Origin of the sequence: Selenomonas sp. oral taxon 892 str. F0426, assembly GCF_000468035.1 — a bacterium.
Taxonomy (GTDB): Bacteria; Bacillota; Negativicutes; order Selenomonadales; family Selenomonadaceae; genus Centipeda.
In genome coordinates this window covers 57,672-115,108 of record NZ_KI260535.1, presented here as the reverse complement: position 1 = coordinate 115,108, position 57,437 = coordinate 57,672, and the positions used below count along the sequence as shown (strand labels likewise).

Annotated in this window: 56 protein-coding genes (1 of these 56 only partly in view); 33 read left to right on the top strand and 23 right to left on the bottom strand. The window is 55.3% G+C overall.

What is annotated here, in order from left to right; all coding sequences use genetic code 11:
- Positions 1–37: 37 nt before the first annotated feature.
- From HMPREF1992_RS04340 to HMPREF1992_RS04300, 9 genes are all read right to left on the bottom strand, one after another.
- The gene (locus tag HMPREF1992_RS04340) at positions 38–1,429 is read right to left on the bottom strand and encodes a GntP family permease (protein WP_021684633.1); all 1,392 of its coding nucleotides are present in this window, start codon (positions 1,427–1,429) and stop codon (positions 38–40) included.
- A 153-nt stretch (positions 1,430–1,582) separates the two neighbouring features.
- A complete protein-coding gene (locus tag HMPREF1992_RS04335; protein WP_021684632.1) occupies positions 1,583–1,819 on the bottom strand; it encodes a glutaredoxin domain-containing protein in 237 nt (78 codons plus the stop codon).
- A 12-nt stretch (positions 1,820–1,831) separates the two neighbouring features.
- Positions 1,832–2,062: a glutaredoxin domain-containing protein gene (locus HMPREF1992_RS04330; protein WP_021684631.1), complete on the bottom strand. Its 231-nt coding sequence runs from the start codon at positions 2,060–2,062 to the stop codon at positions 1,832–1,834.
- Between the two features lie 301 nt (positions 2,063–2,363).
- Positions 2,364–3,296, bottom strand: coding sequence for an NAD(P)/FAD-dependent oxidoreductase (locus HMPREF1992_RS04325; RefSeq protein ID WP_021684630.1), 933 nt, complete (start codon positions 3,294–3,296; stop codon positions 2,364–2,366).
- 331 nt (positions 3,297–3,627) lie between these two features.
- Positions 3,628–8,418, bottom strand: a complete 4,791-nt coding sequence (locus HMPREF1992_RS04320) for a TonB-dependent siderophore receptor (protein ID WP_021684628.1) — start codon at positions 8,416–8,418, stop codon at positions 3,628–3,630.
- 465 nt (positions 8,419–8,883) lie between these two features.
- Complete coding sequence (tsaA, locus tag HMPREF1992_RS04315) at positions 8,884–9,285, bottom strand: tRNA (N6-threonylcarbamoyladenosine(37)-N6)-methyltransferase TrmO (protein WP_021684627.1); 402 nt, start codon at positions 9,283–9,285, stop codon at positions 8,884–8,886.
- Between the two features lie 12 nt (positions 9,286–9,297).
- Entirely contained in the window at positions 9,298–10,230 is a 933-nt protein-coding gene (locus tag HMPREF1992_RS04310; protein ID WP_021684626.1) for an asparaginase, read from the bottom strand.
- A gap of 185 nt (positions 10,231–10,415) precedes the next feature.
- The gene (locus tag HMPREF1992_RS04305; protein ID WP_021684624.1) at positions 10,416–10,760 is read right to left on the bottom strand and encodes a nitrous oxide-stimulated promoter family protein; all 345 of its coding nucleotides are present in this window, start codon (positions 10,758–10,760) and stop codon (positions 10,416–10,418) included.
- Positions 10,761–10,805: 45 nt separating this feature from the next.
- Positions 10,806–11,369: a flavodoxin family protein gene (locus tag HMPREF1992_RS04300; protein ID WP_021684623.1), complete on the bottom strand. Its 564-nt coding sequence runs from the start codon at positions 11,367–11,369 to the stop codon at positions 10,806–10,808.
- Between the two features lie 242 nt (positions 11,370–11,611).
- Between HMPREF1992_RS04300 and pflB the strand changes: the two genes are divergently transcribed.
- The 10 genes from pflB (at position 11,612) to HMPREF1992_RS04250 (ending at position 23,296) form a co-directional block, all read left to right on the top strand.
- Positions 11,612–13,864, top strand: a complete 2,253-nt coding sequence (gene pflB / locus HMPREF1992_RS04295; protein ID WP_037358554.1) for a formate C-acetyltransferase — start codon at positions 11,612–11,614, stop codon at positions 13,862–13,864.
- Entirely contained in the window at positions 13,851–14,618 is a 768-nt protein-coding gene (gene pflA, locus HMPREF1992_RS04290; protein WP_021684620.1) for a pyruvate formate-lyase-activating protein, read from the top strand. Before pflB ends, pflA begins: the two co-directional genes overlap by 14 nt.
- 500 nt (positions 14,619–15,118) lie before the next feature.
- A complete protein-coding gene (locus tag HMPREF1992_RS04285; RefSeq protein ID WP_021684619.1) occupies positions 15,119–16,027 on the top strand; it encodes a glycosyltransferase family 2 protein in 909 nt (302 codons plus the stop codon).
- Positions 16,024–17,121, top strand: coding sequence for an FkbM family methyltransferase (locus HMPREF1992_RS04280; protein ID WP_021684618.1), 1,098 nt, complete (start codon positions 16,024–16,026; stop codon positions 17,119–17,121). The genes HMPREF1992_RS04285 and HMPREF1992_RS04280 overlap by 4 nt, the downstream gene beginning before the upstream one ends.
- A 42-nt stretch (positions 17,122–17,163) precedes the next feature.
- Positions 17,164–18,192, top strand: coding sequence for a radical SAM/SPASM domain-containing protein (locus tag HMPREF1992_RS04275; protein WP_021684617.1), 1,029 nt, complete (start codon positions 17,164–17,166; stop codon positions 18,190–18,192).
- Positions 18,185–19,396, top strand: a complete 1,212-nt coding sequence (locus HMPREF1992_RS04270) for a nucleoside-diphosphate sugar epimerase/dehydratase (protein ID WP_021684616.1) — start codon at positions 18,185–18,187, stop codon at positions 19,394–19,396. The genes HMPREF1992_RS04275 and HMPREF1992_RS04270 overlap by 8 nt, the downstream gene beginning before the upstream one ends.
- Before the next feature lie 8 nt (positions 19,397–19,404).
- Positions 19,405–20,922 (top strand): amino acid adenylation domain-containing protein, encoded by a 1,518-nt coding sequence (locus tag HMPREF1992_RS04265; protein WP_021684615.1) that lies wholly within the window; start codon positions 19,405–19,407, stop codon positions 20,920–20,922.
- On the top strand, positions 20,915–21,145 hold the full coding sequence (locus tag HMPREF1992_RS04260) for a phosphopantetheine-binding protein (protein WP_021684614.1): 231 nt from the start codon (positions 20,915–20,917) through the stop codon (positions 21,143–21,145). Before HMPREF1992_RS04265 ends, HMPREF1992_RS04260 begins: the two co-directional genes overlap by 8 nt.
- Positions 21,146–21,159: 14 nt before the next feature.
- Complete coding sequence (locus HMPREF1992_RS04255; protein WP_021684613.1) at positions 21,160–22,017, top strand: hypothetical protein; 858 nt, start codon at positions 21,160–21,162, stop codon at positions 22,015–22,017.
- A 16-nt stretch (positions 22,018–22,033) separates the two neighbouring features.
- Complete coding sequence (locus HMPREF1992_RS04250; protein ID WP_021684612.1) at positions 22,034–23,296, top strand: glycosyltransferase family 2 protein; 1,263 nt, start codon at positions 22,034–22,036, stop codon at positions 23,294–23,296.
- Between the two features lie 167 nt (positions 23,297–23,463).
- On the opposite strand, the gene holA is transcribed toward HMPREF1992_RS04250, so the two are convergent.
- From holA to HMPREF1992_RS04230, 4 genes are read right to left on the bottom strand one after another with little or no spacing between them, the layout of a single operon-like run.
- Positions 23,464–24,507: a DNA polymerase III subunit delta gene (gene holA, locus HMPREF1992_RS04245; protein WP_021684610.1), complete on the bottom strand. Its 1,044-nt coding sequence runs from the start codon at positions 24,505–24,507 to the stop codon at positions 23,464–23,466.
- The gene (locus tag HMPREF1992_RS04240; RefSeq protein ID WP_021684609.1) at positions 24,504–25,130 is read right to left on the bottom strand and encodes an MBL fold metallo-hydrolase; all 627 of its coding nucleotides are present in this window, start codon (positions 25,128–25,130) and stop codon (positions 24,504–24,506) included. The genes holA and HMPREF1992_RS04240 overlap by 4 nt, the downstream gene beginning before the upstream one ends.
- Complete coding sequence (locus HMPREF1992_RS04235) at positions 25,123–25,794, bottom strand: hypothetical protein (RefSeq protein WP_021684608.1); 672 nt, start codon at positions 25,792–25,794, stop codon at positions 25,123–25,125. Before HMPREF1992_RS04235 ends, HMPREF1992_RS04240 begins: the two co-directional genes overlap by 8 nt.
- 14 nt (positions 25,795–25,808) lie before the next feature.
- Entirely contained in the window at positions 25,809–26,321 is a 513-nt protein-coding gene (locus HMPREF1992_RS04230) for a GNAT family N-acetyltransferase (protein WP_021684607.1), read from the bottom strand.
- Between the two features lie 162 nt (positions 26,322–26,483).
- Between HMPREF1992_RS04230 and HMPREF1992_RS04225 the strand changes: the two genes are divergently transcribed.
- Entirely contained in the window at positions 26,484–27,698 is a 1,215-nt protein-coding gene (locus HMPREF1992_RS04225; protein WP_021684606.1) for a DUF819 domain-containing protein, read from the top strand.
- A 41-nt stretch (positions 27,699–27,739) separates the two neighbouring features.
- On the opposite strand, the gene HMPREF1992_RS04220 is transcribed toward HMPREF1992_RS04225, so the two are convergent.
- The 10 genes from HMPREF1992_RS04220 to HMPREF1992_RS04180 all read right to left on the bottom strand — a co-directional run bounded on the left by HMPREF1992_RS04220 (position 27,740) and on the right by HMPREF1992_RS04180 (position 33,456).
- Positions 27,740–28,021: a hypothetical protein gene (locus HMPREF1992_RS04220; protein ID WP_021684605.1), complete on the bottom strand. Its 282-nt coding sequence runs from the start codon at positions 28,019–28,021 to the stop codon at positions 27,740–27,742.
- Between the two features lie 122 nt (positions 28,022–28,143).
- On the bottom strand, positions 28,144–28,665 hold the full coding sequence (gene nrdG, locus HMPREF1992_RS04215) for an anaerobic ribonucleoside-triphosphate reductase activating protein (RefSeq protein WP_231366955.1): 522 nt from the start codon (positions 28,663–28,665) through the stop codon (positions 28,144–28,146).
- A complete protein-coding gene (gene nrdD / locus HMPREF1992_RS04210; protein WP_006304909.1) occupies positions 28,643–28,927 on the bottom strand; it encodes an anaerobic ribonucleoside-triphosphate reductase in 285 nt (94 codons plus the stop codon). The genes nrdG and nrdD overlap by 23 nt, the downstream gene beginning before the upstream one ends.
- A gap of 293 nt (positions 28,928–29,220) precedes the next feature.
- A complete protein-coding gene (locus HMPREF1992_RS04205; RefSeq protein ID WP_021684602.1) occupies positions 29,221–30,318 on the bottom strand; it encodes a mechanosensitive ion channel family protein in 1,098 nt (365 codons plus the stop codon).
- A gap of 22 nt (positions 30,319–30,340) precedes the next feature.
- Complete coding sequence (locus HMPREF1992_RS04200) at positions 30,341–30,796, bottom strand: hypothetical protein (protein ID WP_021684601.1); 456 nt, start codon at positions 30,794–30,796, stop codon at positions 30,341–30,343.
- Complete coding sequence (locus HMPREF1992_RS04195) at positions 30,793–31,161, bottom strand: response regulator (protein WP_021684600.1); 369 nt, start codon at positions 31,159–31,161, stop codon at positions 30,793–30,795. Before HMPREF1992_RS04195 ends, HMPREF1992_RS04200 begins: the two co-directional genes overlap by 4 nt.
- A gap of 41 nt (positions 31,162–31,202) precedes the next feature.
- Complete coding sequence (locus HMPREF1992_RS04190) at positions 31,203–31,595, bottom strand: cytidine deaminase (protein ID WP_037358541.1); 393 nt, start codon at positions 31,593–31,595, stop codon at positions 31,203–31,205.
- A complete protein-coding gene (locus HMPREF1992_RS11910; protein ID WP_255346839.1) occupies positions 31,585–31,710 on the bottom strand; it encodes a hypothetical protein in 126 nt (41 codons plus the stop codon). The genes HMPREF1992_RS04190 and HMPREF1992_RS11910 overlap by 11 nt, the downstream gene beginning before the upstream one ends.
- 10 nt (positions 31,711–31,720) lie before the next feature.
- Positions 31,721–32,905 carry a phosphopentomutase gene (locus tag HMPREF1992_RS04185; protein WP_021684598.1) on the bottom strand — a complete coding sequence of 395 codons (1,185 nt, stop codon included), beginning with the start codon at positions 32,903–32,905 and terminating at the stop codon, positions 31,721–31,723.
- Between the two features lie 14 nt (positions 32,906–32,919).
- Positions 32,920–33,456, bottom strand: a complete 537-nt coding sequence (locus tag HMPREF1992_RS04180) for a GNAT family N-acetyltransferase (RefSeq protein WP_037358538.1) — start codon at positions 33,454–33,456, stop codon at positions 32,920–32,922.
- A 160-nt stretch (positions 33,457–33,616) separates the two neighbouring features.
- Between HMPREF1992_RS04180 and HMPREF1992_RS04175 the strand changes: the two genes are divergently transcribed.
- The 22 genes from HMPREF1992_RS04175 to HMPREF1992_RS04070 all read left to right on the top strand — a co-directional run.
- Complete coding sequence (locus HMPREF1992_RS04175; protein ID WP_021684596.1) at positions 33,617–34,099, top strand: hypothetical protein; 483 nt, start codon at positions 33,617–33,619, stop codon at positions 34,097–34,099.
- Between the two features lie 31 nt (positions 34,100–34,130).
- Positions 34,131–35,159: a rod shape-determining protein gene (locus HMPREF1992_RS04170; protein WP_021684595.1), complete on the top strand. Its 1,029-nt coding sequence runs from the start codon at positions 34,131–34,133 to the stop codon at positions 35,157–35,159.
- Between the two features lie 72 nt (positions 35,160–35,231).
- Entirely contained in the window at positions 35,232–36,035 is an 804-nt protein-coding gene (gene flgF / locus HMPREF1992_RS04165) for a flagellar basal-body rod protein FlgF (protein WP_021684594.1), read from the top strand.
- 84 nt (positions 36,036–36,119) lie between these two features.
- Positions 36,120–36,914: a flagellar basal-body rod protein FlgG gene (flgG, locus tag HMPREF1992_RS04160; RefSeq protein WP_021684593.1), complete on the top strand. Its 795-nt coding sequence runs from the start codon at positions 36,120–36,122 to the stop codon at positions 36,912–36,914.
- Positions 36,911–37,675, top strand: a complete 765-nt coding sequence (flgA, locus tag HMPREF1992_RS04155) for a flagellar basal body P-ring formation chaperone FlgA (RefSeq protein ID WP_021684592.1) — start codon at positions 36,911–36,913, stop codon at positions 37,673–37,675. Before flgG ends, flgA begins: the two co-directional genes overlap by 4 nt.
- A 24-nt stretch (positions 37,676–37,699) precedes the next feature.
- Complete coding sequence (locus HMPREF1992_RS04150; protein ID WP_021684591.1) at positions 37,700–38,299, top strand: flagellar basal body L-ring protein FlgH; 600 nt, start codon at positions 37,700–37,702, stop codon at positions 38,297–38,299.
- Between the two features lie 15 nt (positions 38,300–38,314).
- A complete protein-coding gene (locus tag HMPREF1992_RS04145) occupies positions 38,315–39,430 on the top strand; it encodes a flagellar basal body P-ring protein FlgI (RefSeq protein ID WP_021684590.1) in 1,116 nt (371 codons plus the stop codon).
- Between the two features lie 12 nt (positions 39,431–39,442).
- Positions 39,443–39,871: a rod-binding protein gene (locus HMPREF1992_RS04140; RefSeq protein ID WP_021684589.1), complete on the top strand. Its 429-nt coding sequence runs from the start codon at positions 39,443–39,445 to the stop codon at positions 39,869–39,871.
- An 86-nt stretch (positions 39,872–39,957) separates the two neighbouring features.
- Positions 39,958–41,475: a phosphodiester glycosidase family protein gene (locus HMPREF1992_RS04135; protein WP_021684588.1), complete on the top strand. Its 1,518-nt coding sequence runs from the start codon at positions 39,958–39,960 to the stop codon at positions 41,473–41,475.
- A gap of 79 nt (positions 41,476–41,554) precedes the next feature.
- Entirely contained in the window at positions 41,555–42,589 is a 1,035-nt protein-coding gene (locus tag HMPREF1992_RS04130; RefSeq protein WP_021684587.1) for a polyprenyl synthetase family protein, read from the top strand.
- A gap of 45 nt (positions 42,590–42,634) precedes the next feature.
- Entirely contained in the window at positions 42,635–42,982 is a 348-nt protein-coding gene (locus HMPREF1992_RS04125; RefSeq protein WP_021684586.1) for a twin-arginine translocase TatA/TatE family subunit, read from the top strand.
- Between the two features lie 21 nt (positions 42,983–43,003).
- On the top strand, positions 43,004–43,219 hold the full coding sequence (locus tag HMPREF1992_RS04120; RefSeq protein WP_021684585.1) for a twin-arginine translocase TatA/TatE family subunit: 216 nt from the start codon (positions 43,004–43,006) through the stop codon (positions 43,217–43,219).
- 3 nt (positions 43,220–43,222) lie between these two features.
- Entirely contained in the window at positions 43,223–44,056 is an 834-nt protein-coding gene (gene tatC, locus HMPREF1992_RS04115; RefSeq protein ID WP_021684584.1) for a twin-arginine translocase subunit TatC, read from the top strand.
- Positions 44,057–44,067: 11 nt separating this feature from the next.
- Positions 44,068–45,528: a menaquinone biosynthesis decarboxylase gene (locus HMPREF1992_RS04110; RefSeq protein WP_021684583.1), complete on the top strand. Its 1,461-nt coding sequence runs from the start codon at positions 44,068–44,070 to the stop codon at positions 45,526–45,528.
- Positions 45,529–45,536: 8 nt separating this feature from the next.
- Positions 45,537–46,385 carry a 4-hydroxybenzoate octaprenyltransferase gene (locus HMPREF1992_RS04105; protein WP_021684582.1) on the top strand — a complete coding sequence of 283 codons (849 nt, stop codon included), beginning with the start codon at positions 45,537–45,539 and terminating at the stop codon, positions 46,383–46,385.
- A gap of 12 nt (positions 46,386–46,397) precedes the next feature.
- On the top strand, positions 46,398–47,267 hold the full coding sequence (folD, locus tag HMPREF1992_RS04100) for a bifunctional methylenetetrahydrofolate dehydrogenase/methenyltetrahydrofolate cyclohydrolase FolD (protein ID WP_021684581.1): 870 nt from the start codon (positions 46,398–46,400) through the stop codon (positions 47,265–47,267).
- A gap of 2 nt (positions 47,268–47,269) precedes the next feature.
- Positions 47,270–48,934 (top strand): formate--tetrahydrofolate ligase, encoded by a 1,665-nt coding sequence (locus HMPREF1992_RS04095; RefSeq protein ID WP_037358634.1) that lies wholly within the window; start codon positions 47,270–47,272, stop codon positions 48,932–48,934.
- 37 nt (positions 48,935–48,971) lie between these two features.
- Positions 48,972–51,353, top strand: a complete 2,382-nt coding sequence (locus HMPREF1992_RS04090) for a sulfatase-like hydrolase/transferase (RefSeq protein ID WP_051290485.1) — start codon at positions 48,972–48,974, stop codon at positions 51,351–51,353.
- A 144-nt stretch (positions 51,354–51,497) separates the two neighbouring features.
- Entirely contained in the window at positions 51,498–54,161 is a 2,664-nt protein-coding gene (locus tag HMPREF1992_RS04085; RefSeq protein ID WP_021684578.1) for a valine--tRNA ligase, read from the top strand.
- A gap of 9 nt (positions 54,162–54,170) precedes the next feature.
- The gene (locus HMPREF1992_RS04080) at positions 54,171–55,472 is read left to right on the top strand and encodes a folylpolyglutamate synthase/dihydrofolate synthase family protein (protein ID WP_021684577.1); all 1,302 of its coding nucleotides are present in this window, start codon (positions 54,171–54,173) and stop codon (positions 55,470–55,472) included.
- A 64-nt stretch (positions 55,473–55,536) separates the two neighbouring features.
- The gene (locus HMPREF1992_RS04075; RefSeq protein WP_021684576.1) at positions 55,537–56,820 is read left to right on the top strand and encodes an O-antigen ligase; all 1,284 of its coding nucleotides are present in this window, start codon (positions 55,537–55,539) and stop codon (positions 56,818–56,820) included.
- 2 nt (positions 56,821–56,822) lie between these two features.
- On the top strand, positions 56,823–57,437 hold the 5' portion of the coding sequence (locus HMPREF1992_RS04070) for a redox-sensing transcriptional repressor Rex (protein ID WP_021684575.1). 57 nt of this gene lie beyond the right edge of the window; 615 of the gene's 672 nt are visible here — the first part of the coding sequence; it begins with the start codon at positions 56,823–56,825; its stop codon lies off the right edge, out of view.

The window sequence follows — 57,437 nt, the reverse complement described above, 5'->3', positions numbered from 1 at the left end:
CGTCGCGCAATGCTCCTTTGTGCATATCCTGATGCCCTTAACCCAGCACCATGCTCAGCAGTGCGATTTCGACGATCGCAGCAATGCCGAGGACGAGGGTGCCCATTGTCTGGACGCGGTAACCCTGATCCGGCGTCAGACCGCTGAACTCAGAGACGACCCAGAAATACGAGTCGTTCGCGTGTGAGACGGTCATTGCACCTGCACCGATTGCCATACATGCGAGCGTTGCCTGTATCGGTGTATTGAAGCCGAGCACCGGGAGCAGGGGGGCGATGATGCCTGCCGTCGTAATCATCGCAACCGTCGAGGAACCCTGTGCTGTCTTGAGCACAGCAGAGAGCAGGAACGGGAAGAAGATCCCGAGACCCCCAAACACATCCGCGTGTGCAGAGATATACCGAACCATATCCGATACTGCGATCACCTTGCCGAGCACGCCGCCCGCCGCCGTGATGAAGAGGATCGGACCGACCGTCATCAGACTGCTGTTGCAGATGTCATAGAACTCGTGCGAGCGATTTACCGAGAACAGCTGGAGCGTAGCAAGCGCCATGCCGACCGCAAGTGCGATGATCGGCGTACCGAGGAAGCGCAGCAGCTCGGGGACGAATCCCGTCAGCCCCAGCATCGCGACCACCGAGGAGATCGCCATAAGCGAGATCGGAATGATGATCGGAGCGAGCGTGCTGAACGCCGAGGGCAGCTTACCGTAGGAATCCATGAGATCGTTGTAGACCTTTGCAACATCCTCCGGATTGACCTCGTCCTTGGACTGGACACGCGAACCGATCCACCGTGCGAAGAAATAGCCGGCGATCAGCGGAAAGATCGAGCAGAGCAGACCGAGACCGATGACCTGCAGGAGATAGTCACCGATGCCGAGCGCGCTTGCCGCTGCAATCGGTCCCGGTGTCGGCGGGATAAAGACGTGCGAGATGAAAAGTCCCGAACTCAGCGCGAATGTCATGGAGACGGCAGAGACGGCAGTGCGGCGTACAAGAGCCTTGCGGATCGGATCGAGAATGACGAAACCAGAGTCGCAGAACACGGGAATCGAAACCACCCAGCCCATGAGCTGAACGGCGAGGACGGGGTTGTCCTTGCCCACGAGGCGGATCATCATATCCGCAAGCTTGAGGGCGCCGCCCGTCTTTTCGAGGATCGTACCAATCATCGCACCGAGGATGATGACAATGCCGATGCTCGTGAATGTCCCCGAGAATCCCTGTCCGACGACAGTGGCGAGACCGTACTGCATTGTGCCGTCTGCCAGCTTATGATCCACGAGCGGAATGCCTGCGAGGAGTCCGAGCCCGAGGGAAACAACCATGATGGAGATAAACGGATGAATGCGCAGCTTTGAGATCATGACGATCATGATGACGATCGCCAGCCAAAACGCGAGGATAAGCGGTAATCCTGTCATGTCAAAACCTCCTTGCGTCGGGGCACGTGTGTAATGATCATGCCCACACAAAAGAAACGTCCCTGCACGACTATTTTAATCCCATTCAAAAATTTTAGCAAGCGGTAACATGAAAAACGGACGCAAATTTTTTGCGTCCGCTTGGATCTTCTCTTATGCCGTGATCCCGAGAATCCGGTCCAGCTTCTCGCGGTCGTAGCTGACGGCGAACTCCCTGCCGTCTGCTGTCGTCACGGGAACGATGATGTCACCGGAGAGGCGGCGGCATTCCTCGCGTGCCGCCTCGTCATGCTCGATGTTGAATTCCTCGTAGGGAATGCCGCGGTATTTGAGGTACTTCTTTACCTTTACACACCACGGACAGACCGTGATGGAGTAGACCTTTACCATAGCCTGTCCTCCTTATGCATCGAGATGGCGGTCGATGGCGGGCTGATCGAAGCCGCGCACATACTCGCCGTTCTCGAAAAGAATGACAGGACACGCGCCCTCGCCCGTGAGCTTTATGAGATCATCGTAGGCAGCAGGCTCCTTTTCGATGTCGCGAACTGTGTATGCGACGCCCTTCTTGTCGAGATACTTCTTTGCCTTCGTGCACCACGGGCACGCGTCGAATGAAAAAACCTGAATCATGGGGATATCCTCCTTATCGTTTGTATCGAATAGTTCGCTACTTCTGAACGCCCCTATCGGCTCACTGCGTTCGCCACTTACTGACCTGTCCGAGAAGCAAGCCCGAAGGGCGCAGCTGAGCGGGTAACAGGTCGTATGGGAAAACCTCCCAAGAACACAAGCCGAAAGGCGAAGTGTGATTGGAAGAGGTTGACCGCTCCCCCGTAGCGACGGGGGAAGCTAATATGCCGTTTTCAAAAGCCTCCCCTGCCACAGCGGGGGAGGGGGACCATGCGCAGCATGGTGGAAGGGGCGCCCCTCATTACTTCTTCAATCCTGCCAGATACTTCTCCGCATGGAGTGCGGCGGTTGTGCCGTCGGCGGCGGCAGTCGTCAGCTGGTGAATCTCCTTGACACGGATGTCGCCCGCGACAAAGACGCCGGGGATCTCCGTGCGGCAGTTCTCATCCGCCGCGATGTAGCCCGCCTCTGTGAGCTTCAGCTGCCCTACAAACAAATCGGTATTCGGTAGAACACCGATGTTGACGAAGATGCTGTCCACGGGCAGCGTCTCCTTTTTGCCCGTGTCCTTGTGCAGGAGATCGACGGACGTGAGCCGATCCTCGCCGTTCAGATGCTCGATCTCCGTCTCGAGCATCACCGTCACCTTTGGATTCGCGTAGAGTGCATCCTGCGAGGACTTGTCTGCACGCAGCTGTGAGCGGTGTATGAGGTAGAGATGCGAAGCGTACTTCGTGAGGAAGTTCGCCGCATCGACTGCTGCGTTGCCGCCGCCCATCACCGAGATCACCTTGTCCTGATACGTGTGCCCGTCGCACAGTTCGCAGTAATGCACACCGCGGTTAAAGTAATGCGGTTCCTGCGGCAGCGGCAGCTTGCGGCGGTTCATGCCCGAGGCGATGATGATGACGGGTGTCTCGTAGATGTACGTCTCCGTCTCGACGATCTTCGGCGTACTCCGGAGGTCGACGCGCTCGATGCGGTCGAACTCGTCAATCTCCGCGCCGAAATTCGTCGCCTGTTTTTCGAGCGTGCCGATCAGCTCCATCCCGCTCACGCGTTCGAAGCCTGGATAGTTCTCGATGTCTGCCGCCGTTGCGATCTGCCCGCCGACGAGCGAGTTCTCGAGCACGAGTGTGCGGAGGTTCATGCGCCCTGCGTAGAGTGCGGCGGTCAGTCCCGCCATGCCCGCACCGATGATGACGACATCCTTTTGAATATGTTCCTTTGCCATGGATTCATCTCCTTTATCTGCTCCTTCATACAGATGAATGGAGCGATATCTGACTCTTTTATAGGTGTTTTGACCTTTTGATTTATTATAACACATCTGTCAAGAGATTTTTGATATCTATGGATAAAAATTATGAAGAAAATGGGCACAAAAATAGCCCACACTCCACTGTGGACTATCTTTGCTGTGTATTATATTTTAGGAGAGCTTTGGAAACATCCGAAGACATTCCCTAACGAAAGCCTGAATAGAATATAGCACATCTGAGAACGAAAATCAATAGGTTTTTGAGAAAAATTTTCAGGGAAATGTGGAGTGCGAAAAATTTTTCTTAGAACCGATAGGTGAGACGCATACTTGTGTAGTTGCCAAGCGAGAAATGTTCGCTTCCATAAAGGGTATCACGGGTGTTGATGCCCTTTGCATCAAACGTGTAGAATAGCTCCACCAACAGGTTCTTTACAGGGACGTAGCCTGCACCAAAACTGAAGCTGCGGATGCCGTCGAGGTAGCGATCCGGGAGGTAGCCCGTGCCGTTTCCACCGAAGAACGAGCCATGCTCGAAATGCTTGTAGTCAGCAAATACGTTCCAGCTTCCCTTGACATCCATATCGCTTCGGCCAATGTCAAAGCGCATTGTCCAGAAATGTGGTGTACCGCCGTTTGCGTGCCCCTTGATATTGAATCGATCTGTTCCGGATATATGCTCGTAGATTGTGTGACCGTTCATGTGCCGCGCAAAGTTTGTGCGGTTCTGTCCATAGTCAAACGAGACAGCAGCATTGCTGCCAATCTTCCAGCGTGCGCCGACACCGATGACGCTCGCAAGCTTGTCGAACGCATAGGAGTCGTTGCTTGTACCGTTGGCGTAGTCCGCGTGGAATGTCCGGTTGCCCGTCGAACCGAGATACCAGAGGGAGAGGCCGACATTCGGGGTGAGTGCGTGCTTCGTCTGCACAAAGAACGCTCTTTCGAGGGATGGAATACGGTCACTCTGCAGGACGGTTCCTTCTTCGCGGATGGGGGTTCCGGTATACTTTGCAAGAGCGTCGCGGGGCAGGGCACTTGCGTACTCTGTCCAGTACAGACGCTTGCCAAGTGCATTGAAGAACGATGTGATGGATTTCGGGTAGTTGTATGTTCCCGGGAGCGCATCGTCCGTTGTTTCACTGACAAAGTTGTCGTTGAACAGTGCATTGTAAACGTCGTTCTCGGATGTGGTGAGTGTGATGTTTGTCGCGCCGGTGCCGGCATTCGCCTTGGCGATGTTTTCATACATCGTCATCACCTTCGCCTTGTTTGCAGACCACCATGCCTGCATCGCCGCAGAGCCATCTCCATCGAGGACGCCCGGATAGTCCGCCATCGCCATGTAGAAGTTTTCCTTGTCTTCCGGATGGTCGAATCCCCAGACGAGCGTGTCAAAGGAGCCGATGGTTCCTGTCTGAAGGGTGTTGCTCGCATCGAGGTACTGATAGTTGACAGCAGCGGGGGCGTTCATTTGCATCTGCTCGGTCTTGTCCTGTTCATTTTCTCGCAGCAGCCCCTTGCCATATGCAGCAGTCGCGATGTCGTACATCCGCTTCACGATGGCCGCTTGCTCCGCGACGCTTGCGCCTCGCTCCTTTGCCGCCGTCAGCTGCTGATAGAAGTTCATCTTGTCGTTCGCATCTGCAACGGGGGCGGGGGTATCAAATGTACTTCCGAATGTAGAGCGGTTCAGTCCGATGAACTCAGCGATGGTCGGCGGGCGGTAGAAGACGGCGTGCGTCGCATGGGTGTAGGCGGAGTCCGATATACCTGTGCTGTGTTTGAACGTACCGTAGCCGAGACGCACCTGCGTGTGGTCGTTTGTCCATGCGGCGCGGATCCCGTCGAAGTCCTTGCCGAAGAAGTAACCCGTGACGCCCATGCGCTCCTGCAGACGCCCGAGGGAGATGTCAAACAATCCCTCGTGATAGGTCACGTCCAGGTTGTTGATTCTGAGGTTGTTGAGACCATGCGAGGAGGCGGTTGTTGTCCTCGTATCCACACCGTCCTTACCTGATGCAGAAGCAAGAATGGTGGCATTCAGGTGCTCGTTCAGACGAGCATCCACGCCGAGGCGTAAACGCTGTGAGAAGCCGTGGTCAGAGCTGTCCCGCATGTTTCGCTCGGCAGAGCCGACAGAGGAGTTGTCCGTCATCTTGAGGGGAGGGCGGTTCGTACCGCCGTGTGCATCCCACTCCATCGCATAGTCGCCGAGGAAGCGAATCTCTTGCTCTTTCTTTGTGTCAAAGATGGGGCTGAGGAATGCCTCGATAGAGTTCTTTGCATAGCTGCCGATGGACTGTGCGAAGAAGTCCGTTGCCGTTTCCGCATTGCGTGCCGCACGCGCCGCCTTTTCCTCCTCTGTGAGGGGGACCTTCGGCTGCGTGTTGCTGTCCGGACCGAACTTGAAGTTGACGCCGAGGCGGTAGACGCGCGCCTGCTGTGCGCGGTCATCATCGCGATGATTGAAGATGTTGTCAACGCCGATGTATGCCATTGCATCCTCGCCGAACTTCTGCTGCAGCATGAGGTTCCAGATGCCGAATGTCTTGCGCTGGTAGCGCTGCGCACCCGACTTTGCATATTTGTTCTCGAAGATGTAGCCGCCCTGCATATCGCTGTCCATCGTCATGTAGTTTGCGTTGCCCGTGACAGAGTTGCTGTCGAGCATGTGGATGTAGTAGTCACCCCACAGAGATGCACGGAATCCGCTGGCTTTGTTTTCGTAGTCGATGCCGATGTCGACCTTGTGCTTCGGCTTGTCGAGGAGCTGGCGCGGCATGTTCGGATCGCTCTTATTGATGGCATGCAGGTAGGTATAGCCGAGCTTGCCCGACCAATGCTTGTCGAGTCTCTGCTTGACCTCCATTTCCAGACCCGTGACCTGTGCCTTGCCAATGTTCTTAAAGCTGTAGAGCATATCGGGCGGATAGCCGAGCTTCTCCGCCGTCTTGAGATTCGGGTGGAAGTCAATGTTGTAGCCCGTGTAATAGGTGGTCATGTAGTTGCGAATCGTATTGCGGAAAAGATTCAGCCGCATGGTGGTCTTCTTCGTTTCGCCCTCGATGCCAACGTCGAAGTTGACGGACTTTTCGGGCTTCAGGTTTGGATTACCTGTCCAGTACCAGCCGAGACGTGCGCGGTCCTGGTCGACGGGGCTGCCGCCGTACATTTCCCAGTTATAGTAGAGCTCTCCCATACCGGGTTCCGTATAGCCGGTACCGAGATTTGTCTTGAAGCGCAGATGAGGATTGCCCTTGATGATGTTGCGCGTGAGACCGAGATTTGCTGTAACATGCGTGCCGAAGAGACTGCTGTGGTCAAGGCGCAGGATGGGATAGAAAATCGTGTCGTTGTCCATCATCCACATATCGCCGAGGACGAAGTGGTATTTGTTGATCGTTGCTTCGCCAACGATGACCTGATTCTTCAGAGAGTCCTGAATCTCACGGAAGAGCTTACCGTTCAGCGTATAGTTAAAGATCTTGTTGGGATCGCTGTAGTAGGAAAGCCCATCGAAATCACGGTTCCACCCGATGAGATTGTCCGCATTCTCGGTGCCGACCTTGCTGTTGAACGCGTCATATCGTGCCCGTGCCCCATCGGCATCGATGGCGTCCAGGGTCGAGTAGAAGTTTTTCGCACCGTTGTTGGAATACCGCAGATAGTCCTCGTAGGTGAACTCCGGTCGGTACGAGTTCGGATCACTGCTGTTATAACCGTAGAGCTCGTTGTCCGTGTCCCAGCGCAGCCCACGCTCAGTATCAGGCAGGAGTTTGTGCGCGTGGATGAAAGAGGCGACATCGCCCTTTTTCAATCCGTAATCCTTGGCATCGCGCTGTACGACGAGCAGACTTTTGTCGTAGTCCCACGGGTCAATCTTGCGCAGATAGGTTTTTGGGGCACTCTTGAGGCGGCTGCCAGAACCATGCTCACGAGCATAACCGATGTTGTAGGTGAGAAGGTGCTTGTCATTCAGCTGAGTATTGAATGTCGCGTCAATGTTTGTCTGCGCATGGTCGACATTGTCGATGTAGTTCAGCATGTTCTTCCCGGTGTAGGAAGAACGGCCGTAGTTGCTGGTCAGTGTGAGATCATCCTCGAGGAGGCGTGTGTGGTTGATCTCGATGTTCCAGTCCGTATCCTTGTTGCGTCCGTTCCAGCCGACGTTGTAGGTGTTGCGCCCCGACTTGCGGCTGTAGTGCTGCTGCGGCTCCATCAAGGAATCTGTTCGCTTGACATAGCGGTTCAGATCCTCTGTATACCGCTCCAGACGGAAGTTGAACGTATTGTTCTTGTTCGCTTCATAGCTGCCGATCAGACCGATATTTGTCGCCTCTCCGTAATAGCGCAGGCTATTGTCCTCAAAGTCCGTGACATAGCTTGAGAGTCCTGTACTGATGCGCGCTTCGTCCGCATAGACGGGCATGATGTCGCGCTTGCTCCCGTAGATGCCGAGCTGCACCTTGCCCATTGCGCCTGAATCCGCGCGCAGGAAAAGGTTACGGTAGGGGAAGAGCTCGTTCTTCTCCGCCGTTCTTCCCTCCGCATTAAACTGTACCGAGGGCTGATCGCCTGCCTTCTTTGTGATGATGTTCACCACACCGCCGATCGCGTCCGAGCCATACTTCGCGCTTGCCGCACCCTGAATGATCTCGATGCGCTCGACGTTCTCTGTGCCGAGGCGCATAACCTCGTCTGCCGCGCCGTAATACTTGGCAAAGTCGCCCATGACGGGCTGTCCATCTACAAGGATCAGCGTGTGACGCGGCTCTGCACCGCGGATCGAGACACCGACGCGTCCCATCGCATCCACCGTGCGCGAGACGCCCGTCTCGCTGAAGATGATGTCCTCAACGGATTTCGCCTGTTTCTTCTCGATGTCCTCTTTCGTGATGATGGTCTTCTGCTGGGACTCCATCTTTGCATCTTCCTGCGCGGCATCCACCTCCACGTGAATGTCCGCAGTAGAGACTTTGCCTCCTCCCTGTGTCCCATCATCTGCCCATGCCGTATAGGCGGGCAGGGTGAGTCCTGCCAAAATCGCATAGGTGAGCATACGCAGCGAGCGCTTACGCTGTTTCCTCGTCATGAGATCCTCCTTAATACAATGACTGATGTGCTCCGATCCCTCGGAACGCCTTCGCGCGTACTTCAATACGTATGAGTGAAAAGTTCCTCATTTTTAATGAGTTAGATGAAAAAGATAATCGTATTAAGTCGACGCATGGAGTATTATAATGGTGAATGGGATTCATTACAAGTACCCCGCCGAATGCTTTTAGAAATTTCTTTCCTAATGAAACAGACAAAATGAATTTTACATCAAAAACGGGGCTGTTGCACGAATCTAGAAAACTTCGTGCAACAGCCCTTGTCTATGGCAGCGGTATCGCTACAAGCGCCCCTTCCACCGCTTACGCGGTCCCCCTCCCCCGTGTCGCACGGGGGAGGCTAGGATTATGGCATCTTAGCTTCCCCCGTCAGAGCGGGGGAAGTGGCGAGTGCAGCGAGCCGATAGGGGCGTTCGTGCAACAGCCCCGCTATTATGCGAGATTTATAATATTGCTATGGCATCCATCTTCGTATATGGTTTGATATCGATGATGGAGCTGCCATCGAGGGCATCGAGTCCCTTCACGCGGAGGATGTTTCCCTCGCGTGCGATGAGTTCGGCGATGCAGAGGGAGAGGGGGTTCGGACGGCCGGGCGAGCGGCTCGCAAAGACACCGTGAATCTCTTTCGAGGCGGGGGGGATGGTCTTGAGGAGGTCGCGTTTGGCCAAATGTGCCCAGTAGAGGACGATGAGGTGTTTGTTCTGCTCGATTTTTAGCAGTCCGTCCGTAAAGGCAGGGTGAATCTCGATCTCTGAGACCTCCTCGCTCATGCGTCCCTGCCGCGGGATGTCTGTAAGGTTCTTGTAGTCGTTATGAACAACGCCAATTTCTTGAAGCTGCATTGTATCCTCCTTTTATGTGAGTGACTTTAGCGTCTCGCCTTCTGGTATATTTGCAAGCAGCTGCATCAGCCGCACGTAGAGTGCCTCGATGGGGAGCGTACCGCCCGAGAGTACGCCCAGCTCTGCCGCACGGACGCCTACCTCGTAGTGCGAGAGATCCGCACCGTCATAGATGCACTGTGTCGTGAGGACGACAGTACAGGCACGTGTCTTTGCGCGGTCGAGTGAGGGCAGAAAGCTCTCCTGTGCATCGTCGCCGGGGACACTGCCGCATCCGTATCCCTCGAGGATGATGCCGCGATAGCCCGAGGCGATGTGTGCGTCGATCGTGATGGGCTTCATGCCGGGGTAGAGGCGTATGACGGCGACGCGCTCGTCGAGTGCATCATGCAGACGAAAGGGCGCAGAAGGTGTTGAGGGGGCTGTGAGGTCAATCTCCGCGCGCCCGATGCTGCGAAAGGCATCATCCGCAAGCGAATACATTTTCTTTGCAGCGTTGCCGTGGATGAGCCGTCCGCCGAACGCGAGACAGACGCCCGCAAAGCCGCTGCATGCCGCCTCATACGCGAGACGCAGATTCGCCTGTGCATCCGAGTCCTCTGTGCCGAGCGGACGCTGCGCCCCGGTGATGACAACGGGGCGGTCGATATGCTCGAGCATATAGTAGAGTGCGGCAGAGGTATATGCCATCGTGTCCGTGCCATGCGTGACGATGAAGCCGTCGTATGCGGTGCGGACCTCTGCAATTTTGCGTGCCATTGTCTGCCAGTGGGAGGGGGCGATGTTGGTGGAGTCGAGCGAGAGGAGGTCAATGACCTCGATGGCGGCGTCCACGGCGCCGATGGCGGCGCGCACATCTTCGCCGGAGAGGGCGGGACGCAGACCATGCGCCGTTTTCCGTGAGGCAATCGTGCCGCCCGTGGCGATGAGGAGTATGTTTTTCATGGATGCTGTCCTTTCTTTTCACGTCGGCGTGCGCAAGGAGTCGCTGATAAAATGAAGTCCGTCAGATTGGTGCAGAATTTTTGTCCTGCCAAGGAAACAAACCGGACGCATAGCCGCTGTGCTATGTGGAGGATTTGTTGACACAGACAGGGCGAAAAGGATGCGCCAAGATGGCGGTGCTGAATTTATCCGCGACTCCTTAGGTCAATCCAGATATGATGCAGGGTCATGATGGGGCGATGGAGGAGCATGCGCGGCCCGCTCCAGCGCATGACGGCGCGCACCTGCTCGCGCATATCGCGGCTGTAGCAGTGGACGGGGCACGCGGAGCAGAAGGATTTCACATCCATGCGCGGGCAGCGGATGATGCGGTCGCGTGCGTAGTCGAGGAGACGGCGGCAGTCAGGGCAGAGCGCAGGCGCAGCGTCAGCCGCAGGGGTGCGGTTGGTGTGTCCCTGACCGCGGCAGTAGATAGCGATCATCTCCGACATCACGTCGGCTTCCATCGCGCGTTTCTTTTCGGTGTCCATGCGAGTCTCTTTTCTAATGAGAAAGACGATAATCTGTGCAATATATCATGTGTGTATAGAGCGTGTTTTTTTCTCCGCTTGTGCCTGTCGGAATTTTTCGAGCAGATCAAGCTTGTGCTCCATCTTGTGCACGAATTCGCGTGCGGCGGCACGGTCGTCCTCGTTCGGGTGATCGGCAGCGCGCTGCCAACGCTCCTGCGCCTCGGGGCTGTTGTGCGTATCATCAGGATCGGATTTTTTGCGGCGGGCGATGAGGGCGGGGGCGAGTTTTCCCTGCGCGGAGAAGGTGCCGAGGATCTCGCAGCCCGCGCCGAGAAGGTAACCGGCGCGCGCGAACGAGGTGACGGCGTGCTCGGAGCCGACATCTGTGCCGTGTGTCTGGAAGAGCACGGTGCGTGCATTCGTGACCTTTGGCAGATATGCCTTCATGAGATCATCGGGACCGCCGCGCCGCAGCCAGTAGCCAAGTGCGACGACCTCATACGCAGAGAGGTCTGTCGGTGCATCCTGCACGCGGTAGAGGTCACCGCCCGCGGTGTTTGCAATCTCCTCAGCAATCGCCTTCGTGTTGCCTGTGGTGGATGAGTAGATAACGGCCCATTTTCTCATGTGCTATACGCTCCTTTGCAGATACGGTATGTTCTTTGCTCATTACATCACATTTCCGCACGGTACGCAAGTGCATTGGTCACAGAGAGCTGTGATCCTGTTGGGAAAAGGCATAAAGATAAAGTATGGCGTAATGAAAAATATTGATAGTGTTTATTTTGAAGGAACTGTTGTAAAATGAACACAATTCAAGTATGATGGGAATATCAATAGGGCAAATATTGAATAATAGGAGGTATACGATGCTGCAAAGCAAGAGCTGGAACGGTTTTGAAGGGGGCGTCTGGCAGGAGGAGGTCAATGTTCGCGACTTCATCCAGCGGAACTATACCCAGTACGATGGCGATGAGGCGTTCCTCGCGCCGCCGACGGATGCGACGAATCGCCTATGGGAGCGCGTGCAGGAGCTGCAGAGAGCGGAGCGCGCAAAGGGCGGTGTGCTCGAAATGGAGACGGAGATCGTCTCTGGGCTGACTGCGTACGGACCGGGGTATATCGACCCGGAGCACAAGGAACTCGAGAAGGTGGTCGGTCTCCAGACAGACAAGCCTCTCAAGCAGGCATTCATGCCGTACGGCGGCATCCGCATGGCGGAGGAAGCCTTGGAGAACTACGGCTACAAGGTGAACCCGAAGCTTCATGAGATCTTTACGAAATACCACAAGACGCACAATGCAGCGGTGTTTGACGCATATACGGATGAGATCCGCACGGCACGCCGCAGCCACATCATCACGGGGCTGCCGGACACCTACGGGCGCGGGCGCATCGTGGGCGACTATCGGCGTGTGGCGCTCTACGGTATCGATCAGCTGATCGCATTCAAGAAGGAAGACCTTGCGACGGTCGGCGGTGACGGTGTTATGACGAACGACGTCATCCAGCAGCGGGAGGAGCTCTCCGAGCAGATCCGTGCCTTGAGGGGCATGAAGGAGATGGCGGCGCTCTACGGCTTTGACATCTCGGCGCCGGCGAAGGATGCGCGTGAGGCGGTGCAGTGGCTCTATTTCGGCTACCTCGCGGCGATCAAGACGCAGAACGGCGCAGCGATGAGCGTCGGGCGTATCTCGACCTTCCTCGACATCTACATCCAGCGCGACCTCGAGAATGGTACACTCACGGAGTCGGAGGCACAGGAACTGATCGATCACATCGTGCTGAAATTCCGCATGGTGAAGTTTGCGCGTATCACGGCCTACAATGAGCTCTTCTCTGGCGATCCAATCTGGGCGACGCTTGAGATGGCAGGCATCGGCATGGACGGTCGCCACATGGTGACGAAGAATGATTTCCGCTTCCTCCACACACTTGAGAATATGGGACCGTCTCCCGAACCAAACCTCACGGTGCTCTACTCCTCGAGGCTGCCGGAGACGTTCAAGGAGTATGCCGCACGTATCTCCATCCGCACGAGTTCGATCCAGTACGAGAACGATGATGTGATGAAGCCTGTGTGGGGCGATGATTACTCCATCTGCTGCTGTGTCTCGGCGACTCAGACGGGCAAGGAGATGCAGTTCTTCGGCGCGCGTGCAAATCTCGCGAAGTGTCTCCTGTACGCGATCAACGGCGGCGTCGACGAGAGGCTCGGCGAGCAGATCGGGCCTGCCTACCGCCCCGTCAGTACGGAATATCTCGAGTACGATGATGTGATCGAGAAGTTTGACCGCATGATGGACTGGCTCGCACAGATCTATGTCAATGCGCTGAACATCATCCAGTACATGCATGACCGCTACTACTATGAAGCGGCTGAGATGGCGCTCATCGACACGGATGTGCGCCGGACATTCGCGACGGGGATTGCTGGATTCTCGCACGTCATTGACTCGCTCTGCGCGATCAAGTATGCAAAGGTAAAGCCAATCTACAAGGATGGTATCGTCGCCGACTACGATGTTACGGGCGACTTCCCGCGCTATGGCAATGACGATGACCGTGCGGACGAGATCGGAAAGTGGGTGCTCAAGACCTTCCTCGCGAAGATCAAGTCGCGTCACACCTATCGCAACTCGGAGGCAACGACCTCGATCCTCACGATTACCTCGAATGTGGTCTACGGGAAATACACGGGGGCCATGCCGGACGGCCGTCCCGCATGGATGCCGCTGGCGCCGGGAGCAAACCCAAGCTACGGGGCGGAGTGCTGCGGCCTGCTCGCCTCTCTGAACTCGGTGGCAAAGATTCCCTACCACTGGGCACTCGATGGCATTTCAAACACGCAGAGTATGAATCCCGCTGCCCTCGGACATGATGAGAACGAGCGCGTGCAGAATCTCGTGAGCGCGATGGACGGATATTTCGATCAGGGCGCACATCATCTGAATGTGAATGTGTTCAACCGTGAGCTGCTCGAGCATATCATGGAGCATCCCGAGGATCCTGCCTACGCGAACTTTACCATCCGTGTATCTGGCTATGCGGTCAAGTTCATCAGCCTGACGCGCGAACAGCAGCAGGACGTGATCTCGCGCACCTTCCATGGCCACATGTAAGGGCATCAAAGGGCGCATCAATGCAATAGAGAGCTTCGGCTCGGTCGACGGCCCGGGTATCCGGTTCGTCGTCTTTGTGCAGGGCTGCCGCTATCGCTGTCAGTACTGCCACAACCCGGAGACCTGGGCGCAGGAGGGCGGCTACGAAGCAACGGCGGAGGAGATCTTTCGCCAGGCACTGCGTTATCGTCCCTACTGGAAAAAGACGGGCGGCATCACGGTAAGCGGCGGCGAACCGCTGCTCCAGCTTGAATTTGTGACGGAACTCTTTCGCCTTGCGAAGGCAAAGGATGTGAACACCGCCATTGATACAGCGGGCGAGCCGTTCACCTTCGATGAGCCGTTCTTCAGCGCCTTTGAGCGACTTTTGCCGTTCGTGGATTTGTTTCTGCTCGATCTTAAGCAGATGGATGATGAAAAGCATCGGGCGCTGACAGGCGTCTCGAACGAGAGTGCACTTGCTCTCGCACGTTTTCTCTCAGAGCACGGCAAGCGGATGTGGATCCGCCATGTGCTCGTGCCGGGGTGGACGACGGAAGAGGACGACCTCAGGTGGCTCTCGGACTTTATCGCGGAACTGGACACGGTCGAGCGCGTGGAGGTGCTGCCCTATCACGCGATGGCACTCCACAAGTACGAGGAACTACGCCTGCCGTATCGGCTCGGGGATACACCCGCGCCGACGGCAGAGGAGCTTGCGCGCGCGGAGAAGATCCTGCGCGTGGGGGAGTATGCGGGGGATTTGAAAAAATAAAATAAGGGCTGATGTACGATTGCTTTCGTACATCAGCCCTTTGCAGTTAGGATGGCAGCTTGCCGTTCAAAGCGCCCCTTCAAGTGCTTGCTGACCTAGCCAGGAAACAAGCCCGTAGGGCGTAGTTGATTGGGGAACAGGTCGCATGCGAAAACATTTCAAGAACACAAGCGTTAGCGAAGTGTGATTGGATGACATTGACCGCTTGCGGTCTACACGTCTTGTGCCAGGATCCTCCTCCGTTTCGACGGGAGAGGCTGTGGGGCGGATATATTGACGTGCCTGTCCGCGCTCATAGACGTTTAGAGGTTTTAATGTACGGTCTTTTGTGCTAGAATATGTGTGAGGCATACAGAACCTCATGGCGGTGTTTGAACAAAGTTATTTTACTGGATTGATTCTGTATGTTCTTCTTTTATGTGTCCGATTTCGTTTTACAATGAACCGCCGGAACACTACGGTAATTGCGGCGTTATACCATGGAAGGTGTGAGGTTATAGATGGCGACGAAAGTCAGTGTAATCATGCTGACATATAACCGCGAAATGTTTGTTGGGCATATGATCGAATGTATTCTCGCCCAGACATTTCGTGATTTTGAGTTCATTATCGTAGATAACGGAGCGACAGATCGTTCCGGTGTGATTGCTGACGAATACGCTGCGCAGGACTCCAGAATCCGCGTCATTCATCGGGAACGCGGCAATATCGGTTCCGGACGCAATGCGGGTCTAAATGCGGCAACGGGCGATTATATCGCGTTTGTTGACGACGACGACAGCTGTACGCCAGATTTTTTGGAGTTCCTTTACACCCTCGCGGTTGAAAACGATGCGGAGATCAGTATCTGCGGGGCGACGGACAAGGCGTTTGATGAAAAGTGCATCATGACTGCCGAGGAAGCCTTGATTGAACTCATGTGGCGCAAGAAGTATAATATGGCGTTCCCAACCAAGCTGTACCGGCGTAACATTGCCGCAAACCTGCGCTTTCCGGAGGATGGCACATACGATGATATTGCGTTGATGTACCGCTTGCTGGCACTCCCGCAGCGGGTTGCCTATCACGGACAGCCGAAATACACGTTCAATCGGCACGGAGGAAATCATTCCGCATGGACCACGAACTATCATCTGCTCACACCTCAGACGCTTGATGAATATCTCCGTACCTATCGGGAGCGCACGGCCTGGCTGAGCGGTCTGTTTCCGAACAGTGCAGCGGCATTTCGGTATTTTGAATGGTCATTTATGATTTCCATGGTGGACAAGATCCATTGTTTTGGGGTGTCAAATTGTACTGAGCAGCTTCATGCCATGATTCATGCGCTGCAGTCATGTCGGGAAGAATTTTTACATAGCGATTTCATACTTGACTTTGAAAAGGAATGGGTGGAAAGATACCTATGAGTAAATTTCGCGAACGGTTCTCCCATATACGCGCACAATGTGAAAGCGCAGCGTTTCGCTCAGACATCCGGCATCTGCGGGATAAATTTCACGGCAGTCCCCTTGTTTTGTACGGAGCGGGCGATCTCGGCGCACGTACCGCCAAATGGCTTTTTCGGAGCGGCATCCATCCAGTGTGTTTCTGTGACCGCAGCGGGGGCGGACTCCACAGAGAGACCGCACTGCCGATCATGTCTCCGAAAGATTTGTTGTCGCATTACAAAGGTGCAAATATACTGGTATGCTCGATCGCGCATGCGCATGATATTCGACAGAATCTGCTCTTGTCGGGCATATCGGAGGAACGCATTTTCTTCGTAGAAAACTTGCCGATCCCTGCAATGACGATCGAAGACTTCTTGCCACATGTAGAAGGATATGAGTGGGCGTATCATTTTTTTGCGGATGATATTTCCAAAGAGATCATATGCAACCGCGTGGAAGGATATTTGCTGTCCGCGCCGCTCCGGCCGTCTCAGGGCGTAGAATATTTTGATCGTTCGGCGGGGGTCGTGTTGGGCAGCGAGGAAGTCTTTGTGGACGGGGGTATGTTCGATGGCGATACAGCGATGGCGTTCGTTCGTCAGACGAAGGGGATTTTCCGACACTATTACGGTTTTGAAATCGATGACACCAACTATGAAAAAGCCGTCCAAAACCTCGCAGGCATGGAACATATGACTTTGGTGCAAAAAGGTCTGTGGTCTGGCGAAGCCGAGCGTCACTATCATACGAATCTGCTCGCAAGTTCAAAGCTTTCCGAATCAGGTGACGGCATGATACAGGTGACAAGTCTGGATCATTTTTTTGCAGATTTGCCCGATCAACCGACATTGATCAAGCTGGATATTGAAGGTGCGGAGAAAGAGGCTCTTCTTGGTGCGGAAAACGTTATCAAGAGTATTCGACCGAAACTGGCGATTTGTGCTTATCACAAACCGGAGGACATCTACAGTTTGCCGCAATTACTGACAAGCTATGAAGTGGGCTATCAATTTGCACTGCGTCATTACAGTGACAACTTGCTGGACACGGTGCTGTACGCCGTGCAATAGCGCGTGTGGAGCGTGTTGCGAAAAATCTAAACGAGGTGTATCATGACCATTCGCGAACCCTCCTATCATACCGATCGTGTCGTTTTGGGCGAACGGCTGCCGCTGGCGACGCCCCTTTCTGTGATCTTGGATCTGAGTGAGCGCTGCAACTTCAGATGCAGCTACTGCTTTCGGTCGGGGGAAAAGGATGCGAGTTGGAGCTTCGCTGCCGCAGGCGAGCTGATGTCCCCGGAGGTCTTTGAAAAGGCCGCACGGCAGCTCCAGGATTTCCCTCAGAAATTGAAGCTGGTTTCGCTCTCGGGGCACGGCGAGCCCTTGTGCAATCCGCATCTTGTGGATATGGTGCGTCTTCTGAAACAGCTGAATGTTGCGGAGCGCATTGATATGCACACGAATGCATCTCTTTTGACGGAGGATAATGCTTCGCGTATCGCGCAATCGGGATTATCACGCATTGTCGTTTCGTTGCAAGGGCTGGATGCCGCAGCATATCAGCGTACGTGCAAAGCGAATATAGATTTTCAACGATTCTACCATCACCTGAAGCTCATGTACGAGACGAAAGCAAAGGATTTGAAGATTCATATCAAGATCGCGGATGCCGCGTTTGGGAACGAAGCTGTGCAGGAAAGCAAACGTCGTTTCTATGAACTTTTTGATGGCATTGCGGACAGCATATTTGTGGAAACTGTAGTACCGCTCTGGCAGAATATAGATGTCAATGCGGATCAAAATATCAATAAATATGCGTATGAATGCGGCAAGGTAGATTACTGTCCGCTGGTCTTTTATAAGATGTTCGTAGCACCGGATGGAGGAATCTATCCCTGTACCAATCTTCCTCCGCCGATGAGCCTTGGCAATATCCATGATACGACCTTGCAGGCGGCATGGCACAGCCGTCAGCGATTGAATTTTTTGAAGGAACATTTGCGTTTGACGCGCTATCAGCAGAGATCCTGCAAAGAATGTTTTGTGCCTTTTAATACGGTTACAGGCTCCGGGGATATCCTTGACCCCTATAAAGATGGGATATTGGAACGTTTGGAGGAACGATCAAACGATGCGTGAAAAAATTGATTTTGCATGGCCGGTCACGTCTGAGAATGCTCTCGTCTACCAATATTTTCAATCCGAGGTGGTGCGGCTCAGGGACAATCTCGCCGAGAGCCGGATTGTGATCTTCGGTTCCGGAATACGCGGCTGTTGCCTGCTGCACATCCTGGAACAGCATGGTTTTCAAAAGATTGTTTTCTGTGACAACAATCCTGAGAAACAGGGGCATCTCATTCATGACTATGATATTTGTTCGCTGAGCGATGCCCTGTCTTACCGGGGGCGGCAAGTTTTCCTCGTTTCGCCGGAAAACAGCGGATCTATGAGAGATCAGCTCATCGGAGCAAAGCTAGAGGAGGGGCGCGACTGGTTCTCCTTTGATCTATCGGTTTATCATGCCTATCTTGCGGAATATCAACGGCCTGTCGACGATCACATGCTAGTTATGGGCGACTGTGCCTTCTCGCATATCGCATTGACAGATCAAGTGACGGATTCCTTGGGCGATATGATGAAAACGAGCTTCGGTCAAGAGCGTTGCAAGGTGCTCGCGATGCATGGCTTTGGTCAGCAAGCGCAGCATCATATCCTTCACGCCCTGTTGGATCGGGGAGAGCGTCCATTATTATTATTATTATTATTGGTGATGGAGGCATTGACGCCAAAAGCGCATCTTATGCCGCGCACGCAGCACCCGACCTTAATTCGCCGCCTGTTGGATGCCACAGAGCAGCCGCGGGCAGAGTTCTCTGCGTATGCAGAGCTTGCCGAAGAACGGTTTCGCCGCTTCCAAGTGGAATCGTTTGCTTCTTTTAAGAAAACGGAGGACGATACGAGTGAGAAGCTGTATATGCAGATGAACTATCTGTTCCGCATCAAGGAGGAAACGGAAGGGGTCGTGTATTTGAAAAAGACCATCCGTCTCTTGAATGCGTATGGGATCCCAATCGTTCTCTATGTGCCGCCGGTCAACTATATGCAGGGTGAACGCTTCTTTGGGGTGGATTTTAAGGCGAGATATCAAGAAAATTTTACGAAGCTGTATGGATTTCTGGATCGTGAAGGCCTGGACTATCATGTTTCAGATGCCAGCTTCCTGCTCACGGCAGATGAGTTTGCAGCAGCGAATACGATCGATGAAACTTCAAACTATGCCGGTCGGAGCAAGCTGTTGAAATTTTTTCATGAATCCGAGGTGATTCGCACCGTTATGGGATAGGGGATGCTATGCTTAAGAATGTCACCCAATACTTACAATATTCCGCCGAGCGTTGCCCGGATAAAATTGCATTCCGGGATGCGGCGCAGCAGTTGACTTTTTCTCAACTTGCATCGCAAAGTCGGGCGTTGGCCTCTGCCATTGCTGCAGCTGTCGACGGGCAAAAATGCCGCCCTGTCGCCGTGTATTTACCGAAAGGTGTGGACTGCATCATCGCATTCTTTGCAGCGGCATACAGCGGGAATTTCTACACGCCGCTGGACACGGCCATGCCGCAGGGGCGACTGCGCAGTATAATGGACACGCTGCATCCTTCCGTCGTCCTCACAGATCGGATACATCATGAAGCCGCTTTGGAGGTCGCCGGAGATGCCCTGGTGATGGATCTCGAAGAACTGTGTGTCGGGACGGTCGATGACGGTGTGCTCGACAAGATCCGGCGTACTGTGATTGATACCGATCCGCTGTATGTGATGTTCACCTCCGGATCCACCGGCATACCGAAAGGTGTGGTCGTCAGTCACCGTTCGGTGATCGATTATACCGAGTGGCTTGCGGAGACGTTTGCGTTTTCCGAACGCACGGTGTTTGGAAACCAAGCACCGTTCTACTTTGACAATTCGATTCTTGACATTTACAGTACGGTCAAAAATGCCGGCAAAATGGTCATCATTCCGGAGGAAAAATTCTTATCCTCGAAACGTTTGTGCCGCTACTTGGATGAGGTCGGGATCAATACGATCTTTTGGGTGCCTTCGGCACTTGTCCTTGTTGCGAACTCGGGTGTCTTGGATACGGTCTGCCCCAAGGGGATCGAGAAAATTTTGTTTTGCGGTGAAGTGATGCCGACCGCCCAGCTGAATGTTTGGCGCCGCGCCCTTCCCAATGCCCTGTATGCCAATCTCTACGGGCCTACCGAAATCACAGATGTTTGCACCTATTTTATCGTGGAACGTGAATTTTCTGATGTGGAAAGCCTTCCGATTGGATTCCCCTGCCGCAACACCGATATTCTGGTGTTGAACGAACGGGATGAGCCGGCTGCCGACGGGGAGATTGGCGAGCTGTGCGTCAGGGGCACCTGCCTGTCCCATGGATATTATCGCAACCCCGAAAAAACGGCTGCCGCATTCACACAGAATCCGCTCAACACCATGTATCCCGAAAAAATATATCGTACCGGCGATCTGGTACGATATAATCAGTATGGCGAGCTGCTGTATCTGGGGCGCAAAGATTACCAGATCAAACATATGGGGCACCGGATTGAGTTGGGGGAGATTGAGACAGCGGCGAGCGCGTATCGGGATGTGAAGCAGAGCTGCGCCCTGTACGATGCACAAAAGCAGAGGATCATCCTTTTTGTGGCTGCCGAGGGCATCGACAAGACGGCATTGTATCAGCATTTGAAAACCCGTTTGCCGCATTATATGCTGCCCGCCCTTATCGTGGATTTGGAGGCGCTGCCGCTCAATGCGAATGGCAAGATCGATCGAATCGAGTTAGGAGGAGCATACTGTGGTTAAAAAAATTATCGGGATCATGAACGAGATGCGCCCCTATGAAGAGATAACGGAAACAACCGAGCTCATCGAAAGCGGTATTTTGGACTCTCTTACCATTCTTCATTTGTCCGCACAGCTGGAGAATGTTTTTGATGTCGAAATTGCCGATGAGGCGCTGACAGCGGTCAACTTTGCCAATGCAGACGCGATTGCGCAGTTGGTCAGGAAAAGTAAGGGAATTTGATAGAGGAAGAATGTATGTTGATACAGCCGAAAGACACTGAAGGGCTCAGAGCACGATTGACCGAGCGCCCCCTTGCGCTCTTTGGAATGGGGGGCATGGGCGCGAAAATCATCGCGTATTGTGACGCGCACCATATACCGATTGCCTGTCTTGCAGATAATAATACGGAAAAACAGGAGCAGGGACAGGATGGTCGGAAGGTTCTTTCGCCGCAGGAGATGAGGGCGGCCTATCCGAATGCCAATGTTTTGATTTCATCAGCGGTGTTCTTTCATGAAATAAAAAAACAGTTGGAGGACTTGGGCGTTCCGGCAGATCAGATCCTCTCATATACGTTGTTTATCGCGGAGAACGTCACTTGGTCCGCGCTGGATCAGGAGGCCGATTGGAAGCGGATGCGCATGCGGAACAGGGATGTTGCTATGTGGATCGATGAAAATGTTCACTCCGTCATTGATTATGGCGCCGGCGAGATGTTTTTGAAAACACTCCTGCCTGCCGGTTGTGCGGAATACTATCCCATTGATTATATTCGACGTTCGGATGAAACTATCGTATGTGATTTGAATGCGGGAGATTTCCCCGATATATCTGCCGATGTTGCCGTACTTACCGGGATATTGGAGTTTGTAACTACAAGCGAGTCGCTGCTGCGCCATGTATCTACAACAACAAAACAGAAAATTATTTTATCGTATATGACGCTGGAGAAGTTTCCGGATATAGAGGGCAGACGTATATCTGCCTATGTCAATCATTTCACGGAGCAGGAAGTGATTGACCTGATGGCGCAAAACGGTTTTGCGCTCAAGGAGCATCATCCGGATCCGAGCCATGAGGTCAATACGCTGTTTTTCTTTGAAAGAGTATAAAATCTGAGAAATTGCTATGAAGAAGATATATATACGAACGCATGCCTACAATGCTTCCAAAACATTGCGGCGCACCGTGGACAGCGTCCTTCATCAGACACATACAGACTATATCTACTATCTGTGTGACAATGGCTCTACTGACGGTGGGGCGACCCATCAGATCATTGAGGCGTATGCGAAATTGGATCGCCGCATTGTTCCGTTTTATAATGGAGTGAATCACGTTTGGGAGGACAGTGCGGAATATATTGATTTGCCGCTTCATGTCGATGATGACGATTATTTTTGTGAACTCGATGCCGATGACGAATATCTGCCGACATTTTTTGAAGAAATGCTTGGTTTCATGCAGAAGTATGACCTGGACATTGCCTGCTGTGGCAATGATTTCCTGGATGCTGCACAAGAGAATCGCTTGTTCAGTCAGCGTGTGTTCACTGAAACGGTGATCTTGGAGGGACTGCAATTTGCAGAACTGTTTCCGCAGTATCATGGTTTTATGAGAACGTGTTGGGGCAAATTATATAAAGGCAGAGTCCTTCGGAACTATATCACGAGACATGAAGATTGTCCGAACTATCCCGTCGCCTACGGCGGTGATACATTCAATACGATGCGTGTTTTTCAAAATGCGAAACGCGTCGGAATTTTGCCGCGGTCGCTGCATAAGTATTATATATTCCCAAAATCCGTGTCTTATACCATGCATCCGCAGCGGGTTCAATGTGATCAAATTTTGCATAAAGCCGCCATTGACTACTTAAGCGCGTTTGGTCCCATCAGTCAACGAAATTGGGCGTTCTTATATAAAGTATATTTGTACGCGCTTAGGGATACCGCCGAACTGCTATTGCGCGCGGAGATGCCTGATTCGGAGAAGCTGCATTATTTCATTGAAATGGTCAACTGTAGGTATACGCATCAACTGATGGCGTGGGAGAATTTCGACGCCCCCCTTGAAGAGGCACAGGAAATTCAGGATGCTCGCAAAGATCTTTTCATAGCGATTGCCAAATGGCTGTTTTCGCTTCGTGAAGTAGAAAATGAGCAAGCAGAGGATTATTGTCGTATTGGAGAGCTTTCTTCGGCAGCTTCAGCGTATGCTGAGGGATGGATCGCTTTTCATAAGCGGAGCGCAATGGTCTATATTCAGCAAGGGAAAACCGAGCAGGCGAAGGCGAAGCTGAACGAGCTGAAAGAAGTGCTGCCGGATGACGAGGATGTGCAATATTTGTCACGATTCATCCCCACGACCGAAGGCTTTGTGAAGGGGTGAGGCGTGGGGGCAACAACGATCCGTGCAAGCTCCTTGGTTGAATGGATGTCGTGCGGCAGGAGGTGGACGAGGTCTTTACGCCAGTTCCTGGTGTTTGAAAACACCGGGAACTATTTTTTGCAACAAAAATGAGGCTGCTGCACGAGTCTTTCGTGCAACAGCCTCATTTACTTCCTGCACAGGCGAATTAGGGCATCCTCCAACAGTTCATCGCCCGCTTGCCCCGTTTTCAGCAGATAGTCGGCATCGGCGAGGGAGAGGATGGCACGCGCAAGCGTTGCCTCAGAGAATCCCCTTGCGTGCCCACCGAGTTTTTCGGCGATGAAGGGATGCAGGCCCATGACCTTGCCGAGGCCCTTCGGCGGCGTACCTGTCATGAGGAGGCGTTTCGCCTGCCAGAGCTGACGCACATGGCGGGTGAGGAGGGCGAGCAGAACAGTGAAGTGAACACCATCTGCGCGGCAGCGTGCAAGCAGATCCAGCGCACGCTGCACATCGCGTGCACTCACGGCATCCATCAGAGCAAAGACTGATACCTCGGGCATTTCGGAGAATGCAGCGCGAAGGTCTGCCTCTGTGAACTGGGCATTGTCCGTGTAGAGTGTCAGCTTTTCGAGTTGGCGGTCGAGAAATTCGAGTGAGATGGTCGGCATCATGCTGACGACATTTAGAAAGAAAGAGCGTGCCTCCCTCTGCATAGAGCGCCCCATCTCACGCAGTCGGCCATTCAGCCAATTTTCCACCGTCCACGTACGCACGGGTTCACTCTCAAGCACGCGGCCGTATTTTTCGACAGCCTGATAGAGCTTGCGCCGCTTGTCAGGCTTGGCACCGAGAGTAAAGACTGCGTATGTGGTGGAGGGGAGGTCGGAGAGGAGCGTGATCAGGCAGTCTGCATGGGTATCTTTGGAGGAGGAGAGATCCTCCTCGTCCTTTTTTTTCCCTGCACGGAAGATCGCCGCATCGCGCACGAGGACAACGATTTTGTCCGTGAAAAATGGAGCGGTCTCGAGCGACTCCATCAGCACATCGATGGGAGGCATCTCCTCATAGCGGATGAGGGCATCCGCACGCTCCTCCGGTGTGGGCAGAAGCCGGCGCAGAATCGCCTCCTCCGCACGCCGCGTATAGTAGCTTTCCTCGCCGGCAAGCAGGAAGACGTGCGGAAGCGCGCCTTTTGCGAGGGATGCCATAAACTCCGGGTAGTTCATCGGCGATAGCGTGCCATCTCAGCAGCTACGGTGGTCTCTTCCGTATGTCCCGAGTAGAGAACAGTATCCGGCGGCAGGGTAAAGACCTCCCGTGCGATACTTTCCCAGAGCTCCTGCGTGTTGCCGCCCGGGAAATCCGTACGGCCGATGCTTGCAAAGAAGATGGTATCGCCGACAAATGCGGCATGATCTGACGCACTGTAGAAGATGCAGGAGTCCGTCGTATGTCCCGGAGAGTAGCGCACATCGAGTGTGAATTTGGGATTTGCAGCGAGAGCGATGGTCTCACGGTCTGCGAATGTCTTTACATCCGAGAGCGTGACGGCCTCGCCGCCCCAGAGGGAGAGATTCCATCTGGGGTCGGCATAGTAGCGCGGGCTGTCCTCGGCAGCATAGACGGGGCAGGGGATGTGACGCAGGAAGTCGTTGACGCCGCCGATGTGGTCAAAATGGCAGTGCGTGAGCAGGAGACGCTCGATCGTCCAGCCCTTTTCCTTCGCATGGGCAGCGAGACGGCCTCCCTCGGCGCCGGCATCGATCAGGAAGCCGTGCTTTGTCTCGTCATCGATATAGAAAAAAGAATTGGTCGGGATCATATCACCGACGGTCATGCACTCAATCATTTTGTATCTCCTGTTCTTTTGGAAAGAGCAGCTGGAGGATGTGAATTCCCGTTTTCCCTCCTGACGTGATGCCGTCGCGGCAGGGCTTGCAGGAGCAGACGACATTATCTGCGGGAAGTTTTTCTGCGTGCCGGGTCAAGTAGATGCTCTGCTCCTCTTCGGCCATGGGGGTAAACATGGGGGATGTGCCGTTTTCATAGCGGCGGGGGGCAAGTTTTGCATTGACCGGCGGACAGGGATTCAAGAGCGTACGGCCGTGGAATCGCGTTCGATTGAAGTTTTCCTCCTGCTCGACGACCTCGATGTTCATTTTGTGAAGGAGGGAGCGGATCGCCTCCTGCATGCCGCGCCGTTCGCGCGCTGCCCAGCAGTCCTGTACGGTCACCTGCATGCCGCTGTGGTCGGGGAAGGGGAAGTTCGTATCCTGATCGATCAGCTCCCACACGTAGGTGAGTGTGGGGGCCGCTGAACTCTCTTCGACAATGGCGGCGCAGTTGTTGCAGATGACGACCGCCTGATCGGCATCGGTCAGCTGCGTGCGGCAGGGCTTGCAGCAGCCCGTCGTTGTGACACCGTGCTGTTCCTCCAGATAGCGCCGCACATCTTCGCTCTCCGCGGGAAAGTCAGCCTTGATTTTGCAGCTTGGAAAAAATACTCTTGCCATAAAAGAAATCCTTTCTATTTCACCGGATCGTCTGCCGTGCTGTGTGCAGCGCTCCACTCGTAGGCGCGGCGCGGCGTGCCGTCTGCAATATAGATAATGCCGCAGTAAGTGAATCCGCTTTTTTCCAGGCAGTTCTGCATGGGTTTGTTGTCTGCATGCGTATCGGCACGCAGGTGATCGTGCCTGCTGCAGGCAAAGTCCAGTATGGTGCGGAACGTGCCGCGCACGGTGCTGTCGCTGCCCGCGCGATGGATTGTCGCGTAGGGAGAGGTGTCCTGCCACGCGCCCTCGATGTGTGCGTAGGTTGGATCGTCGCCCGGGATGAGTGCAAAGACCGCGTGGAGATGTCCTGCTTCATTTTCCAGCACATAGCTCACACCGCGTGCGATGTCCGTATGCACGATCTCCTCCGAGGGGTAGCCGCCCGTCCACTGCGTCAGATTGCCGGAACGCCGCATAAAGGCCCGCGCTGCCTCATAGATGCGCAGAATGTCCGCGACATCCCGCTCCTCTGCTTGTCGTATCATCTTATCCAACCTTTCCGATGCTCCCTATTCTACACGATTGCCATGTATTTTGAAAGAAGCGTTTGCGGTCGTACGCAAATAATGCTATACTAAACGCGCTTTTATTGGGGGGCGGACTGATATCGCGTTCTTAAGAATGCATGGATAAAGGATAGGATATGAATGGATACATTGATTGATCCCGAAAATACATGGGCGCTTATGTCTGTCATGATGGTGGGCGTGACTGCCTCCATCTATCTGGAGCAGCGCTATCGCTGGGCGTCGCGCCTCTCGGGTGCTGTCATCGCGCTCATCATAGCGCTTGTGCTCGTCAACACTGGGGTTATCCCTGCACACGCAGTCCTCTACGATGATGTCGTATGGGGGTATTTCGTGCCGCTCGCGATTCCTCTTCTCCTGCTCCAGACGAATATCCGCAGGATCTGGCGCGAGACTGGGCGACTCCTTGCCATCTTTCTCATCGGATCCATCGGTACGGTCTCTGGGGCAGTGATCGCCTGCGCCCTCCTCCAAAACAGCATTGAGGAACTGCCAAAGGTGGCGGCGATGATGACCGGCTCCTATATCGGCGGCGGCGTCAACTTTACCGCACTCGCCGATGCGTTCAAGGTGAGCGGTACGCTCGTCTCCTCGACGATCGTTGCCGACAATCTTAACATGGCCATCTACTTCCTTATCCTGCTTGGGATTGCAGGAAATGCTTTCGCACGCCGAATATATAATCATCCGCTTATTGATGCGGTCGAAAAGAAGGGCGATGTGGGAGAGGGGAAAACCCTCGCCGCGGCCTACTGGGGACGCAAGGACATCTCTCTCCGGGATGTCGCGATGTGCGTCACCTATGCTGTTGTCGTCGTGACGATATCCAAGGTCCTCGGCGGATCACTCGGCACTCTCGTGCCGCCTGACGGTGGATGGCTTTCGAAGATGTGCAGCACCTTCCTCGGCAGCCAGTATGTCTGGATTACACTCCTGTCCATGCTGTTTGCCAGCGTCTTTGAAAAGCAGGCTAGTACGATGAATGGGGCACAGGAGATCGGCACCTTTTTCATTTATATGTTCTTCTTCGTCATTGGTGTACCGGCTTCCATCATGGAGATCCTGATGAATGCACCTCTGCTTCTCGTGTTCTGCTTCATTATGGTCGTCGTGAATATGCTCTTCTGTCTGATCGGCGGGAAAATGCTGAACTTTGCGCTGGAGGACATCCTCATCGCCTCGAATGCGAACATTGGCGGGCCAACGACAGCAGCCGGCATGGCGATCTCACAGGGGTGGAATGAACTTGTCGGCCCTGCGATGCTCGTCGGCACGCTTGGCTATGCAATTGGCACCTATATCGGCATCATCGTCGGCAGTATGCTCGGCGCATAAAACGACCCCCGTACATCCATCTCGATGTGCGGGGGTTTCTGTTATGTATCTTCGTGGATTTTCTTTTCAGCGCGTGCAAGGAACTCGGCAATCGCCCCTGTGTGCTCCACAGGAATCCAGACGGACGCCTTCGGCTTCCATAGATCGTTGACTCTCTTGCGGTAGAATGGCGTGATGGCAGTGTAGCGGCGGCCTCTTGAGCGGATGATGGAGACGCGCATTGCCTGTGTACTCGAGATTTCGAGCATACCAATCTCTTCGGCTGCATCGATGTTTAGGGCAAGTTTTTTCACCTTGTCTGACCGTGTCGTTTTTTCTGCCATGTTGATTCCTCCATGCTGATTTTCCTGCTAGCATCATACCATCTTTTTGTAAATATGCAAATGTTTTTCTAACAAAAGGCCCCCACACGAGGAAAATTACTTCGTTCGTGTGGGGGCCTTTGTCATTCATCTGTGTAGAGCAGTGTGAGCATACCTGTTGCTCGCGTTGCGGCAAGATCTATGACGCGCTGATTGCGCGAGCCGCGGAAGTGTAGGGTAAGATCACGCTCCTCCTCGCGATAGTCGCCGTCCACGAGGACGTCGAGCTCGTCAAGCAGTGCGTCCACGGCGGGATCTTTTTGTGCGCGCAGCTCCTCGAGGGTAAAGCCCGTATAGCTCCATACATCGAGACCACGAGCATGTGCACCGCGTGCGAGTGGGAGCAGCGCCGCCGGCTGCAGGAAAGGCTCACCGCCGCTGAGGGTGAGCCCTGTGAGAAGTGGGTTCTCATCGATTTCCTCGAGCACTGCCCCGACGGTCGTCATGCGTCCGCCGATGAGCGGCTGTGTGTCCGGGTTGTGACAGCCCGGACAGCGGCGGGGACAGCCCTGTGTAAAGACGGTCAGCCGCACGCCCTCACCATCCACGATGGAGTCACGTGCAATCCCAGAGATGTGGATCTCAGTGGAGTCCGTGCTTGACACGCTCGTGCTCCTCGGCCTGCTTGGCATTGTTCCAGCGGTCCGTGGTGCCGACGAGGTAGCCCGTGATGCGGCGGACGCGCTCGAACTTTGGCTGACGCATCTCATAGCCGAGGGTGACGCGTCCGTCATCTGTACCCGTGATGGAGAGGCGATCAAGCTTCTCATGGGTCTGCCCCTCGATGTAGGCAATGTAGTTTTCAACCTCGTGCGGGGTGATGTCCGAGAGGCCATTTACCGTGACATTGATATCGTTGACGATCATGCTGCATTCTCCTTTTTTCGCGCGCTGTTCCAGCGCGTTTTCCTTTTCGGCGATGCATCGCCGTTTCGTGAGGATTATACAACATCTAGTGGATGCTCGTCAATAGCAAATCTATATATAGTTGTTTGTTCACAAACTTATCCACAGGGAAATTTTGGAAAATGAGGCAGAAGAGAGGGGAAATACAGATGGGAAAAGGCACGGAGGGCATTGTTATGGACATAAAGTTATCCACAGTTTCCCTAGGGAGAAACTGTGGATTTTGTGGATAATACAATATATAGGAGATGTTGTTATTGATCAGGGGCGATGGTCTCCTGCGAAGTGTTTTCCACTGCTCCGTTATGCTCCTGAATGATGGTGCGGATGGGGTAGGGGATGTCAATCCCCTCAGTGCGGTAGCGCTCGGTGAGTGCCTTGATGAACTCGTGTTGGATGACGCCCTGATGATCGAACATGCTCGACGGCAGAATGACGTTGAAGTTGATGGAGGAGTCACCGAATGCCGTATAGCGTACGAGGGGGTTCGCATTGGGATTGTCATCGACGCGTGCGAGGACTTCCTTCGCCGTTTCGATGGTAATGCGCTCGACAGCGGCGAGGTCGCTGTCATAGGCGATGCCGACGGGGACGCTGATGTTGATGTTCTGTGTAGGCAGGCTGAAATTTGTGATGTTCGCGCCCGCAATGGTTTTATTCGGGATGACAATGGTATTGCTTGCACCGAGCGGGATGATGGTGGTAAAGCGCCATGTGATGTCCGTGACGCGTCCCTCCTCTCCCGAGCCGAGGCGGATGTAGTCACCGATGCGCAGCTGCTTTGAGAGGATGAGGTGGAGTCCAGAGAAGATGTTGGCGAGCGTTTCCTGCAGCGCAAGGGCGACCGCCATGCCGCCGACACCTGCAGCCGTCAGAATTGGGGCGATGGAGATGCCGTAGTACTGGAGGATGACGAGGAGCCCCATGGCGTAGATAATACCGATGAGGATGCTGTTGAGGAGGGTTGTCTTCGGGAGGTTTCGCCCCGAGCGTTCAAAGTACATGGTGACGACGCCGTCGACCGTGCGCGCGAGGACGCGCGTGATGGAGAAGACGTTGCTCGTAAAGAGGAGGTACGAGAGCAGCTTCGTTACCGTCGGAGAGATCTCCACGGCATCGATTGCCCAGTAGAGGCCGATGATGAAGCTGAAGAAGATGGGAACGCCCTGCATGGAGCGTATGAGAACATACTTCCACGTACTTTCTTCTACGTCGAGATGGCGATCGATGTAGCGGCGGATGAGGCGGTCTGCGATGATGCCCGCCGTGAGTGCTGCGAGCACGATGCTCGCGGGGACAAGGAGGAGATCGACGAGGGTGTCGAAGTCAAGTGTATGAGAAAATATGGTCAAGGGATTCTCCTTTCAAACGATGTCAGTGCTCATGGGCATTGAGAAATTCTTCCCGCGCTGCCATGAGACACAGCGACCCGGCAGGGCTTGTGAGCGGAAGCGAGAACTCTGCAGTCGGCGGCACGACAGCTCCGTGATGATGGCGCGGCGGATCAATGATCGAGACAGCATGGCCCTGCGCACGCATATGAGAGGAGAAATGGCCGTTGATGACGTTGAAGAGTTCGCCGACCGCATCGACGGCAAGCTCATCCATGCCGTCGAGCGAAACACCGCTGTAGCCGCTCGCAAGCACATAAAAAGCATCCACGGAGGCAGACAGGCCGACGATCAGAGGTCTGCCGTTCTCATCGAGCCGTTGGGATATCGTGATGTACTGTGTGGTGCTGCTCTCTTTGTCAATTCCAGCTCTCAGGTGAGCGTAGTCGGCGAGGCCTGAGAGGAATGTCTCGGTGTAGCTCGTGTAAAATGCGTTCATGTCTCCTCCGCGCACTGCCGCATCTTGGCAAGTGCTGCCGAAATCTCGTGATCGGCATATGGCTTCTGAATGAACATCAGCGCGCCGTTTTTATCGGCACTGGCGAGGTTTTCCTCTGTGGCTGCGGTTGAGAGCATGACAACAGGCAGGGACGGATGTGTCTCGCGCAGGCGACGGAGCACCTCACAGCCGTCGAGCTTCGGGAGAACGATGTCGAGAAAGACCGCGTCCGGTGACTTGTCCGCAATGTGCCTGAGTGCTTCCTCACCGTCGCGTGCCTCGATGACGGTATGGCCGCGGTCAAAGAGCTCCGCCTTGAGTTTGATGCGCACGAGGCGCGAGTCGTCCACGATCAGTATCTTCATGAGCCATCTCCTGTACTATATATGGTGATATGGTGAACCGTTCACGAGGGAAGCGCCGCTGCACCGAAGGCAAGCGGCAGCAGCTCGTCGGGAGTGAGGACGCGCAGATCGCCTGCCGTATTGGCGAGAATGACGCGTGCGATGGGGAACTCCACGAGCACCTGGCGGCACATCCCGCAGGGCGCACATGGTTCGAGGCTGTCTGCAATGACGGCAAGCGCCTCGAATTCACGCTCGCCGGCCGTGACGGCGGCGGCAATTGCCGTGCGCTCGGCGCAGATGCCAACGGGGTAGGAGGCGTTTTCTACATTGACGCCGCCGTATACTCTGCCGCTCTTTGTGAGGAGCGCCGCTCCGACGGCAAAGCCTGAGTAGGGGGCATAGGCACGGGCGCGGAATTCCGCCGCACGCGCGACGAGATCTTTATCGGTCATGCCAGCCCTCCGCGTCTGCATATCCATTGACATAGCCGTCGATCCAGCAGGAAACTTCGTCCCGCGTGAACGTGTCGCCGTGCTTCTTCTTCGTGATGATATCGTATATATTCATAGGAAAGCTCCTATTTCAACACGCGCGGCAGAAAACTTTCGCCCTTTGTCGTCAGCTGTGCACCGAACATATCCGCAACCGTTGCGCCGATCATGGCGAATGTTGGATAGGTGCCGAGGTTGATCGGTGCGATCTGCTTTCCGTAGATGAGAAGCGGGACGTACTCACGCGTGTGATCGCTGCCCGCAGCACCGGGGTCGCAGCCGTGATCTGCCGTGATCATCAGCACATCGTCCGCGTGCATTGCGGGGAGGAAGTCCGTGAGCCAATCGTCAAACTCCTGCATCGCACGCGCATAGCCGGGGATGTCACGACGGTGACCGTATATCATATCGCCGTCGACAAGGTTGATGAAGGCGAGCCCCGTGAAGTCCTCTGCAAGGAGCGCTGTCGTCTTGCGCATACCGTCAGCATTCGTCTCGTTGACCCCGAGTGAGCGTGTGAGACCGCGCCCGCCGAAGATATCCGAAGTCTTGCCGATACCGATTACGTCATAGCCTGTGCGGCTGAGCGCATCGAGTACGGTATCACCTGTTGGATCGAGGGAGAAATCATGGCGGCGTGATGTGCGCGTATAGTTCGGATAGCTGCCGATGAAGGGCCGTGCGATGATGCGCCCGACCCCGTGCTCCCCCTGCATGATGATACGCGCCTTGCGGCAGTACTCATACAGCGCCTCTACAGGAACGTGATCCTCATGCGCCGCGATCTGTAGCACACTGTCGGCCGAGGTGTAGACGATGAGAGCCCCGGTCTCCTCGTGTTCCTGTCCGTAGTCATGGATGACCTCTGTGCCGGAGTATGGTTTGTTGCAGAGAATCTTGCGTCCGAATGCTGCCTCAAGCTGTTCGATAATCTCGGGAGGAAATCCGTTGGGATATGTCGGCATGGGCGCGCTGCTCACGATGCCTGCCATCTCCCAATGCCCTGTCGTCGTATCCTTGCCGCGGGAGAGCTCGCGCAGGCGTGCATGGGCACCGATGGGCGCGGCATCTGGCGTGCCGGTCTGCACGCCGTCGATGTTGTAGATGCCAAGATGCGTCAAGTTTGATGCAGGGAAGAGGCCGCTCTCTGTCACCGAGCGGAGCGTGCTGCACGTCTCGGCATCGCCGAACTCTGCAGCATCGGGGGCAGCTCCGCAGCCGAAGCTGTCAAGTACGATGAGAAAAACACGTTTGATTTTGTTGCTTTGCATGATGCACACCTTCCTTATAGTTCCAGTCCCGCCCGTTTGCGAGCACGGTATTCTCGATCGAGGATGCCCAGTATGACGAGATTTTCATAGACGCCACGATGTAGAATCGTCTCACGGATGAGCGCCTCACGCACCATTCCCTCGCTTTCGTAGAGATGCAGCGCACGTGCGTTGTAGTCCTTGCAGTCGAGCCACGCGCGGTGCGCGCCCATATCCTCAAATGCCCATGCCTTGAGGAGTTTCATCGCCTCATGCCCATATCCGAGGCCTTTCCTCTCAATGATGACGTGCGTCCATTCCTGCTCCTTCGAGGCGAGCAGCAGCCCTGTGACATGGAGATAACCGACACGCTCCAGGCTCTCCCGCTCCTCGATGATGATATCCATCGACGCCTTTGCCTGCATGATGATGGACTCATGATCGGTGCGTGAAAACGGGACGATGTAGTCGCTGTTGTCCTTGGCCACCTGGAGATCACAGATGTAATCAATATCCGCTTCACCTGCACGGCGCAGGCGGAGGCGTGGACCCTCTTTTAGAATTCCTTCCATATAAACTCCTTCATTTCGAAAGCTTTCCTTATATTTTACATTGAATGGACATGGAAATGCAAGGGAGAGCGCAGTGCGAATAATTATAGATTGACGATATGGGACGAACATCATATAATGGAAAGACAAATAGGGCGTGTATGTAAAAGGGAGGAAAGGCATGGAGGCGCAGAAAAAACCATCGGTGCGTGATGTGCTTTGGCGTAAGAAGCGTGTGCGGGATCAGCTCCTCGATACAGTGGGGAAACTCTGTGACGAATCATGGGCTCTTTTTGAGAAAATCGCTGCGGATCGCTCCGGCCACACGAAGGATGCCGTAACAGTACGTGAGATCACGATGCGACTGCGTGCGCTTGCCTATCTCATAGAGGGGGAGCACTACATCGACCGTATTGCCTTTGAGGTGCAGACGAAGGAAGTCTATACGGCCGCAAGTACGGTTGCACAGGCATACGTTTCGGAGATGGTTCTGACGTTTCTGGATGGCATTATTCTCTATGGAAAGCAGTCCGAATGGGATAATCAGGAAGTGCAGGAGAACTATCTGCCTACCTTGGAATCATCGCTTGAGACGATACGCACAGCGCTTACTCCCGCCCCCGCACAGCAGGCGGATACGAGTGCAGCAGCCGCAGACGATTGATTGTTAGGAGCGATTAGGAGGCTTTCCATATATGTTCGGGATGTCGATGGATATCGGAATTGACCTTGGTACGGCGAATGTGCTCGTTTTTGTCAAGGGCAAGGGGGTTGTTCTCAAGGAACCCTCTGTGGTCGCGGTGAATCGCGACACGAATCAGGTGCTGGCGATTGGTGAGGAGGCGCGGCAGATGATCGGGCGTACGCCCGGCAATATTGTTGCGATCCGGCCGCTGCGTGACGGCGTTATCGCAGACTATGACATTACCGAGAGCATGATGCGCTTTTTTATCGAGAAGGTGGTCGGACGCAGTATTGTCTTTCGCCCGCGCATCATGATCTGCATCCCCTCGGGCGTGACGATGGTGGAGCAGCGCGCCGTCCAGGAGGCCGCCGAACAGGCGGGCGCACGCCACATTCAGCTCATTGAGGAGCCGCTTGCGGCGGCGATGGGCGCAGGTCTCGACATCGTGGAGGCACAGGGCTCGATGGTCGTCGATATCGGCGGCGGCACAACGGATGTTGCTGTCATCAGTCTCGGCGGCGTGGTGACGAGCGAGAGCATTCGCGTCGCCGGGGACTCCTTTGACGAGGATATCATCAACTATGTCAAGCGCGAGTTCAACCTGCTGATCGGTGAGCGAACGGCAGAGGAGATCAAGGTGCGCGTGGGCGCTGCATATACGTCGGCACGCCGTGAGCAGATGGATATCCGGGGACGAGACCTCCTCACGGGGCTACCGAAGAATGTCACAATCTCTACGGCACAGGCATCCGTTGCCATCGAGGGCTCGGTCACACGTATTGTCGACTGTGTGAAAAAAGTCCTCGAGGAAACGCCGCCGGAGCTTGCGGCGGACATCATGGATCGTGGCATTGTGCTGACGGGCGGCGGTGCACTGCTCTACGGAATGGGAGAACTCATCCAGCGTGAGACGGGTACACCGACGCTCGTTGCGGACGATCCCATGACCTGTGTGGCGATGGGGTGTGGGAAGGCGCTCGATATCTTCGACAAGTTTGATGGCAAGGCGACAAATACGACATTTGGCAGAAAAAAATAACAGGCAGGAAAAACGAAGAAGACAGCGAAATTATAATAAGATGAACAGTTTCTGGGAAAAAGAGGGATAACTATGTGGAGAGGACTGTATATTGCGGCATCCGGCATGATCACGGAGACGAAGCATACGGATATGATCGCAAACAATCTTGCCAATGCAGACACCACGGGATTCAAGCGGGATGATATGGCAATCCGTGAGTTCGCACCGATGCTGCTGCGCCGTATCAACGACCACTCTGCGGATACCGAGGTAACGAGCTTCAAGGGATTTCGTGTCGATGGAAATCGGGCGCCGCGTGTCGGTACGCTCGGTCTTGGTTCTGCTGTCGATGAGATTGCAACGGAGCACTTGCAGGGTGCCCTGCATACGACGGGCAATACGTATGACCTCGGCATCTCAGGGCCTGGATATTTCGCCGTCGATACGCCGCAGGGCGTACGCTATACGCGCGACGGCAGCTTCTATCGCTCGGCGAACGGCGAACTGCAGAATGTACGCGGGCAGGCGGTGCTGTCCTCGCGCGGACGCCCCATTCAGATCCCGGACGATGCGGGGAATGTGAGCATCTCGAGTGACGGACGCATCTATGCAAATGGCGGAGAGATTGCACAGATCGGCTTTTTCCAGTTTGGAATCAACGATCGTGTCACGAAGCAGGGCGACAATCTCTATCGCCCGCAGGAGGGGGCGCGGCCGCAGCAGGCGACGGGCGTCATCGAGCAGGGAATGCTCGAGATGTCGAATACGAGTGTCGTTACGGAGATGGTCGAGCTCATCAACAACTACCGTGTCTACGAGGCAGGATCAAAGGCGGTGCAGACGCAGGATACGCTTCTTGATAAGGCGGTCAACGACGTCGGACGTACGAGTTAAAGAAATTTAAGGAAAAGCAGTATTCATCCGATATAAAAGAGTGAATTATCTTTTGTAATCATTCCTTAGAGGGGGATAACTACTATGATGCGAGCACTTTGGTCTGCAGCGTCCGGTATGAAGGCGCAGCAGACGCAGATGGACATCGTTGCGCACAACATTGCGAACGTCAATACGTATGGCGGCAAGAAGGTGCGCGCGGAGTTCCAGGATCTCGTCTATCAGACGCTCCGCGAGGCAGGCGCTCGGAATGGTGCGGATTCGCAGTATCCGACCGCTCTTCAGATCGGTCTTGGCACACGCGTGGCAGCGACCCAGCGCGTCTTTACGCAGGGGGCGCTGCAGACGACCGACAATCCGACGGATATCGGCATTCAGGGCGAGGGCTTCTTCCGCGTCACGATGCCGGACGGTTCGACGGCATACACACGTGACGGTACGTGGAAGCTTGACAGCGATCGCCGCATGGTGACGACGGACGGCTATCTGCTCGCCGACGGCATTACGATTGGTCAGAACGCGCCGTCGGACTCCATTACGATCTCCGGCGATGGCCGTGTCTCCTACCGTGAGGCGGGACAGACGCAGCAGCAGGAAGCGGGGCAGATCACGCTTGCACGCTTTGTTAACCCGGCGGGTCTCACGTCCATCGGCAAGAATCTCTTCGTCGTGTCCGATGCCTCGGGCGAGGCGATTGAGTCAAATCCTGGTGTGGACGGTGCGGGTACGCTGGCGCAGGGAACGCTCGAGATGAGCAATGTGCAGATCGTTGAGGAAATGGTTGATATGATTGTCTCCCAGCGCGCTTATGAGTCCAACTCCAAGGCGATCACGACATCGGATTCGATGCTCGAGATTGCGAACCAGCTCAAGCGTTGAGCATACAAAGACGTACGATTACAGCCATTCTATTCCTATGGAGTGGCTTATTCGCTTTTCTGTGGAGCAGCACGGGCTTTGCGGCCTACGAAGGCACACAGAACGACCGCTTTCCTACGATCCTGTCCTCGGCGCAGCTCTCAGAGCTTGCTGCGCAAAAGATCGAGGAGCGGCTTGGAGAGATGGGCGAGACGCGGCGGCGTGAACTGCATCTGCAGCGTGCGGCATCGACGATGCACCTGCCCGCGGGCGAGGTCACGGCCGTGGTCGAGTTTCCGCGCGGACTGCCGTACGGGCGGGAGTTTCCTGTCGTCTTTACCATCTATGTAGACGGTGTCCTGAATCGACGGGCGAGCAGCTACTATCGGCTGACGGTCTATGATCGCGTGCTCGTTGCGATGACGGATATTCGTGCCGAGGAGACGATCTCCCCTGCGAATGCGCGTGTGGAGGAGAGGGCGGTCGATACGCTGCCCGATCTTACCATTACGGATTTTTCACGTCTGGATGGACGTGTTGCGGGGCGCTATATTCAGAAGGATCGTACGATCACGCCAACACTGCTTGCTATGCCGCTCGTCATACGCTCCGGCAATACTGTCGAGCTGGTGCTTGATGCAAACGGTATTGTTGTCCGCGCCGAGGGTGTGGCACTCGAGAGTGGCCGCACCGGGTATACGATCCGCGTGCGCAATGTGCGCTCCGGAAAGATTCTGCGCGGCAAGGTTATTGACGCTGCGACCGTACAGGTCATTGGATGAAGATATTTCCATAAGGAGTTCGATATGAGTAGAAAAAAATGGCTCGCAGGGATCCTGGCTGCCGCTCTTTGTACGACAAGCCTTGCCCCCGTCGTCTCGGCAGAATCCCTGTGGAACAATCCGAACGGGTATCCAACGAAAAGTCTATTTGCTGACCATCGTGCGACCGGCGTTGGCGATATTGTCACCATTGTGATCAATGAGACAACGACGACCTCGGCGACGCGGAGCAGCGCGAACGAGAAGAGCGGCTCAGTTAAACTCGGTGCGGGCATCGGCATTTTTGACTTCCTGCAGGCAGCATCGGCAAGCGGCTCGGACAAGTTCAGTGCCAAAGGCTCTGCCGCCTCCTCGAATCGTGTCGCAGGCAATGTCACCGTTACGGTCGTGGACATCACACCGGCGGGTAATTTTGTCCTTGAGGGGACACAGTCGATCTGGCAGAACAAAAACGAGCACAAGATTGTCTTCCGCGGCACCTGCCGTCCCGAGGATATCTCCAGTTCGAATACGATTCTCTCCTCGCGTGTTGCGGACGCGACTGTGCGCTTTGACGGCAAGGGCCCCCTGAATGCAAAGCAGCGGCAGGGGATCCTCACGCAGATCTTCAATATTCTATTCTGACGGGAGGCGCTTTGTATGAAGAAATGTGGCATTCTCCTGCTCCTCCTAGTACTTGTGCTCGGAGCACTGCCGGGGACCGCTGCGGCAGATTCTGCCGTAACGCGGATCAAGGACATCTCCAAAGTGCAGGGGGTGCGTTCCAACCAGCTGATGGGCTATGGTCTCGTCGTAGGTCTTGACGGCACAGGTGATGGTTCCAGCTCGGGAGAGACGGTACAGTCCATTGCAAATATGCTGACGACCTATGGCATCAATGTCAACACCAGTTCAATTAAGCTCAAGAATGTTGCAGCTGTCATGGTGACAGCTACTCTCCCTCCGTTTATACGTGAGGGAGATACGATAGATGTGACAGTCTCCTCCATCGGTGATGCGAAGAGTCTGCGCGGCGGTACGCTCCTGCAGACCCCCCTTCGTGCGGGCAACGGAGAAGTCTATGTCGTGGCGCAGGGAGGCGTCTCTACGGGCGGTTTTGCCGTCGGAGGCGGCGGCAGCAGCATGACGAAGGCATTCCCGACGGTTGGTATTGCCGTGAATGGCGGCATTGTCGAGCGTACCGTAGAGGACGACAGCATCGGTGCGAACGGACAGCTCTCACTCTCTCTTGCACGTCCGGATTTCACGACGGCCACGCGTGTTGCGGGAGCCATCAATGCACGCTATGGGAGCATTGCACAGGCGAACAATCCAGGCCGTGTCGATGTAGCAATCCCATCCTACTTCCGTGGGAATGTGGTCAGTTTTGTTGCCTCGATTGAGGAACTGCCCATCCGTCCCGATAATATGGCACGCGTTATTGTCAATGAGCGTACCGGGACGATCATCATGGGCGGAGAAGTCTCCGTCGATGCCATCGCAATTACACAGGGCGGACTCACGATCCGTATCCAGGGCAATACAGATGTGTCACAGCCCTCGCCCTTTAGCTATGGGAATACGGTTGTCACGCAGGATGCAGATCTTGATGTGGCAGACCCCAAGGGCAGCACCATCATCCTGCCGGCAACGACAAACATCAGTGACATCGTAGGTGCACTGAACACAGTGGGGGCAAATCCACGAGAGATCATCTCGATCCTGCAGGCGATGAAGGCGTCGGGAGCTCTGCACGCCGAACTTGATATTGTATAAGGAGAATATGGCATGACAATCCAGCCAATTGATGGTGCCGGCCTTTTGGGCGGTGCCGTACAGACATCCTACGATGCTGCGCGGATGAATGCCGAGGGCAAGTCCTTCCAGGCGACGCTTGATGAACTCAAGCGCAAGGCGGAGACGAGCGCCGTATCGGAGGCGGCGGGCTATGTCCCCAAGAATCCCATGTCGAAAGAGGAACTTGAGGCAAAGAAGCTGCACGAGGCATGCGAGGGATTCGAGGCAATGTTCCTGAGCATGATGTACAAGCAGATGCGTGCGACGGTGCCGGAGAGTGAACTGTTTGGCAAGAAGTCTAACGCGATCAAGATATTTGAGGATATGCGCGATACAGAACTGATGAATGCAGCAGCAAAGAGCGACGGCGTTGGTCTCGCGGATATGATGTATAAGCAGTTGACCATTAATAAGCGTTGAGGAAAGCGAAATTGAAATCAAGGGGAGCTGTGTGTGCAGCATCCCCTTTTCTATTGCGGATAATGATCGCTTAGTTTGGAGTATTTATGCGTGTTTTGAAGAAAGTTTTTGTGCTGGCAGCAGCTCTTATGCTTGCGGCATCTTCCTACGCCTGGGCAGCGGGGCTGAATGCGCTCCGCAGCGCAAGCGGCTCGACACATGACCGCTTGGTATTCGACTTTACGGAGATGCCGGTCTACCATGCCAGCCTCTCTGCAGATGGACGAGAGCTGATCCTTGACTTTGAGGGGGTCGACGTATCGGCATTTCAGCGTGTCGCGGTACGTACAAAGCGGATTGACGCGGTATCCTATGCTGCGCGGCGTGGTCATTTTTACGTGACAGTAACGATGGCCAAGGGGATGGACTATGCAATCGGAAATCTGACCAATCCGTTCCGCGTCTATCTCGATATTGCACCCAAGGGCGATGGAAAACAGGCGCTTGTGGCATCTCAGACACCTGTACCGGCAAAGCCTGTACCCTCTACGAAGCGAGAGGAAGGAAGTGCGGCAAAGGATGCGCAGCAGCCGAAAGAGGAGCAGCAGCCAAAGTTCCCCATATTGCGTGAGGAGCAGATTGCTGCCGGGCTGATGCAGCGTACATACATCTACAAGGATGACGATGGATTGGTGACCTCGTACTTTATCGAGGCCGATCCAAATCGCTATCGTGTTCGTCCGGCACTGGCGCGCGGCGTTATTCCAGGGCGACAGACGGTGAGCGGGATTGCACGGGATACAAACGCCGTGGCAGCGGTCAATGCCTCCTACTTTGCTGCAAATGGCGTCATTCTGGGCGTGACGAAGATCGACGGCATGACGGTGGGCACGACCTACTACGACCGCAGCGCATTCGGGGTGATGCCGGACGGTTCGTTTGTATTCGGTCCTGTCTCTTACAATGGAACCGTGAAGATCGATCAGGTGACGCTTCCCGTGTCCGGCGTAAATACCGACCGCGGCGAAAATGGTCTCGTTATCTACAACCGAGCCTATGGCAGATCGACGGGGACGAACCCCTATGGTCTCGAGTATGTGATTCGTGAGGGCCGTGTAGCAGAGATAAATACGAATGATTCTGCAATTCCCTCGGACGGATATGTTGTCTCTGTGCATGGTTCCTCCATGGATGCATTTGCGGTAGCGGGCTCACGTGTCGGGGATCCGACGGTGCTGACCGAGGACATGGGAGCCATGTGGAATCGCGCCGTGCAGATTGTGGGCGCAGGGCCACGGCTCGTCGAGAATGGAGCCGTGAACGTGACGGCGGGAGAGGAACAGTTCCCCGGTGACATCCGCTATGGACGTGCACCGCGCAGTGCTGTTGGCGTGACTAAGACGGGGAAGGTCGTCTTTGTCGTGGTCGACGGACGTCAGGAACACAGCCATGGGCTGACACTTACGGAGTTTGCGGAGCTGCTCGTGAAGTTTGGTGTGCAGAATGCGATCAACCTCGACGGAGGCGGCTCCTCTGCGCTCTATGCACGCGGTGCCATACTAAATGTCCCATCCGATGGTAGTGAACGAGCCGTTGGAAGTGCATTGATTTTGCAGCAGAGATGATTCTGTTCGTAAATGAGAGCCTCCTGAAATAATTTTGACGGTCTGGACGCAATATGATAAAATGTAAAAAGATTTACCCATGGGCAGAGAAAAGTTGCTGTGCGGTGCGGATGTGCACGATGTAGGTGATAAGACGTTGAAGAACGACATTTTTGATGTCATAAAGACGGATCTCGAGGCTTTTGAAGCGGAACTTGCCGCATCAGTTGTCTCTGAGACACCGCTCATAACGGATGTTGGAGAGCATCTCGTCTCCTCCGGAGGGAAGCGCCTGCGGCCCGCGCTTTTTTTGCTTGTGGCACACGGAGGCGCCGCGTTTGATCGTGCGCGCGCGATGCCGATTGCGATTGCACTCGAGCTGATCCACACGGCCTCTCTCGTCCACGATGATGTTATCGATGAGGCAGATACGCGGCGCGGAGCTGAGACAACGAATGCAAAATGGGGCAACCAGGTTGCGATCCTGAGCGGTGACTATCTCTTTGCACGTGCGTTTAAACTCGTCGCTGAGGGGAATTATGATGCGGAGGTCTATAGCAAGTTGGCCGATCTTGTCGGTACGCTCAGCGAGGGAGAGATCCTTCAGGACCACACGGCTTATCAGGTGCCCGAGAGTCAGAATGTATACTATGAGCGCATCCGAAAAAAAACAGCAGACTTTCTAAGGATTTGCTGTGAGCTTGGCGGCATGATTGGCGGGATGAGTTCTGCCGACACAGAGCGTATGGCGCTCTATGGCCACGCGATCGGTATGGCGTTCCAGATCACGGACGATCTCCTTGACTATCGTCAGACTTCGGAGGATATCGGCAAGCCTGCCGGACATGATCTCGCGCAGGGGTTTGTGACACTGCCCGCGATTCGCGCGCTTGAGGTCCTCGATGAGCCGCAGCGGGTGGAGCTTACAGCGCTGATTACCAATCCCAAGATGACGGAGGATGAAGTCACACGTGCACTTGCCATCGTCCGTACGACGGATGGTCTGGACTATGCGCAGGAGCAAGCAGATATCTACCTGGAGCGTGCGAAGGAGGCTCTGCCGGAGTCGCTCGCGGCGGAGATTCGTGAGACCTGCTTGATGGCCGCAGATTTTATCGGGCGCAGAGAGTTCTAGTAAATCGATGGAACGGTTTTAGGAGAGAAGATAAAGGAGTTATCCATGTTTGGTATCGGTGTACCCGAACTGATTTTGATCTTGGTGGTGGGACTCATCGTCTTTGGCCCCGGCAAGCTTCCTGAGATGGGGCGTACACTTGGCAAGGGCATCCGCGAGTTCCGCAAAGCGTCGAATGCGCTGTCAGCGGCAATCAACGCGCCCGAACCACCGCCTGCACCGCCCGCTGCCCCTGCAGCGCAGCCTGCGCCGCATCCGGCAGAACCGCCGCAGACGGCAGAGCCTCCTGCGCAGCCGATGCCCACGGCGACACCAACGGCAGAGACCGCAGCGGCGGCAGTTGAGGCACATGTGGCAGCGAAGAATACGACAGATATAGAAAATAAAGCATAGTATATTTTTTAGGAGGTTCTTATGTTTGGTCTTGGAGTTCCCGAGCTTGTCCTCATCCTCATCATCGGGCTAGTGATCTTTGGGCCTGGACGTCTGCCCGACATTGGCAAGGCACTCGGCAAGAGCATCAAGGAGTTCAAGTCGGCCAATAATGAGCCGGAGACGCGTACGGAAATCAACGTCACCGAGGATGCAAAACGTCTGCCAGACAGCGACAAACCAGAGGCGAAGAGCTGATCCATGGCGGAGGAATCGAAATCCCCTGAGACAGAGGAGCAGCAGACTGCAGGAGAGCAGCCCGCCTCCGCAGAAGCCGCAGCTGTGGCGGTTCCTGCGCCGCAAGCAGAGGCAGAGACGACGGGCGCCGTATCGGAGGATGATGAGGGCAATATGTCGCTCATCGCACATCTGACGGAACTGCGTTCACGCCTCATCAAATGTCTCCTCGCGGTCGCGGTCGGCTCCGGCGTCGGCTACTACTTCATCGACGATATCATGCACTATCTGACCGTTCCGGTCGGAAAACTCTACTATATGCAGCCCGCGGAGGCGTTCTTCACCTACATCAAGATCGCTGTCGTCGTGGGCTTTCTTCTCGCACTGCCCGTGATCTTCTACCATGTGTGGCGGTTCTTTCTTCCTGCCCTAACGAACGCAGAGCGGATTGTTCTCGGCATCGTCGTCCCCGTCTCCGTGCTGCTCTTTTTCACAGGACTCGCGTTCTCCTTCTTCCTCGTTTTCCCTGCGGCAATCATGTTCTTCAAGGGGTTCGGCAACGAGGAACTCGAGGCGCTCTTCTCTGTGAACCGTTATTTCGAATTCGTTATTATGTTTGTCCTGCCGTTCGGATTCGTATTCGAGCTGCCGCTCATTATCACCATTCTAGGCAAACTTGGGTTCATCTCCTCTGCGTTTCTGCGGAAATACGCCCGTATTGTCATCTTCCTCTCGTTCGTCATTGCCGCTGTGATTTCACCGACTCCCGATGTATTCACACAGTCGATGATTGCCCTGCCGATGATCCTATTGTATGGCGTCGGCTATCTCATCGTTCGCTTTATACTCAGAAAATAGGAGGGAACATCTTGGCATTTAAGGATCTGCGCGAGTACATCGCGGCGCTCGAGGAGCGCGGGCTTTTGAAACGAATCACTGCGGAGGTAGACCCTGAGCTTGAGATTACCGAGATCACCGACCGCATCTCGAAACGTGAGGGGGAAAAGAATGTCGCCCTCCTCTTTGAGAATGTGAAGGGGTCGAAGATGCCCGTGCTCATGAACGCATTCGGCAGCTATGAGCGTATGTCGCTTGCGTTCGGCGTGGAGAAGCTCGACGATATCGCGGACGAGCTGACAGAGATTCTCAAGATCCCGCATATCTCCCTCCAGAACAAGATGAACCTCATGACGCTCATCCCGATGGCGCGCAAGGCGATCAACTTCCCGAAATATGTCAAGAATGCACCGTGCCAGGAGGTTATCGAGACAGAGAACCCGAATCTCGACGAAATCCCCATCCTCAAATGTTGGCCGGATGACGGCGGCCCCTTTGTGACACTGCCGCTCGTCTTTACGAAGAACCCTGCGACGGGCAAGCGCAATGTCGGTATGTACCGCCTGCAGAAGTACGACAGCCGCACGACGGGAATGCATTGGCATATTCACAAGAACGGCGCGGAGAACTTCCGCGATATGAAGGCGCGCGGCGGTGAGCGCATCGAGGCGGCGGTCGCGATCGGCACGGATCCAGTTGTCACCTATGCGGCCACGGCACCGCTCCCACGTGACATCGATGAGATGGTCTTTGCGGGCTTCCTGCGCCACAAGTCCGTCGAGATGGTGAAGTGCATCACGGTTGATCTCGAAGTCCCCGCGACGGCGGAGATCATTCTTGAGGGCTATGTCGATACGAACGAGATGCGCCGTGAGGGGCCGTTCGGCGATCATACGGGCTACTACTCGCTCGCGGACGATTATCCAGTCTTTCACATCACGGCGATCACGCACCGCAAGGATCCGATTTACTCCGCAACCATCGTCGGCAAGCCACCGATGGAGGACTGCTTCCTCGCAAAGGCGACGGAGCGTATCTTCCTGCCGCTGCTGAAGCAGATGCTGCCGGAGGTCGTGGATGTCAATATGCCGCTCGAGGGTGTGTTCCACGACTGCATCGTTGTCTCCATCAAAAAGCAGTTCCCGATGCACGCGCGCAAGGTTATGCATGCGCTCTGGGGTATGGGACAGATGATGAACGTGAAGATGATCATCGTCGTGGATGCACATGTCAACGTGCAGGACATGAAGGAAGTGTGGTGGCGCGTCTTCAACAACATCGATGCGAAGTACGATCTTGAGATCGTGCAGGGGCCGCTGGATGTTCTCGATCACTCCTCGCCAATGGCGAAGTGGGGCTCGAAGCTTGGCATCGACGCGACGAAGACGTGGCCGGAGGAAGGGCATGCGCGTGAGTGGCCCGATGAGATTGTGATGTCCGAGGAGATTGTAAAGCGTGTGGATGCGCGGTGGAAGGAGTTCGGTCTGGATTGAATTGGTGGATGGAGCGCCTGCGGGCGCACATGAACAATACCGCCTTTCACCATACGGTGTTTTCCCTGCCGTTCGCCCTCATGGGGGCGCTCCTCGCAGCAGGGGGCAATCCTCCGCTCGGCGATCTCGGCTGGATCGTGCTCGCCATCACGGCGGCACGTTCGGCGGCGCTCGCCCTCGACAATCTTGCCGATCTGAAATACGACAAACAGCAGCCCCGCCTCGCCTACCGGGCGATGGTGCAGGGACGCGTGACAAAGAAGGAGGCGCTCGTCTTTATAGGCGTGTGCCTCCTTGTGCTTGTATTCGCCGTCCTGCAGCTGAACCCTGTCTGTATCCGACTTCTGCCGTTTGCCGCTGTGCCCTTCCTCATCTATCCGTACATGAAGCGCGTGACAGGCTGGGTGCATCTCTTCCTCGGCATCGCGATTGGTATGGCACCTGCAGGCGGATGGGTGGCAATCAGCGGGCAGATCGAACTGCCGATGATCGTCCTCTTTATCGCAGTTGCACTTTGGATCGCCGCATTCGACGCGATGTACGGAGCACAGGATGAGGAATTTGACCGCAGTCAGGGACTCCACTCCCTCGCGGTTTCATTTGGGGCGCACGGCGCGTTCCGGATCGCGCGCGCAATGCACGTCATCTCGATCCTGCTCTTTGCAGTTCTGGGTGCAATGATGCATCTCGCGTGGCCGTACTATATCGGTGTCGGTATTGCTGCGGTCACGCTCGTATATCAGCATCGCATTGCAAGCCCCACCGATTTTTCACGCGTGACGCAGATGTATTTTATGCGGAATGGTATTGTCTCAATCGCAATTTTTGTCTTTACGTGGATCAGTTATCTGGTATAAAAAGGAGAGCATATGGCACGCATACTGAATGGGAAAGAATTTGCTGCGCGCATGAAGGAAAACGCAGCACAGGGCGTACGTGCGCTGCGTACGTGCGGCGTTCATCCGCGACTTGCCGTCATTATCGTGGGAAATGACCCTGCGTCTGAGGTCTACGTCCGCAACAAGCAGAAAACGTGTGAGGAACTCGGTATTTTATCCGATCATATTGCTCTGCCGGAGGAGACGACGTGCGCAGAGCTGCTCGCCTGTATTGATGAGCTGAATGCAGACGAGGAGGTGCATGGGATCCTTGTGCAGCTGCCGCTGCCCGCTGCACTCGCAGCGCGTGAGGAGGAAGTTCTGAGCCGCATTGATCCCCGCAAGGATGTAGACGGCTTCCATCCCGTGAACGTCGGGCATCTCTTTATCGGCGTGCCGGGGCTGCGCCCCTGCACGCCTGCGGGCTGCGTTCGTATGCTCGAGTACGCAGATATCACCATCGAGGGCGCGAATGCTGTCATCATCGGGCGCAGCAATATCGTTGGAAAGCCAATGGCGCATCTCCTCCTGGAGCGCCATGCGACGGTCACTCTCTGCCATTCGCGCACGAAAAATCTTGCCGAGATTGTGCGTACGGCGGATATCCTCGTTGCGGCAGTCGGACGACCGCGCTTTGTTACGGCGGATATGGTAAAGCCGGGAGTGACGGTCATTGATGTCGGCATCAACCGCATCGCGCCGAAGCAGCTTGTTGGCGATGTGGACTTTGATGCCGTCTCGAAGGTTGCAGGCGCGATTACACCCGTGCCGGGCGGCGTGGGTCTCCTGACGGTTGCCATGTTGATGGAGAATGTCGTGCAGGCGGCAAAGGTACAGACTGAGGAGCGAGGAGGGCGATGATGATGAAATCCGATGTAGAAATCGCACGCGCGGCACATCTGCGCCCCATCGCAGAGATTGCAGAGCAGCTTGGCATTGCAGAGGAGCATATTGAGCCGTACGGCAGGTATAAGGCAAAGCTCACCCCTGAGGCTCTTGCGGATGCGGGTGAAAAGCAGGGCAAACTCATCCTCGTCACGGCCATCAACCCGACGCCGGCGGGTGAGGGCAAAACAACGACAAGCGTCGGGCTTGCTGATGCTCTCCACAAACAGGGCAAGAAGACTGTCGTTGCCCTCCGTGAGCCATCGCTTGGCCCATGTTTTGGCATGAAGGGCGGCGCGGCGGGGGGCGGCTATGCGCAGGTCGTGCCGATGGAGGACATCAATCTCCATTTTACAGGAGATTTCCACGCCATCACAACAGCACATAACCTTCTTGCTGCACTCATCGACAACCATATTTTTCAAGGGAACGTACTCGATCTCGACGTGAACCGCATCGTGTGGAAGCGCGTGCTCGACATCAACGACAGAGCGCTTCGCCATGTTGTTACGGGGCTTGGCGGACGTGTGCACGGTGTGCCGCGCGAGTCGGGCTTTGACATCACGGTTGCCTCGGAGATGATGGCAATCCTCTGCCTTGCAGACGGTCTTGCCGACATGAAGCGCCGCCTTGGACGTATTCTCATCGGCTATACGCGCGCAGGGCGTCCCGTACATGCGGAGGAGCTCGGCGCAACGGGGGCACTCACACTGCTCTTTAAGGACGCGGTCAAGCCAAATCTCGTGCAGACCATAGAGGGAACACCCGCATTCATCCACGGCGGCCCCTTTGCGAACATCGCGCACGGGTGCAGCAGCGTCATGGCGACGAAATACGCGCTGAAATGTGCGGACTATGTTGTGACAGAGGCGGGCTTTGGCGCTGATCTCGGCGCGGAGAAATTCTTTGATATCAAATGCCGTCTTGCAGGACTTTCGCCCGATGCCGTCGTCATCGTCGCTACTGTGCGTGCGCTCAAGATGAACGGGGGCGTCACCAAGGACGCGCTCGGTGCAGAGAACCTCGACGCACTCAGGAAGGGCGCGGCGAATCTCGAAAAACATATTGAGAACATCGGCAAATTCGGTTTGCCCGCCGTTGTTGCCGTCAATGTATTTCCGACGGACACAGAGGAGGAGCTCTCGCTCCTGACAGAGCTCTGCGCACGCCTCGGTGCTCCTGCGGTGCGCTCCGAGGTCTGGGCAAGGGGCGGTGCGGGAGGTCTTGCACTCGCGGATGCGGTGGAAGAGGCGCTTGGGAAAACAGCGGACTTCCATCCCATCTATGATGAGAAGGCTTCCATTGAGGAAAAGATTGCAGCCATAGCTAGAGAGATCTACGGTGCGGACAGTGTTGACTTTACTCCCGAGGCGCGGAGGCAGATGGCGGAGATGGAGGCACTCGGCATGACGGGGACACCCGTCTGCATGGCAAAGACGCAGTATTCCCTCTCGGACAATCCTGCACTCCTCGGACGCCCCTCGGGGTTCCGCATCACCGTGCGTGAGCTGCGTGCCTCCTGCGGCGCAGGCTTCGTCGTTGCACTCACGGGCAGCGTCCTCACGATGCCGGGACTGCCGAAAGTGCCGGCGGCGATGGCGATGGACATCACGGAGGACGGTGTCATCACGGGACTGTTCTAGGCAGATTAATGCTGCTATGGGAGAGGGGGACGGGACAATGGCAGAGAAGTATATCGAGGGTGTGCGCGAGCTGATGGCGGCGTATAACGAGAGCAGCGATGCGGCACTTTATGATGCACTGCATGCGCTTTGCTATGCGCCGAATGAGGAGACCCTGCGGGAGAACTATGAGCGAAATATCGCCTGTTATACGGCATCGTATGATGCGTCCGCGCTGCCCGCCTACGATGTGCTCCCCGTCCTGCTCTTCCCTGTGACAGACGCGTACAGTGTCCTCTTTGACAAGGCAGCACGCCGCTTTCTTCTAGATGGGGCGGAAGGAGCCTTTGCCCTGCTGCAGAGCCTCCTATTTGCGGATATGTCGGATATTGCCGCTGCGGCGAAACGGTATCGGCGTACGTGTGATGATGCACGGGCACATACACTAGCACAGGACATCGAGAATGCCATCGCCGTACAGGATTTTGGCGCGGCGGCGCAGCGCACGGCTGAGGACTACTATGCGCTGTGTCCGCATGGAGAGATCTACGAGATCTTTCATGCGGAGGCGGCGCTTTTCTATGCAGACCTACAGAGCGCCCTCCGCTATGGAGCGGCGGCCTACGAAAAGCGAAAGATGAGCGCACGCGTCTGTGGGCTTCTTTCGCGTATTTACCATGCAGCGGGAGAGATCGTGCAGGCGGTCAAGTACCAGATTCTTTCAGCAGAACGTACGAAGCTGTCTCTGCCGCATGATCCTGTGCTGCTTGCGGCATGTCTCCGTGCGATTACTGCGGCCGATTCGGATATGCGCTATGCGCCGTTTGTACATCGTGCCACCCTTGCTGACGGTGCGATTCGCTCTGATTTTATCGTTCCTCTTGCTGAGGAGATGCTCCGATTTTCCGAGGATTTGCCGTGTTACTGGACGGGAATCTACAATCCCTATGGTCAGATGCATGTCAGAAGCAGGCTTTTGTCGATTATGAATGCGGCAATGGAGGAATATGGGAAGAGTATATACGGTGACGTTACCTTTGATCTTATGAAGGCGAAGGAGCATACCGAGGTTCTGCTTGCGCCGCAGGAGGGAGCCCCTGTCCTCGTCCCGATTGCAGTGAAAAATGAACGACAGACAGTTTGTTTCAAAGAGGCAGGGAATGCCCGCTCTATGGTATTGGCCAGAGGAGAGTTTGCCTTCTATCGCATCGAACGACCAACATGTGTTCAATCCAAGGAATTATTTGCTGTGGGATCTCCCGTTGTTCTTCGCCATAGCCCACGGCGCAGGAAAATTGTGCTGAACCTGCTTGCAGATGGACTCTCATGGCAAGAGGTACGGCGAGGCCGCTACAGTCTTGTGCCGAATTTGATGAAGTTTTTTCAAAAAGGCGTTATTTTTAATCACCATTTTTCTGGCTCAGAATATACGTATCCATCACTTGCATCAATTGAAACGGGGCTATACCAGCATCATACGCAGATCGCAGAGCCTGGTGCACCGTTTGTACTCTCTTCGTCTTATGTGACGTTGTCAGAGCAGATGAAACGGCTTGGCTACTACTGCGTCAATCTAATGGGATGCAGTGACGCCGTCTATAATGGCATCTCTCGTGGGTATGACCGATTGATTGTCAACCCTTGGGTCATGCGGGCAGCAGACGGAGTGGAGCGCCTGATCAGACATATTGAGGCATTCGATGCGTGTGATAATTTTGTTCTTCTCCACTTTGCGGATACGCATCCCAACAATTTTGATATTCCATCTCCTGTGAAAGCACAGACACATCTGTGTCTTGAAGATGTCCTGCAGGAACAAGATGCGGGGGCTTCGGTATTTCTGAAACCGAATGTACTTAGCCAGTATGTCAACCATGCAGAAATACAGGCGATGGATCGGCAGCTCGGGTATCTCTTTGACTATCTCACATCGCACTATGAGGATGACGAGTATATCGTCCTCCTCTATTCCGATCACGGCGCATCGGTGCACGCACGCAGTCCCTACCTTCTCAGCGAGGAACAGACGGGTGCAGCACTGATGGTGCGCGGCGCAGGCGTGCCCGCGTTGGGGTGCGTCGATGAGCTGGCGAGCAGCGTCGATATCTACAAGATTCTCGGAAAACTCGCGGGGTATCCGATCGATGCGCCGTATTTGGACGGGAATCTGCCGGAGGCATTCGGCGGTACGCGGCGGACATATACCGTCAGCAACTCCATCTATCCGGGACAGACGTACAAGATCTGTGTGCGCACCGAGCGTCACGCGTTCCATCTGGAGACAGAGGACGCTACGCGCGAGGACGGGACCGTCTCCTTTGCACGGTATAAATATCACATCCACGAGCGAAACGAAGATTACTGTGAGGTGTTCGACGATAGACTTGCGCGCGGCTTCCTCGACATTGTATGGCAGTATACGGAGAGTTTTCGGCGATGAGCCTCGCGTATATGATGGCAATTCTTGCAAAAAATATTGTTTTATGCTAATCTTAGCGTTGCAATTCATACAATAGTATTGACGATGTGCGGACGCCCTCGTCCCCTCGGGACGGGGGCATTTCTTTCGGGAGGAACAAGATTGATGAGTCAGGAATCCGGTGCAAATATTCCAAAGACATATGACCCCGCCAGCTTTGAACGCAAATGGTACGCGTATTGGGAAGAGAATAAGCTTTTTCATGATGAGGCGGATGAGAGCCGTACGCCGTACAGTGTGGTCATTCCGCCGCCGAATGTGACGGGCCAGCTCCACATGGGTCACGCGCTCGACAATACGCTGCAGGATATTCTCGTGCGTTATCAGCGTATGCGCGGGAAAAATGTCGTCTGGGTGCCGGGCTGCGACCATGCAGGCATTGCGACGCAGGCAAAGGTGGAGGAGAGCCTGCGCGCGGAGGGCACGAACCGCTTCGAGCTTGGGCGAGAGAAGTTCCTCGCACGCGTCTGGGACTGGAAGCAGCAGTATGGCGACCGCATCATGTATCAGCTGCGGACGCTCGGTGCGTCCTGCGATTGGGAGCGCGAGCGCTTTACGATGGACGAGGGCTGCAGCCGTGCCGTGCGTGAGGTCTTTGTCAGCCTCTATGAGCAGGGGCTGATCTATCAGGGAACGCGCATCACAAATTGGTGTCCGCACTGCACGACAGCGATCTCGGACATCGAGGTCGATCACGAGACGGAGGAGGGAAACCTCTGGCATCTCCGCTACCCAATCGAGGGAACGGACGACTACGTTGAGATTGCGACGACGCGCCCCGAGACGATGTTCGGTGATACGGGAGTGGCGGTGCATCCCGATGATGAGCGCTATAAAGATCTCGTGGGCAAGACGCTGATCCTGCCCGTGGTGAAACGCCGCATTCCACTCTTTGCGGATGCGTACGTTGATCCCGCATTCGGCACGGGCGCGGTCAAGGTGACGCCGGCGCACGATCCGAACGACTTCGAGATGGGGCAGCGCCACAATCTTGAGCAGGTTGTCGTCATCAATGCAGACGGCACGATGGGTGAGGGTGCAGGGAAATACGCGGGACTTGACCGTTATGCCTGCCGCAAGGCACTCGTGAAGGAGCTTGAGGAGATCGGAGCGCTCGTGCGCACGGAGAAGCACGAGCATGCCGTCGGTCACTGCTCGCGCTGCAAGACGACGATCGAGCCGCTTGTCTCGAAGCAGTGGTTCGTCCGCATGGAGGACTTGGCAAAACCTGCGACTCAAGCGGTGAAGGACGGGCGCATCCGCTTCGTCCCTGAGCGCTTTACGAAAATCTATGAAAACTGGCTCGACAGCATCCGCGACTGGTGCATCTCGCGTCAGCTCTGGTGGGGGCACCGCATTCCCGCGTGGCACTGCGCGGACTGCGGCGAGACCTCTGTTTCGCGTGAGGATATTACTGTTTGTATGCACTGCGGCAGCAGACACATCCATCAGGATGAGGACGTACTTGATACGTGGTTCAGCTCCGCGCTCTGGCCGTTCGAGACGATGGGGTGGCCGGAGCAGACGGTGGATCTGCGGCATTTCTATCCGACGTCGACGCTCGTCACGGGCTACGATATCATCTTCTTCTGGGTCGCGCGCATGGTCATGATGGGGCTTCGCTTCGGCGGCGACGTGCCGTTCCGCGATGTGTTCATCCATGGGCTTGTGCGTGACAGCGAGGGCCGCAAGATGTCGAAGTCGCTCGGCAACGGCATTGACCCCGTGGAGGTTATCGAGAAGTACGGTGCGGATACGCTGCGCTTCATGCTCATCACGGGCAATACGCCGGGCAATGATATGCGCTTCTATTGGGAGCGCGTAGAGGCGGCGCGTAATTTTGCGAACAAGATCTGGAATGCCTCACGCTATATGCTGATGAATCTCGAGGGCTCTGACGATTCCTTCGTGCCGGAGGAGAGTGACTATACTCTTGCCGACCGTTGGATTTTGACACGCTCCGCAGAAACGGTTCGTGCGGTTACTGCGAATCTTGAGAACTACGAGCTCGGCGAGGCGGGACGTGCCATCTATGAGTTCCTCTGGAGCGAGTTCTGTGACTGGTACATCGAGCTGACAAAGGCTCGTCTCTACGACACGGAGAATGTGCGCGCCAAGAATACGGCGCTCTATGTTCTGCGTACCGTACTCGAGCGCACGATGCGTCTCCTGCATCCCTTTATGCCCTTCCTTACGGAAGAGATATGGCAGAAGCTGCCGCATGCAGGTGAGAGCATTATGCGTGCACCGTGGCCCGAGGTCGATGAACATGATATCGATACGAAGGCGGAGACGGCGATGACCGCAATCATGGAGGTCATCAAGGTGACGCGCAACCTGCGTGCCGAGCTTGGCACACCACCAGGAAAAAAGAGTGCGCTTATTCTGCGCGTACGTGATACCGCACTTGCGGATACGTTTGCAGCATATGAGGGCTACTTCCATGCGCTTGCCTCTGCATCCGAGGTCTCTTTCCTTACAGCGGACGCGCCCGATCCGGAGAACGTTGTGACCGGCGCACTCGCAGGTGCAGCGGTCTACCTGCCGCTCGCAGGCCTGATCGATGTGGAGAAGGAGACAGCACGTCTGACGAAAGAGCGTGATAATCTCGATAAGGAGATCAAACGACTCACAGGAAAACTCTCGAACGAGGGCTTTACCTCGAAGGCTCCTGCCGCTGTTGTGGAAGCGGAGCGTGAGAAACTGGCGGGCTATGAGGAGAAGGCCGCCCTCATTCGCACGCGTCTCTCCGATCTCGCAAAGCTCTGAGGTATCTGGATGGACTATCAGGAGTCTCTGATTTATCTTGATGAACTGAATACCTTTGGCATTCGTTTGGGACTTGCGCGTATGGAGGAACTCTGTGCGCGCCTCGGACACCCCGAGCGCAGCTGTCAGACGATCCACATCGCGGGGACGAACGGAAAAGGATCGGTCACGCAGATGATGGATGCGGTCTGCCGTGCGGCGGGCATCCGTGCAGGGCGCTATCTCTCTCCGCATCTCATCTCCTACACAGAGCGCATGAGCGTCGACGGACACGATATTTCTGAGGAAATATTTGCCGCCCTGCTCACGCGCGTACGAGCGGCTGCGGATGCAATGGTCACCGATGGACATGAGCACCCGACACAGTTTGAGGCGCTGACGGCACTTGCCTTTCTTTATTTTGCACAGGAGAAGGTGGAGATTGCTGTCATCGAGACAGGGCTTGGCGGCCTCCTTGACTCGACGAATGTGATTGAGCCTTCGCTCACGATCATCACAAATGTGGCAATGGATCACGCTGATCGATGTGGAGGGACGCTTGCAGGGATCGCCGAACATAAGGCTGGGATCATCAAGGAGGGAGTGCCTGTCATCACGGCGGCGACAGGAGAGGCACTCCAAATTATCGATCAACGCGCTGAGGAACTTGGCGCAGACATCTTCGTCTGCGGCGAGGATTTCTCTGCACAGCTCTTCTTTCCAAAGGAGGGGGGACAGTGTGTCGCGTTTCACTCTATCATCTGTCGTGAGCCCGAGCCGTTTGAACTTGCTTTGGCGGGGGGATATCAGGCGGAGAACGCCGCACTCGTTATTATGGCAGCGCAGATTATGAGCCGGGAAGATGTGCGCTTTACGGAGGCAGCACTGCGTGCCGGACTGCGCAGTGTACGCCATCCTGCGCGATTTGAGCTCCTGCCTCAGGGTGACAGGCACATCATCATCGATGGGGCACACAATCCTGCTGGCATGAAGGCACTGCGTGCGGCGCTCGACGCATATTTTCCAAACCTGCCGCGTGTTTTTCTGCTCGGTATCCTGAAGGACAAGGATATAGATACCATGCTTGCGCTGCTTTTGCGCCCCGGTGACCAGGTTGTCACAGTCCGTCCGGACTCCGACCGTGCGGCGGCAGCCGATGTGGTCGGTGCTGTCTCTGCGGCAATGGGACTTGATACCCTCGCCTGCGCCGACCGGAGGCAGGGGCTTGCTGAGGCTCTCCGCCGTGCGGACGCGCGCGGCGCACTCCTTGTCGTCGCCGGCTCCCTCTATCTAGTAGGGGGCATACGTGCGCTTCTCACAGAGGGGAGGTAAGCGTTTGGGAGAGAATTTTCAGGAACGGAGGCGCGCACGGCGGCGCCGTCGCTGGGGTGGGCGAATGGCGCGTGTAATGACGTATGCTGTTATCGCTGAGGCCTTTTTGATCCCCCTTGCGCCGCTTGCGGCAATGGCGGTACTGCTCGTGGGAGGAGCGGCCCTCCTTCTGCGCCTGCGGATTGATCCAAGCTTTCATTTGCGCCGTCTGCCCTACGATGCACCGGCACTTCTTTTTGTCGTCATTGGACTGCTTTCCGTTGCTGCTGCTCCGGACAAGTCGTTCAGTTTCTATAACTTCTACCATCTCGTGCCGATCTATGCGCTCACCTATTTGCTTGTCGGGCAGACACTCCGTACAGCGCGTGAGCTCCAGCGCATCGTGCTGGCGATGGCTGCATCGGCTGTGATTGTCATCCTCTATGGCTTTTATCAGTTCATCTTCGGCATCGATATCTCTGCAATGAAATGGGTGGACGGAGAGGCTTTCCCCGAGCTTTCAAAGCGGGTCTTTTCGACGTGGGAGAATCCAAATATCCTGGCGGGTTATCTGGACATCGTCGCCTGCCTTGCAGTGGGGCTGATGGCGGCTCTGCCGCGCGGTTGGCGCATCCTTGCGATCCTGATACTCGTTGGTGCTCTTGCTTGTCTGGGCATGACGTATGCACGCGGTGCATGCCTTGTCATCGCTGTCGTGCTTGCGGGCTATGGTGTGCTGCGGGACTGGCGTGTTCTCGCGGGTATTGTCGTCATCGGCGCGGGGGCGCTCCTCTTCGATCCTGTGCTTGCCGATCGTCTGCTTTCCGTCTTTACGCGTGTGGATACATCCTCGGAGATGCGGCTTGCGTTTTGGGAGAGCACGATTGCAATGATCCTGGATCATCCCTTTCTCGGCATTGGCTGGGGGGTGTATTTCATGGTTTATCCTGAGTATGACTTCTACTTGCAGGGAGCACCTGTACAGATTGTCCACGCACACAATATGTATCTGAACTATGCCGCCGAGATCGGTGTACCGGGAGCGCTCTCGTTTCTCTGGTTCTTTTTCGGCTCGCTCACACTTGCCTTTCGCACACCGCGTAAAACTCCGTTGTGGGAGGCGGAGCTTGCCGCACATGAGAGTGCGTGGAAGACGCTCGCTGATGTGCGTGCGGGTCTCGAGCGCTGGCGCAGGCGCCGTTTCACTGAGGGCCTCTCGCTTGGCCTTGGCCTTGCGCTTATCTCCGTTGCGCTCAATGGCATCACGGACCATCTGCTCTTTAATATACCGTCCTCCATGCTGCTTTGGATGCTTGCTGCCATGACGGCGGCAGTGCATACGGCCGCGGGGGAGATGAAGGAAAGCTGATTATGCAGGAACATCTATCGATATCGAAGGCCACGGTTGATCGACTGCCGCGCTACTACCGCTGCTTGCACCAGCTCACAGATGAAGGTGTGGAGATTACCTCCTCGGAGGATCTTGGGCGCCGACTTGCGATCAACCCGGAACAGATTCGGAAGGATCTGGCGTTTTTCGGACAATTTGGGAAAAAAGGTGTGGGCTACTATGTTGCTGAGCTTAAGGAGAGCATAGGCAGCATTCTTGGTCTCGATCATCATTGGAACATTGCCATTGTCGGAATGGGGCATCTGGGGGTTGCCATTGCCAACTACCAGGGAATTGCACGCCTCGGATTTCGGCTCGTTGCAATCTTTGATTCCAATCCGGTTGTCGTCGGCACGCGCGTCGGACAGAGACGTGTCGAGGATATTGCATACCTCGCTGAGATCATTGCAGAGCGGGGTGTGCAGATCGGTGTGATCGCCGTGCCTGCCGAACATGCACAGGCCGTTGCTGACCTGCTCGTTGCAGCTGGGATCCGCGCCATTTGGAACTTCGCGCCTGTGAAGCTGCAAGTGCCTCCGCACATCCCATTTGTCAGCGAGGATTTGTCTGTCGGACTCAGCTCTCTCTCGTATTAT

Coding starts and splice junctions, on each gene's coding strand:
- HMPREF1992_RS04340 (WP_021684633.1), bottom strand. CDS start 1,429: ATGACAGGATTACCGCTTATCCTCGCGTTTTGGCTGGCGATCGTCATC.
- HMPREF1992_RS04335 (WP_021684632.1), bottom strand. CDS start 1,819: ATGGTAAAGGTCTACTCCATCACGGTCTGTCCGTGGTGTGTAAAGGTA.
- HMPREF1992_RS04330 (WP_021684631.1), bottom strand. CDS start 2,062: ATGATTCAGGTTTTTTCATTCGACGCGTGCCCGTGGTGCACGAAGGCA.
- HMPREF1992_RS04325 (WP_021684630.1), bottom strand. CDS start 3,296: ATGGCAAAGGAACATATTCAAAAGGATGTCGTCATCATCGGTGCGGGC.
- HMPREF1992_RS04320 (WP_021684628.1), bottom strand. CDS start 8,418: ATGACGAGGAAACAGCGTAAGCGCTCGCTGCGTATGCTCACCTATGCG.
- tsaA (WP_021684627.1), bottom strand. CDS start 9,285: ATGCAGCTTCAAGAAATTGGCGTTGTTCATAACGACTACAAGAACCTT.
- HMPREF1992_RS04310 (WP_021684626.1), bottom strand. CDS start 10,230: ATGAAAAACATACTCCTCATCGCCACGGGCGGCACGATTGCCTCACGG.
- HMPREF1992_RS04305 (WP_021684624.1), bottom strand. CDS start 10,760: ATGGACACCGAAAAGAAACGCGCGATGGAAGCCGACGTGATGTCGGAG.
- HMPREF1992_RS04300 (WP_021684623.1), bottom strand. CDS start 11,369: ATGAGAAAATGGGCCGTTATCTACTCATCCACCACAGGCAACACGAAG.
- pflB (WP_037358554.1), top strand. CDS start 11,612: ATGCTGCAAAGCAAGAGCTGGAACGGTTTTGAAGGGGGCGTCTGGCAG.
- pflA (WP_021684620.1), top strand. CDS start 13,851: ATGGCCACATGTAAGGGCATCAAAGGGCGCATCAATGCAATAGAGAGC.
- HMPREF1992_RS04285 (WP_021684619.1), top strand. CDS start 15,119: ATGGCGACGAAAGTCAGTGTAATCATGCTGACATATAACCGCGAAATG.
- HMPREF1992_RS04280 (WP_021684618.1), top strand. CDS start 16,024: ATGAGTAAATTTCGCGAACGGTTCTCCCATATACGCGCACAATGTGAA.
- HMPREF1992_RS04275 (WP_021684617.1), top strand. CDS start 17,164: ATGACCATTCGCGAACCCTCCTATCATACCGATCGTGTCGTTTTGGGC.
- HMPREF1992_RS04270 (WP_021684616.1), top strand. CDS start 18,185: ATGCGTGAAAAAATTGATTTTGCATGGCCGGTCACGTCTGAGAATGCT.
- HMPREF1992_RS04265 (WP_021684615.1), top strand. CDS start 19,405: ATGCTTAAGAATGTCACCCAATACTTACAATATTCCGCCGAGCGTTGC.
- HMPREF1992_RS04255 (WP_021684613.1), top strand. CDS start 21,160: ATGTTGATACAGCCGAAAGACACTGAAGGGCTCAGAGCACGATTGACC.
- HMPREF1992_RS04250 (WP_021684612.1), top strand. CDS start 22,034: ATGAAGAAGATATATATACGAACGCATGCCTACAATGCTTCCAAAACA.
- holA (WP_021684610.1), bottom strand. CDS start 24,507: ATGAACTACCCGGAGTTTATGGCATCCCTCGCAAAAGGCGCGCTTCCG.
- HMPREF1992_RS04240 (WP_021684609.1), bottom strand. CDS start 25,130: ATGATTGAGTGCATGACCGTCGGTGATATGATCCCGACCAATTCTTTT.
- HMPREF1992_RS04235 (WP_021684608.1), bottom strand. CDS start 25,794: ATGGCAAGAGTATTTTTTCCAAGCTGCAAAATCAAGGCTGACTTTCCC.
- HMPREF1992_RS04230 (WP_021684607.1), bottom strand. CDS start 26,321: ATGATACGACAAGCAGAGGAGCGGGATGTCGCGGACATTCTGCGCATC.
- HMPREF1992_RS04225 (WP_021684606.1), top strand. CDS start 26,484: ATGGATACATTGATTGATCCCGAAAATACATGGGCGCTTATGTCTGTC.
- HMPREF1992_RS04220 (WP_021684605.1), bottom strand. CDS start 28,021: ATGGCAGAAAAAACGACACGGTCAGACAAGGTGAAAAAACTTGCCCTA.
- nrdD (WP_006304909.1), bottom strand. CDS start 28,927: ATGATCGTCAACGATATCAATGTCACGGTAAATGGCCTCTCGGACATC.
- HMPREF1992_RS04200 (WP_021684601.1), bottom strand. CDS start 30,796: ATGAACGCATTTTACACGAGCTACACCGAGACATTCCTCTCAGGCCTC.
- HMPREF1992_RS04195 (WP_021684600.1), bottom strand. CDS start 31,161: ATGAAGATACTGATCGTGGACGACTCGCGCCTCGTGCGCATCAAACTC.
- HMPREF1992_RS04190 (WP_037358541.1), bottom strand. CDS start 31,595: ATGACCGATAAAGATCTCGTCGCGCGTGCGGCGGAATTCCGCGCCCGT.
- HMPREF1992_RS11910 (WP_255346839.1), bottom strand. CDS start 31,710: ATGAATATATACGATATCATCACGAAGAAGAAGCACGGCGACACGTTC.
- HMPREF1992_RS04185 (WP_021684598.1), bottom strand. CDS start 32,905: ATGCAAAGCAACAAAATCAAACGTGTTTTTCTCATCGTACTTGACAGC.
- HMPREF1992_RS04180 (WP_037358538.1), bottom strand. CDS start 33,456: ATGGAAGGAATTCTAAAAGAGGGTCCACGCCTCCGCCTGCGCCGTGCA.
- HMPREF1992_RS04175 (WP_021684596.1), top strand. CDS start 33,617: ATGGAGGCGCAGAAAAAACCATCGGTGCGTGATGTGCTTTGGCGTAAG.
- HMPREF1992_RS04170 (WP_021684595.1), top strand. CDS start 34,131: ATGTTCGGGATGTCGATGGATATCGGAATTGACCTTGGTACGGCGAAT.
- flgF (WP_021684594.1), top strand. CDS start 35,232: ATGTGGAGAGGACTGTATATTGCGGCATCCGGCATGATCACGGAGACG.
- flgG (WP_021684593.1), top strand. CDS start 36,120: ATGATGCGAGCACTTTGGTCTGCAGCGTCCGGTATGAAGGCGCAGCAG.
- HMPREF1992_RS04150 (WP_021684591.1), top strand. CDS start 37,700: ATGAGTAGAAAAAAATGGCTCGCAGGGATCCTGGCTGCCGCTCTTTGT.
- HMPREF1992_RS04145 (WP_021684590.1), top strand. CDS start 38,315: ATGAAGAAATGTGGCATTCTCCTGCTCCTCCTAGTACTTGTGCTCGGA.
- HMPREF1992_RS04140 (WP_021684589.1), top strand. CDS start 39,443: ATGACAATCCAGCCAATTGATGGTGCCGGCCTTTTGGGCGGTGCCGTA.
- HMPREF1992_RS04135 (WP_021684588.1), top strand. CDS start 39,958: ATGCGTGTTTTGAAGAAAGTTTTTGTGCTGGCAGCAGCTCTTATGCTT.
- HMPREF1992_RS04130 (WP_021684587.1), top strand. CDS start 41,555: ATGGGCAGAGAAAAGTTGCTGTGCGGTGCGGATGTGCACGATGTAGGT.
- HMPREF1992_RS04125 (WP_021684586.1), top strand. CDS start 42,635: ATGTTTGGTATCGGTGTACCCGAACTGATTTTGATCTTGGTGGTGGGA.
- HMPREF1992_RS04120 (WP_021684585.1), top strand. CDS start 43,004: ATGTTTGGTCTTGGAGTTCCCGAGCTTGTCCTCATCCTCATCATCGGG.
- tatC (WP_021684584.1), top strand. CDS start 43,223: ATGGCGGAGGAATCGAAATCCCCTGAGACAGAGGAGCAGCAGACTGCA.
- HMPREF1992_RS04105 (WP_021684582.1), top strand. CDS start 45,537: ATGGAGCGCCTGCGGGCGCACATGAACAATACCGCCTTTCACCATACG.
- folD (WP_021684581.1), top strand. CDS start 46,398: ATGGCACGCATACTGAATGGGAAAGAATTTGCTGCGCGCATGAAGGAA.
- HMPREF1992_RS04095 (WP_037358634.1), top strand. CDS start 47,270: ATGAAATCCGATGTAGAAATCGCACGCGCGGCACATCTGCGCCCCATC.
- HMPREF1992_RS04090 (WP_051290485.1), top strand. CDS start 48,972: ATGGCAGAGAAGTATATCGAGGGTGTGCGCGAGCTGATGGCGGCGTAT.
- HMPREF1992_RS04085 (WP_021684578.1), top strand. CDS start 51,498: ATGAGTCAGGAATCCGGTGCAAATATTCCAAAGACATATGACCCCGCC.
- HMPREF1992_RS04080 (WP_021684577.1), top strand. CDS start 54,171: ATGGACTATCAGGAGTCTCTGATTTATCTTGATGAACTGAATACCTTT.
- HMPREF1992_RS04075 (WP_021684576.1), top strand. CDS start 55,537: ATGGCGCGTGTAATGACGTATGCTGTTATCGCTGAGGCCTTTTTGATC.